The organism is Methylobacterium sp. J-072, assembly GCF_022829425.1.
Lineage (GTDB): Bacteria > Pseudomonadota > Alphaproteobacteria > Rhizobiales > Beijerinckiaceae > Methylobacterium.
In genome coordinates this window covers 1-56,949 of sequence record NZ_JAKSYK010000196.1, presented here as the reverse complement: position 1 = coordinate 56,949, position 56,949 = coordinate 1, and the positions used below count along the sequence as shown (strand labels likewise).

The 56,949-nt window shown below is 66.4% G+C and carries 52 protein-coding genes and 1 pseudogene (1 of these 53 only partly in view); 27 read left to right on the top strand and 26 right to left on the bottom strand.

Annotation, left to right across the window (positions count from 1 at the left end; translation table 11 throughout):
* Together MKK67_RS26020 and MKK67_RS26015 are read right to left on the bottom strand one after the other, a co-directional pair.
* Window positions 1-297: the 5' portion of a branched-chain amino acid ABC transporter permease gene (locus MKK67_RS26020; RefSeq protein WP_243970943.1), read on the bottom strand. Its footprint begins 615 nt before the window's first position; the window shows 297 of its 912 coding nt (coding positions 1-297); it begins with the start codon at window positions 295-297; its stop codon lies beyond the left edge, outside the window.
* Between the two features lie 23 nt (window positions 298-320).
* Window positions 321-1,487 (bottom strand): branched-chain amino acid ABC transporter substrate-binding protein, encoded by a 1,167-nt coding sequence (locus MKK67_RS26015; protein WP_243957428.1) that lies wholly within the window; start codon window positions 1,485-1,487, stop codon window positions 321-323.
* A gap of 217 nt (window positions 1,488-1,704) precedes the next feature.
* Between MKK67_RS26015 and MKK67_RS26010 the strand changes: the two genes are divergently transcribed.
* Both MKK67_RS26010 and MKK67_RS26005 read left to right on the top strand, forming a co-directional pair.
* Complete coding sequence (locus MKK67_RS26010) at window positions 1,705-2,682, top strand: dipeptidase (RefSeq protein ID WP_243957429.1); 978 nt, start codon at window positions 1,705-1,707, stop codon at window positions 2,680-2,682.
* A 5-nt stretch (window positions 2,683-2,687) separates the two neighbouring features.
* Window positions 2,688-3,218, top strand: coding sequence for a 4-vinyl reductase (locus tag MKK67_RS26005; RefSeq protein WP_243943940.1), 531 nt, complete (start codon window positions 2,688-2,690; stop codon window positions 3,216-3,218).
* A 52-nt stretch (window positions 3,219-3,270) separates the two neighbouring features.
* On the opposite strand, the gene solA is transcribed toward MKK67_RS26005, so the two are convergent.
* From solA to MKK67_RS25975, 6 genes are all read right to left on the bottom strand, one after another.
* A complete protein-coding gene (solA, locus tag MKK67_RS26000) occupies window positions 3,271-4,431 on the bottom strand; it encodes an N-methyl-L-tryptophan oxidase (protein ID WP_243957430.1) in 1,161 nt (386 codons plus the stop codon).
* 292 nt (window positions 4,432-4,723) lie between these two features.
* The gene (locus tag MKK67_RS25995) at window positions 4,724-5,662 is read right to left on the bottom strand and encodes an arginase family protein (protein WP_243943945.1); all 939 of its coding nucleotides are present in this window, start codon (window positions 5,660-5,662) and stop codon (window positions 4,724-4,726) included.
* Window positions 5,659-6,918 carry a M20/M25/M40 family metallo-hydrolase gene (locus MKK67_RS25990; protein WP_243957431.1) on the bottom strand — a complete coding sequence of 420 codons (1,260 nt, stop codon included), beginning with the start codon at window positions 6,916-6,918 and terminating at the stop codon, window positions 5,659-5,661. Before MKK67_RS25990 ends, MKK67_RS25995 begins: the two co-directional genes overlap by 4 nt.
* Window positions 6,905-7,570: an amino acid ABC transporter permease gene (locus MKK67_RS25985; RefSeq protein WP_243957432.1), complete on the bottom strand. Its 666-nt coding sequence runs from the start codon at window positions 7,568-7,570 to the stop codon at window positions 6,905-6,907. The genes MKK67_RS25990 and MKK67_RS25985 overlap by 14 nt, the downstream gene beginning before the upstream one ends.
* Before the next feature lie 10 nt (window positions 7,571-7,580).
* On the bottom strand, window positions 7,581-8,390 hold the full coding sequence (locus MKK67_RS25980; RefSeq protein ID WP_243943951.1) for an ABC transporter substrate-binding protein: 810 nt from the start codon (window positions 8,388-8,390) through the stop codon (window positions 7,581-7,583).
* A gap of 32 nt (window positions 8,391-8,422) precedes the next feature.
* Window positions 8,423-9,187, bottom strand: coding sequence for an amino acid ABC transporter ATP-binding protein (locus MKK67_RS25975; RefSeq protein ID WP_243970976.1), 765 nt, complete (start codon window positions 9,185-9,187; stop codon window positions 8,423-8,425).
* 109 nt (window positions 9,188-9,296) lie between these two features.
* Here MKK67_RS25975 and MKK67_RS25970 point away from each other — a divergent pair, with 109 nt between their 5' ends.
* The 5 genes from MKK67_RS25970 to MKK67_RS25950 all read left to right on the top strand — a co-directional run bounded on the left by MKK67_RS25970 (window position 9,297) and on the right by MKK67_RS25950 (window position 13,944).
* A complete protein-coding gene (locus tag MKK67_RS25970; RefSeq protein WP_243957433.1) occupies window positions 9,297-10,196 on the top strand; it encodes a LysR family transcriptional regulator in 900 nt (299 codons plus the stop codon).
* Window positions 10,193-11,461, top strand: coding sequence for a M28 family metallopeptidase (locus tag MKK67_RS25965; RefSeq protein WP_243957435.1), 1,269 nt, complete (start codon window positions 10,193-10,195; stop codon window positions 11,459-11,461). Before MKK67_RS25970 ends, MKK67_RS25965 begins: the two co-directional genes overlap by 4 nt.
* Before the next feature lie 331 nt (window positions 11,462-11,792).
* On the top strand, window positions 11,793-12,074 hold the full coding sequence (locus MKK67_RS25960) for a hypothetical protein (RefSeq protein WP_313899043.1): 282 nt from the start codon (window positions 11,793-11,795) through the stop codon (window positions 12,072-12,074).
* Window positions 12,075-12,168: 94 nt separating this feature from the next.
* Window positions 12,169-12,900 (top strand): Crp/Fnr family transcriptional regulator, encoded by a 732-nt coding sequence (locus tag MKK67_RS25955; protein ID WP_243970938.1) that lies wholly within the window; start codon window positions 12,169-12,171, stop codon window positions 12,898-12,900.
* A gap of 336 nt (window positions 12,901-13,236) precedes the next feature.
* On the top strand, window positions 13,237-13,944 hold the full coding sequence (locus MKK67_RS25950; protein WP_243957439.1) for a Crp/Fnr family transcriptional regulator: 708 nt from the start codon (window positions 13,237-13,239) through the stop codon (window positions 13,942-13,944).
* A 3-nt stretch (window positions 13,945-13,947) separates the two neighbouring features.
* Here the strand turns inward: MKK67_RS25950 and MKK67_RS25945 are convergent, their stop codons facing one another.
* From MKK67_RS25945 to cyoA, 5 genes are all read right to left on the bottom strand, one after another.
* The gene (locus tag MKK67_RS25945; RefSeq protein WP_243957441.1) at window positions 13,948-14,490 is read right to left on the bottom strand and encodes a hypothetical protein; all 543 of its coding nucleotides are present in this window, start codon (window positions 14,488-14,490) and stop codon (window positions 13,948-13,950) included.
* A gap of 120 nt (window positions 14,491-14,610) precedes the next feature.
* A complete protein-coding gene (cyoD, locus tag MKK67_RS25940; RefSeq protein ID WP_243957443.1) occupies window positions 14,611-14,991 on the bottom strand; it encodes a cytochrome o ubiquinol oxidase subunit IV in 381 nt (126 codons plus the stop codon).
* Window positions 14,988-15,620, bottom strand: a complete 633-nt coding sequence (gene cyoC / locus MKK67_RS25935) for a cytochrome o ubiquinol oxidase subunit III (RefSeq protein WP_243957444.1) — start codon at window positions 15,618-15,620, stop codon at window positions 14,988-14,990. The genes cyoD and cyoC overlap by 4 nt, the downstream gene beginning before the upstream one ends.
* On the bottom strand, window positions 15,617-17,614 hold the full coding sequence (cyoB, locus tag MKK67_RS25930; RefSeq protein WP_243957445.1) for a cytochrome o ubiquinol oxidase subunit I: 1,998 nt from the start codon (window positions 17,612-17,614) through the stop codon (window positions 15,617-15,619). The genes cyoC and cyoB overlap by 4 nt, the downstream gene beginning before the upstream one ends.
* A 68-nt stretch (window positions 17,615-17,682) precedes the next feature.
* Window positions 17,683-18,813, bottom strand: coding sequence for a ubiquinol oxidase subunit II (gene cyoA / locus MKK67_RS25925; RefSeq protein ID WP_243970934.1), 1,131 nt, complete (start codon window positions 18,811-18,813; stop codon window positions 17,683-17,685).
* Between the two features lie 151 nt (window positions 18,814-18,964).
* On the opposite strand from cyoA, the gene MKK67_RS25920 reads away from it, so the two are divergent.
* Both MKK67_RS25920 and MKK67_RS25915 read left to right on the top strand, forming a co-directional pair.
* On the top strand, window positions 18,965-20,296 hold the full coding sequence (locus MKK67_RS25920) for an MFS transporter (protein ID WP_243957459.1): 1,332 nt from the start codon (window positions 18,965-18,967) through the stop codon (window positions 20,294-20,296).
* Window positions 20,286-20,666 carry a hypothetical protein gene (locus MKK67_RS25915; RefSeq protein ID WP_243957447.1) on the top strand — a complete coding sequence of 127 codons (381 nt, stop codon included), beginning with the start codon at window positions 20,286-20,288 and terminating at the stop codon, window positions 20,664-20,666. Before MKK67_RS25920 ends, MKK67_RS25915 begins: the two co-directional genes overlap by 11 nt.
* 39 nt (window positions 20,667-20,705) lie before the next feature.
* On the opposite strand, the gene MKK67_RS25910 is transcribed toward MKK67_RS25915, so the two are convergent.
* From MKK67_RS25910 to MKK67_RS25895, 4 genes are all read right to left on the bottom strand, one after another.
* Window positions 20,706-21,641 carry a PDR/VanB family oxidoreductase gene (locus MKK67_RS25910; RefSeq protein WP_243957448.1) on the bottom strand — a complete coding sequence of 312 codons (936 nt, stop codon included), beginning with the start codon at window positions 21,639-21,641 and terminating at the stop codon, window positions 20,706-20,708.
* 4 nt (window positions 21,642-21,645) lie between these two features.
* Complete coding sequence (locus MKK67_RS25905) at window positions 21,646-22,215, bottom strand: MOSC domain-containing protein (RefSeq protein WP_243957449.1); 570 nt, start codon at window positions 22,213-22,215, stop codon at window positions 21,646-21,648.
* On the bottom strand, window positions 22,212-22,604 hold the full coding sequence (locus MKK67_RS25900; protein WP_050735886.1) for a Rid family detoxifying hydrolase: 393 nt from the start codon (window positions 22,602-22,604) through the stop codon (window positions 22,212-22,214). The genes MKK67_RS25905 and MKK67_RS25900 overlap by 4 nt, the downstream gene beginning before the upstream one ends.
* A gap of 109 nt (window positions 22,605-22,713) precedes the next feature.
* Complete coding sequence (locus MKK67_RS25895) at window positions 22,714-24,042, bottom strand: MFS transporter (protein ID WP_409568442.1); 1,329 nt, start codon at window positions 24,040-24,042, stop codon at window positions 22,714-22,716.
* A gap of 168 nt (window positions 24,043-24,210) precedes the next feature.
* Here MKK67_RS25895 and MKK67_RS25890 point away from each other — a divergent pair, with 168 nt between their 5' ends.
* Window positions 24,211-24,822, top strand: a complete 612-nt coding sequence (locus tag MKK67_RS25890) for a helix-turn-helix domain-containing protein (protein ID WP_050735884.1) — start codon at window positions 24,211-24,213, stop codon at window positions 24,820-24,822.
* Between the two features lie 500 nt (window positions 24,823-25,322).
* Here MKK67_RS25890 and MKK67_RS25885 read toward each other — a convergent pair whose 3' ends face one another.
* A complete protein-coding gene (locus MKK67_RS25885) occupies window positions 25,323-26,054 on the bottom strand; it encodes an autoinducer binding domain-containing protein (protein ID WP_243970933.1) in 732 nt (243 codons plus the stop codon).
* Between the two features lie 172 nt (window positions 26,055-26,226).
* On the opposite strand from MKK67_RS25885, the gene MKK67_RS25880 reads away from it, so the two are divergent.
* The 4 genes from MKK67_RS25880 (at window position 26,227) to MKK67_RS25865 (ending at window position 28,423) form a co-directional block, all read left to right on the top strand.
* Complete coding sequence (locus tag MKK67_RS25880; protein ID WP_243970932.1) at window positions 26,227-26,859, top strand: acyl-homoserine-lactone synthase; 633 nt, start codon at window positions 26,227-26,229, stop codon at window positions 26,857-26,859.
* A 16-nt stretch (window positions 26,860-26,875) separates the two neighbouring features.
* Window positions 26,876-27,055, top strand: coding sequence for a hypothetical protein (locus MKK67_RS25875; protein ID WP_147853238.1), 180 nt, complete (start codon window positions 26,876-26,878; stop codon window positions 27,053-27,055).
* A gap of 129 nt (window positions 27,056-27,184) precedes the next feature.
* Window positions 27,185-27,739 carry a MucR family transcriptional regulator gene (locus tag MKK67_RS25870; protein ID WP_313899042.1) on the top strand — a complete coding sequence of 185 codons (555 nt, stop codon included), beginning with the start codon at window positions 27,185-27,187 and terminating at the stop codon, window positions 27,737-27,739.
* Between the two features lie 468 nt (window positions 27,740-28,207).
* Window positions 28,208-28,423: a hypothetical protein gene (locus tag MKK67_RS25865; protein ID WP_243970931.1), complete on the top strand. Its 216-nt coding sequence runs from the start codon at window positions 28,208-28,210 to the stop codon at window positions 28,421-28,423.
* 1,025 nt (window positions 28,424-29,448) lie between these two features.
* On the opposite strand, the gene MKK67_RS25860 is transcribed toward MKK67_RS25865, so the two are convergent.
* Window positions 29,449-30,885, bottom strand: a complete 1,437-nt coding sequence (locus tag MKK67_RS25860; protein ID WP_243956495.1) for a carotenoid oxygenase family protein — start codon at window positions 30,883-30,885, stop codon at window positions 29,449-29,451.
* 488 nt (window positions 30,886-31,373) lie between these two features.
* On the opposite strand from MKK67_RS25860, the pseudogene MKK67_RS25855 reads away from it, so the two are divergent.
* From MKK67_RS25855 to MKK67_RS25845, 3 genes and pseudogenes are all read left to right on the top strand, one after another.
* Window positions 31,374-32,821 (top strand): annotated as a pseudogene (locus MKK67_RS25855) (IS1182 family transposase).
* Window positions 32,822-33,191: 370 nt separating this feature from the next.
* The gene (locus MKK67_RS25850; protein ID WP_243970972.1) at window positions 33,192-35,408 is read left to right on the top strand and encodes a TonB-dependent siderophore receptor; all 2,217 of its coding nucleotides are present in this window, start codon (window positions 33,192-33,194) and stop codon (window positions 35,406-35,408) included.
* 116 nt (window positions 35,409-35,524) lie between these two features.
* Complete coding sequence (locus MKK67_RS25845; protein ID WP_243956489.1) at window positions 35,525-35,806, top strand: hypothetical protein; 282 nt, start codon at window positions 35,525-35,527, stop codon at window positions 35,804-35,806.
* A 332-nt stretch (window positions 35,807-36,138) separates the two neighbouring features.
* Here the strand turns inward: MKK67_RS25845 and MKK67_RS25840 are convergent, their stop codons facing one another.
* The 5 genes from MKK67_RS25840 to MKK67_RS25820 are packed head-to-tail and all read right to left on the bottom strand — an operon-like array spanning window position 36,139 to window position 43,531.
* The gene (locus MKK67_RS25840; protein WP_243970930.1) at window positions 36,139-38,031 is read right to left on the bottom strand and encodes a TRAP transporter large permease subunit; all 1,893 of its coding nucleotides are present in this window, start codon (window positions 38,029-38,031) and stop codon (window positions 36,139-36,141) included.
* Between the two features lie 59 nt (window positions 38,032-38,090).
* A complete protein-coding gene (locus MKK67_RS25835) occupies window positions 38,091-39,821 on the bottom strand; it encodes a thiamine pyrophosphate-binding protein (protein WP_243970929.1) in 1,731 nt (576 codons plus the stop codon).
* Between the two features lie 24 nt (window positions 39,822-39,845).
* A complete protein-coding gene (locus MKK67_RS25830; RefSeq protein WP_147907798.1) occupies window positions 39,846-40,778 on the bottom strand; it encodes an AEC family transporter in 933 nt (310 codons plus the stop codon).
* Between the two features lie 58 nt (window positions 40,779-40,836).
* A complete protein-coding gene (locus MKK67_RS25825; RefSeq protein WP_147907799.1) occupies window positions 40,837-42,414 on the bottom strand; it encodes a class I adenylate-forming enzyme family protein in 1,578 nt (525 codons plus the stop codon).
* 52 nt (window positions 42,415-42,466) lie between these two features.
* The gene (locus MKK67_RS25820; protein WP_409568441.1) at window positions 42,467-43,531 is read right to left on the bottom strand and encodes a TRAP transporter substrate-binding protein; all 1,065 of its coding nucleotides are present in this window, start codon (window positions 43,529-43,531) and stop codon (window positions 42,467-42,469) included.
* Between the two features lie 298 nt (window positions 43,532-43,829).
* On the opposite strand from MKK67_RS25820, the gene MKK67_RS25815 reads away from it, so the two are divergent.
* The 6 genes from MKK67_RS25815 (at window position 43,830) to MKK67_RS25790 (ending at window position 49,256) form a co-directional block, all read left to right on the top strand.
* Window positions 43,830-44,549: a GntR family transcriptional regulator gene (locus MKK67_RS25815; protein WP_243970928.1), complete on the top strand. Its 720-nt coding sequence runs from the start codon at window positions 43,830-43,832 to the stop codon at window positions 44,547-44,549.
* A 38-nt stretch (window positions 44,550-44,587) separates the two neighbouring features.
* Window positions 44,588-45,793 (top strand): acyl-CoA dehydrogenase family protein, encoded by a 1,206-nt coding sequence (locus MKK67_RS25810; RefSeq protein WP_243970927.1) that lies wholly within the window; start codon window positions 44,588-44,590, stop codon window positions 45,791-45,793.
* Between the two features lie 160 nt (window positions 45,794-45,953).
* Complete coding sequence (gene bktB, locus MKK67_RS25805; RefSeq protein WP_243970926.1) at window positions 45,954-47,132, top strand: beta-ketothiolase BktB; 1,179 nt, start codon at window positions 45,954-45,956, stop codon at window positions 47,130-47,132.
* A gap of 1 nt (window position 47,133) precedes the next feature.
* Window positions 47,134-47,901: an SDR family NAD(P)-dependent oxidoreductase gene (locus MKK67_RS25800; protein WP_147907803.1), complete on the top strand. Its 768-nt coding sequence runs from the start codon at window positions 47,134-47,136 to the stop codon at window positions 47,899-47,901.
* 3 nt (window positions 47,902-47,904) lie between these two features.
* Window positions 47,905-48,915 (top strand): phosphotransferase family protein, encoded by a 1,011-nt coding sequence (locus MKK67_RS25795; RefSeq protein ID WP_243970925.1) that lies wholly within the window; start codon window positions 47,905-47,907, stop codon window positions 48,913-48,915.
* A gap of 2 nt (window positions 48,916-48,917) precedes the next feature.
* Window positions 48,918-49,256 carry a DUF6285 domain-containing protein gene (locus MKK67_RS25790; RefSeq protein ID WP_147907805.1) on the top strand — a complete coding sequence of 113 codons (339 nt, stop codon included), beginning with the start codon at window positions 48,918-48,920 and terminating at the stop codon, window positions 49,254-49,256.
* 767 nt (window positions 49,257-50,023) lie between these two features.
* On the opposite strand, the gene MKK67_RS32715 is transcribed toward MKK67_RS25790, so the two are convergent.
* Complete coding sequence (locus MKK67_RS32715; RefSeq protein ID WP_147907806.1) at window positions 50,024-51,409, bottom strand: hypothetical protein; 1,386 nt, start codon at window positions 51,407-51,409, stop codon at window positions 50,024-50,026.
* Window positions 51,402-52,412 carry a nucleoid-associated protein gene (locus tag MKK67_RS25780; protein WP_187193494.1) on the bottom strand — a complete coding sequence of 337 codons (1,011 nt, stop codon included), beginning with the start codon at window positions 52,410-52,412 and terminating at the stop codon, window positions 51,402-51,404. Before MKK67_RS25780 ends, MKK67_RS32715 begins: the two co-directional genes overlap by 8 nt.
* 875 nt (window positions 52,413-53,287) lie before the next feature.
* Here MKK67_RS25780 and MKK67_RS25775 point away from each other — a divergent pair.
* The 4 genes from MKK67_RS25775 (at window position 53,288) to MKK67_RS25760 (ending at window position 56,521) form a co-directional block, all read left to right on the top strand.
* A complete protein-coding gene (locus MKK67_RS25775; RefSeq protein ID WP_243970924.1) occupies window positions 53,288-53,560 on the top strand; it encodes a hypothetical protein in 273 nt (90 codons plus the stop codon).
* 137 nt (window positions 53,561-53,697) lie between these two features.
* Window positions 53,698-54,300, top strand: a complete 603-nt coding sequence (locus MKK67_RS25770; RefSeq protein WP_147907809.1) for a DUF3489 domain-containing protein — start codon at window positions 53,698-53,700, stop codon at window positions 54,298-54,300.
* A complete protein-coding gene (locus MKK67_RS25765) occupies window positions 54,300-54,899 on the top strand; it encodes a DUF2924 domain-containing protein (RefSeq protein ID WP_243970923.1) in 600 nt (199 codons plus the stop codon). Before MKK67_RS25770 ends, MKK67_RS25765 begins: the two co-directional genes overlap by 1 nt.
* Window positions 54,896-56,521, top strand: coding sequence for a recombinase family protein (locus MKK67_RS25760; protein WP_243970922.1), 1,626 nt, complete (start codon window positions 54,896-54,898; stop codon window positions 56,519-56,521). Before MKK67_RS25765 ends, MKK67_RS25760 begins: the two co-directional genes overlap by 4 nt.
* Window positions 56,522-56,949 lie beyond the last annotated feature (428 nt).

Below are 56,949 nucleotides of genomic sequence, written 5' to 3'. Positions count from 1 at the left end.
AGGCGGGGCGGAGCGCAGGGGCAGGATCAGGAGGCGGGAGATCCCGGCGCCGAGGAGCGCGGCGAGACCTACGGCCGTCGAGACGGCGGCCAGGATCTGCACGCTCGTCGGCAGCCCTGCGGCGGCGGCGGCAGTCGCCGCGACCAGGGCGCCGAAGGCCCCGAACGTCATCACGTCCCCATGGGAGAACTTGATGACGTTCATCACACCGAAGAAGATCGTGAACCCCATCGCCACGAGGCCGTAGATCGTCCCCTGCATGAGCCCGTTGAGGACGTACTGGCCGATCGCGCTCATCGCATGTCTCCGATCGCTCGGTCTCAGCGGTGCAGTAACTTGCGCTTGCCGCTCGCGTACTCGCTGTCCTCCCAGACCACCCACTTTCCGTCCTGCACCACGTACTTCGTGGTGAGCGGCGTGATGTTCTGGCCGTGGTCGTCGAAGGTGATCGGCCCGACGATCGAGGGCACGTCCTTCACGTCACCGAGCGCCGCGGTGATCTTCGCCCGGTCAGGCCCCACCGCCTCGATCTGCTGCATCAGCAGGTGGGTGGCGATGTAGGCGAAGGGGCCGTAGGCCTCCGGCGGCTCCCGGTAGCCCGCCGCCTTGTAGTTTTCAGTGAAGGCCGCGCCGCCGGGCATCTTGGAGAGGGGCGGCGAATCGAAGAAGGTCACGGTGCCTTCGGCGAGATCCGGCCCGACGGCGTTGATGAACGCATCGCCCATGATCCCCGAATTGCCTTCGAGCTGCGCCTTGATGCCGAGCTTGTCCATTTGGGTCCGCAAGCGCGTTCCCAGCGGCGTAAGGCCGCCGAAATATATCACCTCTGGATTAAGCTCCTTGATCTTCGTCAGTTCGGCGCTGAGATCCTGTTGATCGGGCGCGACCGCGAAGTTTCCGAGAATGGTTCCACCATTTTCCTTGGTGAAATCGGTGAAATATTTGTTCATCGACTTGCCGTAATCGGTCGAGTCGGCGAATGAGACGAAGGTTTTGTAACCATTTTCCTTCATAAACTGCGCACCGACCCGGTTTTGGCCGATCAGGATGCCGCTCACCCGGTGGATTTCTGGGTACTTGTGGGCATAGGTGATTTCGGGCAGCACAGCCGCCCACACCACCATCGGCAGCTTGAAGCGGTGGAACACATCGACGGTGGCAATAGCGGTGGCCGAGCAGTAGTGCGGCACCGCCGCCGCGATGCTCCGGTCTGACCCGAGCTTTGTCACGACCTGCACGCCGACGTTCGGCTTACACTCATCATCCTGGACGACGAGTTCGTACTGGTAGGTGTGGGCCGGATCGGCGTTGAACAGCTTCACGGCAAGTTCGGCAGAGTTGCGGGCACCGATTCCGTGCGGAGAGTTCGGGCCGGTGAGGGGACCGACGAACGCGATCTTCACCGTGTCCTTGGCCTCGGCCCATCCTGGAATGAGAAGTGTGCCCGCCGCCGCCACCGCGAGGCACCGCCGCATGATCCGACCCATTCCGCCTCTCCGTCTGAATTCGAGGGCAGACTAGGCAGCGCGGCCATAAGCAGACTAGCACGCAAGCGCGCTGGCCCCTGAACGGATGCGCCATCGGTGCCACCGTGGAGCGAGGCGCGTGCGTACCGATGCGATGACGGAAACGTCCTAGCTGTCGTGCGACAGAAGGGTCGATCAAGGACGACCCAAACCCCGGAAGCCCCAGCGGAGACCGCGCATGCCGTCCGACCTGCACGACCGATCGATCGTCATCGACGGCCTGATCATCTCTGATTTCGGCCGACCGGTCTTCGAGGACATGCGGAAGGCTGGGCTCACCGCCGCGAACTGCACCTGCTGCGTCTGGGAGAATTTCACGGAGACGATGCGCAACGTGATGCGCTGGAAAACGTATTTACGCGACCATACGGACCTGATCACGCAAATCTACACCACCGCCGACATACGGGCCGCCAAGGAGGCTGGGAAAACCGGGATCATCCTTGGCTGGCAGAACATCACCGGCATCGAGGACCAGATCGGCTATCTCGGCCTGTTCAAGGAACTCGGTGTCGGCATCATCCAGATGGCCTACAACACTCAGAACCTCGTCGGCACCGGCTGCTACGAGAGCCGGGATGGCGGCCTTTCCGATTTCGGGCACGATGTGCTGGCCGAGATGAACCGGCTCGGCGTCCTAGCCGACCTCTCGCATGTGGGTCCCAAGACCAGCGAGGACGTGATTGTCGCCTCGAAGCAACGGGTTGCCTACTCCCATTGCCTTCCGGCCGGGCTGAAGGCGCACCCGCGTAACAAATCCGACGAACAGCTACGCTTCATTGCCGAGCGGGACGGGTTCGTTGGCGTGACCATGTTCCCGCCCTTCCTCAGGCGCGGGCCGGAATCGACGGTCGACGATTACGTCGAGGCGATCGAGTACGTCCTGAACCTGTGCGGCGAAGACAAGGTCGGCATCGGCACCGACTTCACGCAGGGTTACGGCCGGCCGTTCTTCGACTGGATCACCCACGACAAGGGCTATGGCCGCCGGCTCACTGATTTCGGCGAGGTGATCAACCCCGAGGGTCTGCGCACCATCGGCGAGTGGCCCAACCTGACGGCGGCGATGGAGCGCCGTGGCTGGCCGGACGCCCGTATCGAACGGGTCATCGGCGGCAACTGGGTCGCGCTCCTGCGCGACGTGTGGGGAGCGTGAGGACCATGGGCAAGCCGCAGGTCGAGATCCACGTCGACGACGCCACCGGGCGCTGGTCCGTCGATGCGCTGCCGATGATCCTGGTGCCGCAGCACTTCTTCCTCAACAACCACTTTGCCCTTGAGACGGAGCTGGGGCACGAACGGCTGGCCGAGGTGCTGCGGCCCGCAGGCCATCGCTCGGCCTACCATTGGTGTGAGAAGGAAGCTGCTCATCACGGGCTGGACGGCCTCGAGGCCTTCCACCACTACATGCGGCGCATCACCCAGCGCGGCTGGGGTCAGTTCGAGGTACTGGACGTCGATCTTGGCGCCGGCACCGCTTCGGTCCGCCTGCGGAACTCGGCCTTCGTGGACGAGGAGCGCCGACGTCTCGGCCGCAAGGTCTGCACGATGTTCGCTGCGTGGCTCGAAGGCTCGCTCGAGTACGCGGCGGCGGCCTCGGGCCGGACGCTGCATCTCCAGGCCCGGGAAGCCTACTGCGCTGCGGAGGGCACACACGACCATTGCCTGTTCGAGGTCACGCCGCGGGTATAGGCCCCGGCTCTTTCCCTTCCCGGCCGGCTCCCTTCCCGTGACGCCTTCGGCACTACCGACCGGCGGGGCGCAGGCCCGGCCGGTCGAGGCCGAGGAAGCCGATCTCGTGGCGGGTCCGCCCGTCGCCGCTGGCAAGGTCCGCCAAGATCTCGCCGATCACTGAGCAGAACTTGTAGCCGTGCCCCGAGCACGGCGAGGCGAGCACGACCTGCGGATGCTCCGGGTGGTGATCGAGAATGAAGTGCTCGTCGGGGGTGTTGGTGAACATGCAGTCGCGCAGAGCCATGGTCGGTCCGCTGCCGGCGGGGAAGTAGCGTTCCGCGAAGTCGCGCAGGAGGCGCTCGTCGGCGGCATCCGGCTCCCGCCGCACGGCGTCGGGGGCGCCGGTCTCCCCAAGGTGATGGTAGCGCCCGAACTTGAACCCCGGAACCTCATAGACGGGCAGTCCGTAGTAGCGCCCCTCCGGCACCTGCAGGTTGAAGACCGGAAAGCGCGACGGCTCGAACCAAGCGGGCTCCTGTGGCTGGAGCCATGCCAGCACTTGGCGCTCCGGGACGGCAAGACCGGCCAGGGGCGCGGCGAGGTCCGCCGCCCAGGCCCCCGCCGTCAGGACCAGCCGCCCGGCTTCGTAGGTGCCGTGATCGGTCCGCACGACGACCCCGCCCCCAGGGGTCGCCTGCCAGTCGAGAACCTGCTCGCGAGCATGGATTTCCGCGCCGTGGGCCTGCGCAGCCCGGACGTGGGCGACGATCGCCCGCTCGCTGGCCACGAGCCCGCCCTGGGGCTGATAGACGGCGCGCATGCCCTCCGCGAGCCGGTAGGCCGGGAACCGCTCGTTGACCGCGTTGGCAGTGAGGACCTCGTGGGGCAGGTCGTGCAGCCGGGCCGAAGCCAGGGCGCCCTGAAAGACATCGCTCTCCTCGGCGCCGCCGTCGATGGAGCCGGTGATCACCAGGATTTCGTCGCCCGTCGCCGCCTCGAGGTCCCGCCACAGCGCGTAGGCCCGGTGCAGGAGCGGCACATAGGCCGGATCCTCATAGTACGGTAGACGGATGATCCGGCTGATCCCGTGGGACGAACCCATGGCGTGGGGGATGTCGTATCGCTCCAGCCCGAGCACGCGCTGACCGCGCTTGGCCAACTGCCAGGCCGCGGCACTGCCCATCCCGCCAATCCCGACCACGATGACATCGTAGGGCGTGTCCGAACGCATGGCGGCCTGCATCATTGACCTGAGGGCAAAGGATCGCGCCCCGCGTATGGTCATCCCCCGGAAGGCCGGGGATCGGCTTGGACGCAAGCGGCGCATCGGTAAGCTGCATGCGGCACGAGCGGGACCGTGCTTTGTCTACGATCCCCCGTGCCGGACCGCAGGCTCTGGAAGACAGGCGTGCTCGCCCACTGCGGGAGGGGGCAACCCCTCCATATGCCGCCGGTATCGCCTCTCCTCAGGGCATGGCCCCCAAGGGCGATCTCTCACGCCCGGCTGGTCGGGCCGACGATACTCAGGCCATGTCCTGGATCAGGTCGTGCCGGCGGGCCAGCAGAAGCATACCCTCCATGATCATGTGCGCACACAGATGCGCGGCCATGTCGTTCACGTCCTGCGGCGGGCTCACGGTGTTGAAGTCCATCGCCACGATGTTCAGGCCGCTCAAGCTGCGGATCAGCTCGATTCCCTCCCGCGCCGTCAGGCCGCCCCAGGTGGGCGTGCAGACGCCGGGGGCGACGGACGGATCGAAGACATCCATGTCCCAGCAGAGATAGACCGGCCGTTCGCCCACGGTGCTGCGGAACTCGGCCATGGTCTGCGCGAAGCCCCGCCGCAGCAACGTCTCCGCGGTCACGACACGGAAACCGAGATGGGCCGCGTGGGTGAGCACGCCGCTGCAATAGGTGAACCCGCGCACCCCCACATGCCAGGACCGGGAGGCGTCGACCCAGCCTTCCTCCGCGGCGTTCGTGAACTGCGTCGCGGCGTTGTAGCGGTCGTCCGGCTCGTAGGGATAGGCGTCCGTGTGGCTGTCGATATGGAGCGCGACGAGCCCCGGGTGGCGGCGCCCCGCCGCTCGCATGAGGGCTAGCGATACCGAACCGTCGCCGCCGATCCCGACCGGCACGGCCCCCGCATCGAGGATCGCGCCGGCCGCCGCCTCGATCCGGGGCAGCGCGTCGTCGATGCGCCCCGGCGTGAGGGCGACGTTGCCGCAATCGACGGCGCCGAGGAGGCTCAGCACGTCGACATCCGCCAGCGAGGGGTGGAACCGGCGGATGAGGCCGGATTGGCGGCGCACGGCGGTCGGACCCTGCCGCGCCCCGACCCGGAAGGCGTGCGTTCCGCAGTCGAACGGGACGCCGAGGATCGCCGCCCGGCATCCGGGACCGGGGCTCCCGGCGGGAAGCCCCATGAAGGTTTCCGGCGCGGTGAACAGCGGTTCGGTCAAGGCTGTGTGTCCCTCAGGAAGTCGAAGGCGGTGAGCGCGTGGACGCGGGCGACCTGCCCGAGTTCGGCGATGGCGGCGAACTCGTCGGGGCCGCCCATGCCGTGGGGGGTGGGCCCGTAGACGACGGTGGGGATGCCCCGCATCCGGAACCAACGGGCGTCCGAGCCGCCGACCCGCATGTTCACCGCGACCGGGGCACCCACCACGTCCCCGGCGGCGGCGGCGCACAGGCGCACGAGGCGATGGTTCGGGTCGGTATGGTTCGGCGCGAAGTTCCGCAGCACCCGGACCGTCAGGTCCGGATCGTCGAGGGCGCCGCGGATCGCGGTCTCGACCGCCTCCGCCGCCACGCCGACGGGGAGGCGGATGTCGAGGGCGGCGCGGGCCCGGGACGGGATGAGATTGGGCGAGGTGCCACCCTCGATCCGGCCGAGATTGACGGTGATCCGGCCGAGCGTGTCCGTCTCGCCGGCCCCGGCCAGGGGCTCGGAGATGGGACGCGACCGCGCGATCGCTTCGCTCACGGCGGCCGGTGCAACCACGGGCACCGCCGCCAAGGCCGCGCCGAGCCGGTCCAGCGCCCTGCGCAGCCGGTCGATCGCATTGTCCCCGAGGTGGACGTGGGCGCCGTGGGCGGGCCGGCCCACCGCCTCGACCTCGATCCAGAGGAAGCCCTTCTCGCCGAAGCGCAGGACGCGCGGCGAGCCGGCATCGCCGATGATCACCGCATCCCCCGTCGCGTGGGGTACGGTGTCGAGCAGCCACCGGGTTCCGAGGGGGCCCATCGTCTCCTCGTCTCCGGCCAGCGTGAGAACGACTTCGCCAGGCCATGCGTCCGCGACGTCGGCAAGCCCGGCGAGGGCGACGATGGAGGCGGCGATCCCGCCCTTCATGTCGGCGGCCCCGCGTCCGTACAGGAGCCCATCGATGGTCGCGCCGGCCGGATCGACGCTCCAAGCGCCGGGTTCACCCACGGGGTAGGTGTCGAGATGGCCGTTGAGGATGACCCGCCGGCCAGGGCCCGCGCCCCGAACCCGGGCAACCACGTTCACGATGCCCTCCGCACTCTCGTGCCGCGCGATCTCGGCCGAGGGCACCGTTTCGCGGATGCAGGCGACAGCGACCTCGGCGACCGTGCGGGTGTCCCCAGGCGGGTTCGGGGACGCGGCCGCAATCAGCCGCCGGGCGATGGCGGCCACCTCGGAGGCACGGTCGGTGGCGAGGGCGCGGCGGGCGGCGATGTCAGCGCGCGGCAAGGCGGCGCTCCCAGATGCGGATTGACTGTGTCAGCGGCCAGCAAATTATGAAGTAAATCACCGCAATGAAGGTAAATATCTCCAGCGGACGGAAGGTCGATGACGATAGCTCCATACCCCTTCGGGTGATCTCGCCCACGGAAATCACCGCGGCAAGTGAAGAGTACTTGATGAGCTGCACGAAATTGGCTGCGAGCGGCGGCAGGATCAGGCGGACCGCCTGCGGAAGAACGATCCGGACGAAGCTCTGGCCCGGCGTGAGTCCGAGGACCTGCGCCGCCTCCCGGTGCCCGACCGGGACAGCCTGGATGCCCGCTCGGAAAACCTCGGCGATGAAGGCTGACGAGTAGATCGACAGGCCGAGGACAGCGGCGGCGAAGGCATCGAGGCGGATCCCGAGAAGGATCGGCAGGACGTAATAGGCCCATAGGAGTTGCACGAGGATCGGGGTGTTGCGGATGATCTCGCCATAGACAAGGGCGATCATCCGCAGGGGCCAGAAGCGAGAGCTCGACATGACCGCGACCAGAAGCCCCCCCGCCGTCGCGAAGACGAGGGTCAGCCCCGAGATGATGAGGGTCGTCTGGACGCCTGACAGCAGGAACGGGAGATTCGCCGGAATCACGTCCCAGCGGAATTGATAGGTGCCCATCGCCGGCGGCCTACGGCGCGACGATCGGGCCGAGCCCGTTCTTGTCGGCGAACTTGGCGAGACGCCCGTCGAGCTTGATCGTGTCGACGAACAGATTGACGTAGTTGAGCCAGATCTGGTCGCCCGGCGCGACGACATAGGCGTAGGGCGTCACCGCGAGCTTCTCCGGCGGCAGCAGGTAGGTAACGCCGGGGAACTCCTTCTTCATGCGCAGGGCGGTGGGGAAGTCGCTCATGATGACGTCGGCCCGGTTCGTCATCAGTTCCGCTTGGCTGGTGGCCGGCGGCGCCACGGCGTTGACGGCGGCGTTCTTCAAGTAGCCGCGCATGAACGGCTCGATGTAGGAGCCGAGGGTGACCGCGGCGGTGATCCCCTTCTTGTCAATGTCGCCCCATTGCTTGATCGGGCCGTCCCCCTTCACCACCGCATAGACGTTGGTCACGAGGTACGGCCTCGAGAACTCGACGGCTTGCGCCCGCTTCATGGTCGCGCCGACGCCGAACATGCCGATGTCGCATTTGTTGGCCTGAAGGTCAGCGATGAATGTGCCGAAAGCCGTCTCGACGACTTCGAGCTTGACGCCCATGTCCTTTGCCAACTCCTTCATCAGGTCGGCGTCGATCCCCTCGAGTTCACCGGTCGCGGGGTTGCGGAAGGAGATCGAGTAGTAGAGCGGCCAAGTGCACACGCGCAGCTTGCCGGACTTGGTGATGTCGTAGAGATGCGACTGCGTTTGCTGGGCGTCAGCGGGAAGAATCGCCCCGAGAAGGGCGATCCCGGTCAGGACGGCCGTGAGGAACCCCGTGAAACGACGTGTCATCGTGCAATCCTCCGTCTGAATGCGGGTGTCGGTCAGTCCTCGAACTGTGCCAGGAAGCGGCGCGCGCGGTCGGTGTGGGGCGCGGCGAAGAAGGCCTTAGGTTCGCCCTCCTCGATGATCCGGCCGCCATCCATGAAGACGACGCGGCTGCCGACCTTCTCGGCAAACCCCATCTCGTGGGTCACGACCATCATGGTCATCCCCTCGCCGGCGAGGTCGCGCATCACCGCCAGAACCTCGCGCCGCAATTCTGGGTCGAGCGCGCTCGTCGGCTCGTCGAACAGGAGGACGGCCGGGCGCATGGCCAGGGCGCGGGCGATGGCCACGCGTTGCTGCTGGCCGCCCGAGAGGCGGCCCGGATAGGCATCGCGCTTGTCGGACAGGCCGACCTTGGCGAGCAGCGCCTCGGCCCGGGCGACGGCCTCGTCGCGCATCAGCCCCCGCACGCGGATCGGGGCCTCGATGACATTGGCCAGCACGGTCATATGCGGCCACAGATTGAAGTGCTGGAAGACCATGCCGACGTCCGACCGCACGGCGCGGGCGGCCCGCGCGACGGAGCGGTCCGCCTTACCGCTGGCGACGACCTGATCGTGCATGAGCACGCGGCCCTGGTCCGGTGCCGTGAGGAGGGCAAGGCAGCGCAACAACGTGGTCTTGCCCGAGCCGCTCGGCCCGATGACGCAGACCACCTCCCGTTCGTGCAGGGTGAGATCCACGGCATCGAGGACGCGGTGCGTCCCGAACGCCTTCCCGATCTCCTGACCCACCAGAACCCGTCGCGCCGAAGCCACCATCATTCATCACCGTTCGTGATGGTGGCAGATTGAGGCGATCAGAGAGCGTCTGTCACGCTCGAATTTTAGGCTTGCCAGCGAGTCGATTGCCGCTCGATAAATCATAGTTATGGATCTTCGCCAGATCGAACTTTTCACTGCGATCATCGAGAACGGCAGCCTGACGGCGGCGGCTCGCGCTCTCGGCGTCACGCAGCCGGCCGTGAGCGCCGGGCTGGCACGCCTCGAACGGGCGGTCGGCTTTTCTCTCTTCCGTCGGGACGGCCGGCAGGTGGTGCCCACGTCGGAGGCGATGCTCTTCTACAGAGAGGCCGTCCGCGCCCTCGCCGGCGTCGCGCAACTCGACGATGCGGCCGCCGCCATAGCCGCCACCGCCCGCGGCTCGCTGACGGTCGCCACCAACCCGAGCCCCGGAATCGCTTGGCTTCCCCGCATCGTCGCGGAGTTCCAGCGGACGCGGCCGGACGTCCGCCTGAACCTGCTGACTCGCTCCTCGCTCGAGATCCGGGATCTCGTTGCGGCCCGTGCCTTCGATTTGGGCATCGCCGAGCCGCCCTTCGACAAAAAGGACAGTGTCGTCCGCCGGTATCGCTTCGCGGCGGTCACAGCTCTCAAGACGAATCATCCCCTGGCGATGCACGAGACTTTGACCCCCGCGCTGCTCGACGGCGTGCCGATGATCGGGCTGCTTCCCGCGCACGGCACCACTCCCGCGATCGCTCAGGCCTTCGCCGCGCACGGGGCGGATTTGCGGATCATGGTCCGGTGCGAGTTCTTCGCGACCGCGCTGAACCTCGCGGCAGAGGGTGCTGGGATCGCCCTGGTCGATCCGATCAGCGCGGCGTGCTACGCGGCGCCCGACATCGTCCTCCGGCCGTTCACCCCGCGCATCGTCTACGAGGTGGCCGTGCTGAAGCCGGCGCAGAGCGGCCTCTCCCGTCTCGCTGAGGCCTTCGCTGGGGAGATCGACCGGCACGTTCGGCCCTACCTGATGGAGCACGGTTCGTGACGCAGCCTCTCCCCTCCTCCGTCGCGGCCTCGATTCTGTCAGACCGCCTCCTGCCGGACGAGTTCGCGGCGATCTGTGATTGTGGCGGACGCCTCGCAGGCACATCATCGGAGGATGCCGCAAAAGCCCTCCTCCGGTGCCTGGGCGAGAAGGCGGCGGGGCGCGCGGCCGGGATCGTCCCGACGCCCTATGACGGCTGGCGGTCATCCTCCGCCACGCTGGAACGCGTCGAGGGGGATCGGACCGCTCCGCTGGGCTGCCATCCCCTCGTGCGCACCGTCGCCACGCCGCCCTCCGGGCTGGAGGCGGAGGTCGTGGATGTTGGGCGAGGCACCGAGGCAGAGTTCACCGCGCTTGCTCCCCTCCTGGCGGGCCGCATCGCGTTGGTACGGCACGAATACATGTTCGCGCCTGGGCACATCCACCGCCGGTTGAAATATGCCTGGGCGCGGGAGGCGGGTGCCGTGGGCTTCCTAATCGCCGGACCCCTTCCGACACGCCCGGTCGCGGGATCATCCGGCCGGGGCCGGGAAGACGGAATCCCCGCCCTCGGGATCACGCCAGAGGCCGCTGCACGTCTCGCGCCTACAGGAGCGGGCTACGCCCGGGCCCGGCTCACGATCGTCGCAACGGAGTTCGCAGCCAGCACGGAGGCGATCCTGTTCGACCTGCCGGGGCAAACCGCCGAGACTGTCGTGCTGAGCGCCCATCTCGACGGACACGATCTCGCCGAGAGCGCGATGGACAACGCCACCGGTGTCGCGGCGGCCCTTGCCGTGACGCGGGCGCTCGCCCCTCATGCGGGGCATTTCCGGCGCGGACTGCGCCTCGCCTTCTTCAGCGCCGAGGAATGGGCCCTGACGGGCTCGCGGGTCTATCTAGACCGACTGCCCGAGGCCGAGCGCGAGACCCTCGCCTTGAACATCAACCTCGATTCGGTCGCCGGCTCCGGCCGTCTGACGGCCTTGTGCAGCGGCCTTCCAGGCCTTGCGGCCTGGGCTGAGCGAGCCACCGGCGCGGCGGGCGTGCCCGTCGGGACTTTCCTGCCGCCAATGGCCAACTCGGACCACGCCAACTTCACGCGGCACGGCGTCCCGGCCCTGCGCCTCGTCGCAGGCTTCGATGAAGGAAACTCCAATCTCAGGTACGTTCTGACGGCGGCCGATACGCGCGACAAGGTAACAGTGGGGCAACTGCGTCTAGCGGCCCTCGCCGCCGCCGCGATGGTGTGGTCCGCTCTCACCGATGAGCAGCTTCCCCACTAAGGAGCCTGCCACAACCCTCCCGGACCCTCCAGGGGTGCTCTTCATTGTGGGGAACGCCCCGCAGCCATCGCAGCGCTCGTTCCACCAAATTGCAAATCGAACATGCGGTGATCGTGGCAGACGTTGCTGGAGAATCGCGTTCTTCGTAGGGCTGCAAAGCCAGTCGATCGAACTACGCCAGAATGTCCGGTTCCAGTAGCCCTACGCCTGAAAGCGGATTTTCCGCTTTCGGCCAACTTCAGCCGGCTGCTTCCCGTGGGTGCATTGTTTCAGATCAAAGCGTAGTCAGATAAATTCGGCAGGTTTGAAACGTCCCATGCGGGGAGGTTTCATGCGCGAATATCTCATCACATTTCACAAGATCGTCCTGGATGGCGCCGGGCACGATCGGTGCATCGTGCAACGCCGCACGCGGCTACGCGCGCGATCGGACGTCAGCGCAGTTTGGGAGGCCAAAGCGCTCTTCTGCCGAGCCCTCGGCATCTCGGACTGGCGGCTGCGAGCCGATACCTGCGAGGTCGTGGAGCTGGCGCATTTCACTGCACCGCTCAGATACCCGTTTGGGACAGAGACGGGGCTTTGGGATGACACAGCGCGCGATCAGGGTGCATAAGTGCCGTGCGCATGATGCGGCGGGTTTCCATTGTGCGCTTCAAGAGTGGATCGGGTAAGCTCGTCATTCCGTGAGGAAGTCCGAGACGTGGCTGATGCCGAGCGAGACCTGCGGCCCTGAGCGGCATCCGTGTCGGCATGGACGCACCGAGGGTGGCTGTGCCCACTGCCAAGTTCGCATCGTGAGCGTCTGCTCCGCACTCACACCAGAGGAACTGAACGAGCTCGAATTGCTCAGCCGGCACGTCGTGCTCGATGCGCGTCAGACTCTCTTCTCGCAGGGCGAGGAAACCACGGCCGTCTACAACGTCACCAGGGGAGCCGTACGCCTCTCGCGCCTGCTTCCGGACGGACGCCGCCACGTCATGGGCTTCGCTCTTGTCGGGGACTTCCTCGGCCTCGTGCTGACGGAGCGGCAGACGGTGACCGCCGAGGCCCTGTCACCCGTCACCGTCTGCCGTTTCGATCGCCGTGCGTTCCAAGATCTTATGGTCCGAAAGCCCCATCTCCTGCAGCGCCTGCATGAGCGCGCCGGCTACGAGCTCGGCCTCGCGCAGGAGCTGATGCTGCTGCTCGCCCGACGTGGGGCCGAGGAGAAGGTCGCGAGCTTCTTGGTTGCCCTGCGCGGACGCTACGCGCGCATCGGCCTGACTTCGGTGACGCTGGAGCTGCCTATGGGCCGACAGGACATCGCCGACCATCTCGGCCTCACCATCGAGACGGTAAGCCGCACGCTGACACGCCTAGACCGCGAGAAGCTCATCCTGATCGTACCTGGCGGGGTCCGCCTGCTCGACATGCCCCGACTTGAACGCCTCGGTGGATAACGCAGCCAAAATGCTTCGGCGCGCGGACGCCCTGACATTTGGAGCTGTTGCCTTGATCTGAGACAAGGACCCGGCGGCCCGACGGGATCAGTTCGGAGAAATTGATCACGGAGACACCGATGCCCGACCTGCAAGCCCAACCGTCCCAGCCATCCCCGCGCAAGCTCGGCTTGTCGTAGGCGGCGCCGGGCACTGCGAGCCTGCTGCCCACTTCGGTGACCATGTCGACCCGCCCTGGGGTGCGGGTGCAAGCTCGTGACCGACGATCCACGCATCTCATCTCACGCAGGTCCCGGCCAGCACGCCTGCCTGCTGTCACCTTCAAGGATTGGATCGGTGCCGACCGAGATCTGCGCGAACTGCCCCGTCCGCGAACACGCGCTGTGCAGCAGCCTCAACGACGAGGGTGTGATCGCCTTCACCGGTCTGTGCCAGCGCCGTTGCGTCACGGCGGGCGAGACCGTGATGTGGGCGGGCGACGAGAGCCGGATCTGTGCCAATCTGCTGTCGGGCGTCATGAAGATGGTCGCCGCCACGGCCGACGGACGAGAGCAAATTGTTGGCTTGTTCTACCCGGCCGATTTCGTCGGTGAGCCCTACGCAGAAGAGCACGCCTTCACCGTCACGGCCTTGACCGATGTGGAACTGTGTACGGTCCAGAGACGGCCCTTCGAGCACTTTCTGGAGGAGCACGCGCCGATGGAGAACCTCCTGCTCCAGCGTACATTACGAGCGCTGAAGGAGGCGCGCGGTCGCATGCTGAGCTTGGCCCGCCTCTCGGCCGGTGAGAAGGTGGCCGGACTCCTCATCGACATGGCTGCACGAGCGGAGCGATGTGCCCGGCGACCGGGATCGGACCAACCGGCAACCTTCGATCTGCCGATGACCCGCGGTCATATGGCAGACGTGCTCGGGATGACGATCGAGACGGTGAGCCGACAACTCACGAAGCTGAAGGGCGCCGGCGTGCTCGCCCTCTCGGGCAATCGGACGGTGACGATCAAAGATACACATGCGCTTCGTGCTCGGGCGGCGGCCCGATAGGCGTCAACTCGCCCGCCGGCAGAGGCTGTCGAAGAGCAGCGACTGGCCGCTGGCCGTCAGGTGATCGCGGCCGAGTGCCAGGACCGCAAACTCGTCCAAAACCATCGATTGGCGGCCCGCCGCGAAGAAGCAGCGGAGCATGTACCCGAAAGTCTCGGCCGAGATCCTGCCGTTCGGCACCGGCCCCGCTTGCAGCGCTGCGATCAGGTCCTCAGCGTGCACGAGGTCATCGGTGTGGCGTGCATCGACGTGGCGCATCAATGCCGCCGCCAGCGGATCCTGCCCCGCCCACCCAAAGATCCTGGTGATGAACGCATCGCCTTCCCTCTCTCCCTCGACGAACGCGCCGAGCGCCAGGCGCAGCCGTTCAGCCTGTGTGTCCGTCGGCCAGACGGGCAAGCTGTCGGCACAGGCTTCCAACAGATCGCATAGGCACGCTAGCTGCTCGTGACGTGTCATCATACGATCCAGGTCTGCTTCCTGAATGACGCACGACTGTCCCGAGGCGTGTATCGGGCTGTCGCTAGATGTGTCTGGCGCCATCATCGATATCTCCTGACGCACACTCGTGTGGTCATGCCGGCGTCGGCGGATACATGCTTGATGAGCCGGGCGCAGCTCGGCCGCTACTAGAAGTCTCCCCCGTCACGGCTGCGCCTGACCGGCTCAGCGCATCGTCGACATGGCGCCATCCGGCATCGGCATCATGTTCGTGTTGAGGTGGTACATCACCCACACCGAGCCGCCGATCGTCAGCACCACGATCACGGCCGTGAACAAGAAGGCGAGCAACGTCCAGCCGTCCTCCGACTGCGTATCGAGGTGCAAGAAGCTGACGACGTGGACGACGATCTGGACGAGTGCCAGCGCGAATATGATTGCCGCCGTCACCGCCGGATCAGGCAGCGCCGCGGACATGACCAGCCAGAACGGGACGACCGTAAGCAGGATCGAGAGCGCGACGCCGATCCGGTAGCCGCGGCGGCTGCCATACCCGTGAGCGGCCCCATGACCCTCGGGTGCGAGATGGACGGGACGGGTGCTCAACGGATCACTCCATACAGGTAGACGAAGTTGAAGACGCCGATCCAGATGATGTCCAGGAAGTGCCAGAACATGGACAGGCACACGACCCGGCGCCTGATCTCGCTCGTGAGCCCGTGCTGGCTGATCTGGACGAGCATCGTCACGACCCAGATCAGCCCGACGGTGACGTGCGCGCCGTGCGTCCCGACCAGGGTGAAGAAGGCGGACAGGAACGCGCTGCGCTGCGGACCGGCCCCTTCGGCGATTAGGTGCGAGAACTCGTAGAGTTCGACGCCGACGAAGGCGGCGCCCAGCAGCCCGGTCACCGCGAGCCAGAGCCGCGTCGGGCCGATCCGACCCGCCTCCATGTGCGGCATGGCCTGTCCGAAGGTGATGGACGAAGCGAGCAGGAGCGCCGTGTTGAGGGCGACCAGCGGCAGATCGAAAATCTGCCGTGGGACGGGACCGCCGGCGTAGCTGGTGCTCACCACGCCGAACATCGCGAACAGCGAGGCGAAGATAAGCGCGTCGCTCATCAGGTAGATCCAGAAGCCCAGGACCGTGGAGCCACCGCCATGGTCGTGATCGTCCGGATCCAGGTGGTGCCAGGTAATGGCGACCTCGCGGGCGTCGGTTGTGCGATGGGTCATCTCAAGCCCTCACGGCCAGCGGCTGCCGCGCGTTCCGTCGCCGCGACCTCGGCGGCCGGAATGAAGGTGTCGCGCTTCAAGTTGAAGGTGTGTCCGACCGCCAAGGCGAGCAGTGCGACGAAGGTCAGGGCGGCGAGCCACCACATGTACCAGACCATGCCGAACCCGAGGGCGAGCGACAGGCCGGCGAGGATCACACCCGTGCCGGTGTTCCGCGGCATGTGGATCGGGCGGAACTCGTCCGCGGGCCGCTGGTAGCCGCGCGCCTTCATGTCGTACCACGCGTCCAGGTCGTGCACGACGGGCAGGAAGGCGAAGTTGTACGCTGGCGGCGGCGACGAGGTGGACCATTCGAGCGTCCGGCCGCCCCACGGGTCGCCCTTCGTGTCGCGCAGCTCCTCGCGCTTCACGAAGCCCATGACGATGCTCATCACGAAGCCGAGGATGCCGACGAGGATGATGAGCGCCCCGATCGCGGCGATGACGAAGTATGGCTGAATGCTCGGGTCGTCGAAGTGGTGGACGCGGCGGGCGGTACCCATCAGGCCGACCACGTAGATCGGCGTCCAGGCGACCCAATAGCCCACCACCCAACCCCAGAAGGCGACCTTCCCCCAGAACGGGTCGAGCTTGAACCCGAACGCCTTGGGGAACCAGTAGACCATGGCGGCGAACAGCCCGAACACGACGCCGCCGATGATGGTGTTGTGAAAGTGCGCCACGAGGAAGAGCGAATTGTGGAGCACGAAGTCCGCCGGCGGGATCGCGAGCAGCACGCCGGTCATGCCGCCGACCACAAAGGTTAGCATGAAGGCCACCACCCACATCATCGGCAGCTCGAAGCGGATGTCGCCGCGGTACATCGTGAACAGCCAGTTGAAGACCTTTGCCCCCGTGGGGATCGAGATCACCATCGTGGCGATGCCGAAGAAGCTATTGACAGCTGGGCCCGCCCCCATCGTGAAGAAGTGGTGCAGCCAGACCAAGTAGGACAGGATGGTGATGACCACAGTCGCGTAGACCATCGACGTGTAACCGAACAGACGCTTGCCGGTGAAGGTCGAGGTGATCTCCGAGTAGATGCCAAACGCGGGCAGGACGAGCACGTAGACCTCGGGGTGACCCCAGATCCAGACCATGTTCCAGTACATCATCGGCGCTCCGCCGAGCTCGTTGGTGAAGAAGTTCGTCCCGACGTAGCGGTCGAGCATCAGCAGGAAGAACGCGACCGTGAGCGCCGGGAAGATGGCAATCGCCAGCACGTTCGAGCACAGCGCAGTCCAGCAGAAGACCGGCAGCTTCATCATGGTCATGCCGGGCGCGCGCATCTTGATGATGGTCGCCACCATGTTGATCGCCGACAGCGTCGTACCTACACCCGCGATCTGCAGCGACCAAAGATAGTAGTCGACGCCGGTATCCGGGCTGTAGGACAGCTCGGCCAGCGGCGCGTAGGACAGCCAGCCGGTCCGGGCGAACTCGCCGATGAACAGCGAGATCATCGTCAGCACCGCGCCGGCCGCGGTGAGCCAGAAGCTCAGGTTGTTCAAGAATGGGAAGGCGACGTCGCGTGCGCCGATCTGGAGCGGCATCACGAAGTTGATCAGGCCGACCACCAGCGGGATCGCCACGAAGAAGATCATGATCGTCCCATGGGCAGTAAAAATCTGATCGTAGTGGTGGGCGGGCAGGTAGCCCTCGTTGGCCCCGAAGGCGATCGCCTGTTGAACCCGCATCATCAGTGCGTCGGCGAAGCCGCGCAGCAGCATGATGATGCCGAGGATGACGTACATGATGCCGATCTTCTTATGATCGACGCTCGTGAACCACTCCCTCCACAGATAGCCCCAGAGCCGGAACCACGTCGCCGCGCAGACGATGGCGAGGCCCAGCAGCGCGACGACGACGAAGGTACCGAACAGGATCGGCTCGTGGATCGGGAACGACTCCCAGCCCAGGCGGCCGAAGATCGTCTTGAGTGTCGTTTCGGTCATGATGGTCCCGTGGACGAGAGATTAGGCCTGCTCTGCGCCCCGGGAGCGGCAAAGAGCTCGATGTCGGGCTACTGGAGGTCGCGGTTGCGCCCATCGCCCGGCTTAAGCTGGCCGGGGGTCTCGGGCTCGACCGGCTTGGTGACGTTCGGGCTCGTGCCCTTCTCGTCGGGTGACTTCTCCAGCGCAGACTTCGGCTTGATGCCGGTCAGCGGCTGCGCCTCGCGGCCCGGCGGCATGGCGGGGGCCGGGTGCGCATGGTGCGGATGTCCGCCGCTCGCCTGCATGTCCCGCCGCATGACGTCGATCATGCACGGTTTGCCGGGTTCGATGCAGCGGTTGACCGCGCGGTCGAACAAGCCATTCTGGACGGAGGCGAAGTGCATCACCGGCACCTTCTCGCTCGGCTTGACCAGCTCGACGAGGGTGGACAACTCCAAACCGCTTTCGGCTGCCTTCACGTCCGCCACCCAGCGGTCGAAATCGGCCCCTTCGACGCCACGCAACTTGAAGCGCATGTCGGAGTACCCACGGCCCGTGTAGTTGCCCGAGTACCCCCAGCTTTCGCCGGGCTTGTTAAGCACCGCGTTCAGTTCCGAGCGCATGGTCGGCATGGCGTAGATCATGCCGGCGAGGGTCGGTGCGTAGAAGGTATTGAACTGGTCCGTCGAGGTGATCGAGAAGCGCACCGGCACGTTCACCGGCAGTGCCAGCTCGTTCACGGTCGCGATCCCGAGGTCGGGATAGATGAACAGCCACTTCCAATCGAGCGCCACGACTTGGACGTTCAGCGGCTTGGCGTTCGGCGGAACGGGAACGCCCGGCGCGAGGCGCTCCAGTGGGCGGAACGGGTCGAGCAGGTGGGTGCTCGTCCAGGTCACCGCGCTCAACGCGATGATGATGAGCAGCGGGCAGGACCAGATCACCAGTTCGAGCGTCGTCGAATGGTCGAAGCTGGGATCGTAGATCTTGTTCGGGTTACCGCTCCGGTATCGGTAGGCGAACAGCACGGTCAGCACCATCACCGGCACGATGATGAGCAGCATGACACCGACCGAGAACAGGATCAGGTTGCGCTGCTGATAGGCGACATCGCCGGTCGGGTTCATCACCACCATGTCGCAGCCGCTGAGCAGCAGCGGCAGGACGAGGAGTGGGAGGCCGGTGGCCCGTTTCATGAGGCTGGTTGCTGGGCTGGGCATGGCCCTTCGAATAGCCGCCGAGCTTCCGGTCGACTTTGACCGCGGTCAAACCGCGCTGGATTTTCAGCCGCTATGGTTGGTGGCCGGCCCTGATGTCTTGCGGGCGCCCGGAACAAGGCCCCGCGGCGGGGTGGAGGGGAGGATCGAACGAATGGCAGCCACGACCGCCAGTGCCGCGAGCTCGACGCCGCTGGAGCGCGACGCCCGCCTCGTCAACGCGCGGGAGCATCGGATCCGGCCCGGCGAGATCGCGGTGGGCGTCATCATCGGGCGGTCGTCGGAGTTCTTCGACTTCTTCGTCTACGCGATCGCCTCGGTACTGGTGTTCCCGTCGCTGATCTTCCCCTACGCCGACGCGCTCACCGGCACGCTTTACTCCTTCGCGATCTTCTCGTCGGCATTCGTCGCTCGGCCCTTCGGCGCGCTCGCGTTCATGTGGGTCGACCGCAGGCACGGGAGGGGGGTCAAGCTGACTGTCGCGCTCTTCCTACTTGGGGGATCGACCGCCGCCATGGCGTTCTTGCCCGGCTACGCACAGGTCGGAGGTGTCGCAGCGGTTATTCTGGCCGTGTTGCGGATCGGGCAGGGCTTCGCCCAGGGCGGCACCTGGGACGGGTTGCCTGCACTCCTGTCGCTTAGCGCACCGCCGGAGCGGCGCGGCTGGTTCCGAATGGTCCCGCAGCTCGGCGCGCCCATCGGGATGTTCGTGGCCAGCGCCCTGTTCGCGTTTCTGCTTCTCACGCTGAGACCGGCGGACTTCCTCGACTGGGGCTGGCGGTACCCGTTCTTCGTCGCCTTCGTGATCAACGTCGTGGCGCTGTTCGCCAGGCTGCGGCTGATCTCGACTCCCGAATTCGAACGCTTGTACCAGAGCCGTGAGCTCCAGCCGTCCCCTGTGGCCGGCCTGTTCCGCGAGGAATGGCGGACTGTGATCCTCGGCGCGTTCGCTCCCCTGGCGAGTTTTGCGCTGTTCCATCTCGTCACCGTGTTCCCGCTCTCGTGGGTGGTCCTCACGTCTAGCGACGCTCCGCTGAACTTCCTGGTGATCGAGCTTGCCGGGGCGGCCGTCGGATTGCTGGCTGTCGCCTTGTCCGGGCTTATAGCCGATCGGATCGGCGGCCGAACGGTGCTTGGTTTGTCCGCCATCCTGATCGCCGCCTACAGCGGCTTCGCCCCCCAGTTGCTCGGCAGCGGCTTGGCGGGCGAATGGACCTACGTGCTGCTCGGCTTTGGGCTTCTGGGGCTCGCCTTCGGTCAGTCCTCCGGTGCGTTAAACGACAGTTTCTCGTCTCGGCATCGCTACACGGGCGCGGGCACGACGGCGACAGCCGCGTGGTTCATCGGCGCCGGCTTCGCGCCGCTCGTCGCCCTGCTGATGGCAAGTACCTTTGGGCTGGTCTCAGTTGGGGCTTACCTCCTCTCCGGGGCGGTCTGCACGCTCCTGGCGCTGGCCCTCAACCGGCGGGGGGGCCGTGCATCGTAGTGGCTCCAAGTTCCTGCTGCGTGACAGCAACATCTCGGCGCCGCTGCGTTGGAAGCGGGAGCGATTCAACCCGTCTGCTTCACGCCACCGGTTGCCAGAAACCGGACAGACAGCTTTTGGCCAGACTACGCCATGCCGGATCGCCGATGGGCGCAAAAGCGATCGTTCGGCTTGGCGCCCAATGCAGCCATCTGACCGCGTCACCGCCGAACTTGAAAGCGGACTCGCTTCGAAGCGCCCGTCCGACAAAGCCAGCGGCGGTCGCTCACTCATTGAAGGCAAGGCGATTCAGCTCGTGGCACTGCATCTTCTCGTTCAGGGCATGGCCGAGACGGTGGCCTTCATCACGAGCGGCCCGTGCCGGGGCTGAGGCGCCCCGGTCAATGAGCCGGGGTCGCGCTGCAAGTGATCAGAGGGCGAGCGTCACGGTCCCGCGGGCTCGGGAGACACAGGGCATCAGGTGGTCTAGGCGTCTGGCCTGGGGCAGCACGACGTCGCGGTGGATCACGTCGCCTTCCCGATAGCCGCATTCGCAGGCGCCGCACACGCCGATCTCGCAGGACGAGGGCATCTTGACCCCGTTCTGGCGCAGGACCTCCAGGAGCGAGGTTTCGGCGGGGACATGCAGGGTCGCGCCAGTCGAGGCGATCTGCACATCGAAGGGTTCGGGCACGTAGCCCTCATCGACCAGAGGCGCGAAATGCTCGACATGCACCTGCTCCGCCGGCCAGCCCAGCGCCTGCACCGCCGCCGTCAGACGCTGGGGTCCGCAGGCGTAGAGGTGGGCGCCGTCCTCCGGCGGCCCGAGCGTCGCGGGATCGAGCCGTCGGCCCTCCGCAGTGTACCAGCAGTGCAGGCGTTCACCGCAGACCGCGCGCAGCTCCTCCAGCAGGGGGGCATGCGCGGCAGAGCGCGCGCAGAGGTGGAGTGTGAAGTCGCCCCCGGTCGCGGCCAGGTGCCGTGCCATGGCGGCGACGGGCGTCACGCCGATACCGCCGCCGATAAGCACGTGGTGGCGCGCCCCGGCGGCCAGGGGGAAATGGTTGCGCGGATGCGAGATGGGGACGGTTGTGCCGGCGGCGAGGTGGGCATGCGCCCAGGCCGAACCGCCACGCCCCGCCTCCTCGCGTTTGATCGCTAGAACGTACCGGCTCCGGTCGGCGGGGTCGCCGCAAAGAGAGTACTGCCTCACCCGCTCGTCCGGCAGGCGCAGGTCGACATGGGCGCCGGGCTCCCAGGCGGGCAACTGAGGGCGCTGCGGATGGACGAGGGTGAGGCGCACCACCTCCGGTGTGGTGGCCAGGGCCTCCACGACCGTCAGCTTCATGACGATGCGGGCGGACATCGCCTTACTCCACCAGGGTGATCGGATCGCCCGGCCGGATGATGCCGCCGCGCTCGATCCCGCAATTGAGGCCGGAGCGGTTGTAAAGCGGCAGGTAGACGGGGAGGCCGAGCAGTTCCTCAAGGTATTTGCACGGGAAGTTCAGCCGCCCCCCGCGCAGGATCACCTCGCCCACCCGGAAGCGGCGGCCGACGAGGTGGTTGAGGGGCACACCACGTACCGTGAGGTTGCGGCGGTGGTCGATGGGCGCCAGGTGGATCGGCCCATCCTGAAGCGGCGGATCGTTGCGCGCGAGGGCGTCGAGCACCTCGTGCTCGATCAGCGTCACCTCGCGGGTGTCGGCCTTGGGCGAGTATGTGCCGGTGCCGAGGCAATAGCGGTCGCCTTCGATGCCCCGGCCGGCGACGCAGCGGGCCTCCGTCAGCTCCTCCATTTCGTAGCTCGCCGCAGGGGCAATGTGGATGTGGAGCAGGCTGCCCTGCCACCCGGTGGCGCCACCGGGCACGCCGTGGGCGACCGAGCCGACCTTGTGGGCGAAGGCCTCGATATGGGGAGGGGCCGCGGTCGTGCTCATCGGGCGGGTCCTGTCGCGAGGGCGATGGCCTCGACCTCGACCAGGGCGTCGCGCGGCAGGCGCGCCACCTCTACGGTCGAGCGCGCCGGGGCGGCTTCTGGGAAGTGCTCAGCGTAGACGGCGTTCATCGCGGCGAAGTCGTTCATGTTCTTCAGGAACACCGTGGTCTTGGCCACGCTCGCGAGGCTGGCGCCCCCGGCTTCCAGCACCGCCGCTAGGTTGGCAAGCGAGCGGCGCGTCTGCGCCTCGATCCCCTCCGGGAACGCCCCCGTGGCGGGGTCGATCGGCAGCTGCCCCGAGGCGAAGACGAGGTCGCCCACCCGGGTGGCCTGAGCATAGGGTCCCACCGCCGGCGCGGCGGCCTCCGTAGCGATGATCGTTCGGGTCAAAGCCGCCCTCCTTCGAGGCATTCTTGCCTGATTTATATTCCACCGCAGTGGACGAATGTCCACAAAAGGGTCGTAGGGTTTTGCATCAATGATGCGGCCGTCACCTCGCTCAGTCGATGGGCCGCCGGGCTGTTTCGGGTGCCAGGTAGGTGGCCACGAGCGTCACGCAGGCGAGGACGATGAGATAGGTCGAGATCGGCCATGTCGCCCCGCCGCTCCAGGTGAGGAGGGCGGCGGCGATCAGCGGGGTGAAGCCGCCGCTCAGGGCCGCGCCGACCTGGAACCCGAGGGAGGCGCCGCTGTAGCGCAAGCGGGCGTGGAACATCTCGGACATCCAGGCGGCCCCGGTCCCGAACATGATGCCCTGGCCGAAGCTGAGGGCGACCGCGACTGTCAGGGCGATGATGGTCGGGTTACGGGTGTCGAGGAGTTGGAACATCGGGAAGGCGAAGGCGATCGAGAACAGGCAGGCGGCCACGAACAAGGTCTTGCGGCCGTAGCGGTCCGACAGCCAGCCGAAGGCCGGGATGGTGAAGAGTTCGATCACCGCTGCGATCAGGATCCCGTTGAGGATCACGCCGCGTGACAGCCCGAGCTGGCCGGTGACGTAGGAGATCGAGAACACGGTCACCACGCTGACATAGGCGATCTCCGAGACCTTCAGGCCCACCGCCTTCAGGAACAGGCCCGGATGCTCGGTGAGGATCTCCATCACCGGCAGCCGGGCCGTCGCCGCTTTTGCCTTGATCGCTCGAAAGGCAGGGGTCTCGTGCAGCCGCAGGCGGATGAACAGGCCGACGAGGACCAGCGGCGCGCTCGCCAGGAACGGCACCCGCCAGCCCCAGGACAGGAACGCCTGCTCCGGCAGGAGGCCGGTCAGCGCGAAGGCGCCGATCGAGAGGATCACCCCGATCGGGTATCCGAGCTGGACGACGCTACCGTAGAACCCCCGCCGCTCCTGCGGCACGCTCTCCACCACCATCAGCACGGCGCCGCCCCATTCGCCGCCGATCCCGATGCCCTGGACCAGCCGCAGGGCGACGAGGAGGACCGGGGCCAGGATGCCGATCTGCCCATAGGTCGGCAGGCAGCCGATCAGGAAAGTGCCGATGCCCATGATCATCAGGGTCAGGGCCAGCATGGCCTTGCGCCCGACCCGGTCACCGAAATGGCCGAACACCGCCCCGCCGAGGGGCCGCGCCAGGAAACCCACGGCGTAGGAGCCGAACGCGGCGATGGTCCCCACCACCGGATCGATGCTGGGGAAGAACAGCTTATTGAACACCAGTGCGCTGGCCGTTCCGTAGATCAGGAAGTCGTACCACTCGATGGTGGTGCCGATGACGCTCGACCAAACGATCTGGCGGCGGTCCGCAGGGGTCACGGGATCCTGCGCGGCCAGCAGGGTTCCATCCATCGGGAGGGCGGTGTCGAGCATGTCGGACATCCACTTTGCAGGAGGAATTTCCACTCCAGGTGATACAAGCCGCGTGCCAACCGAACGCTTCGGTCCAGCGGACACGGCCGCGCCGGTCGTGCTAAGTCCCTCCCGCGAGCTTCCGGGAACGTGGGAGCGCTCTGGCCGGGGGACCAGGACGACGTGCCGATGACGGTCATGACAGAGGGGCGGCGCGAGCAGGCCGACGCGGAGGCCCGCTCGCAGCTCCAGGTGCTCGCCGAAGAAATCCGGCGGCGGCGCAAGGAGCGAGATCTCTCCCTGGAGGCGCTGAGCGCCCGCTCGGGGGTGAGCCGTTCGATGATCTCCAAGGTGGAGCGAGGCGAGGCGGTGCCATCGACGGCGGTGCTCTCGCGGCTCGCCGAGGCCCTGGACGTGACCTTCTCGCGCCTGATGTCGCCGGCCACCGACCGGGAGGTGCTGCTGATCCCCGCCGCCCGCCAGCCGGTGCTGCGGGACGAGGAATCGGGCTTCCTGCGCCGCTGCCTCTCACCGGTCCTGCCGGGCCGGGGGATCGACATGGTGCTCAACACCCTGCCGCCGGGGGCGACGGCGGGGGAGTTTGTGGCCCACCGCAGGGGCGTCTCGGAATACATCTTCGTGCTGAAGGGGCGCCTGCGCGCCGTCATCGGAGAGCGGTCCCTCGTGGTCGAGGAAGGGGACAGCCTGTATTTCGAGGCCGATGCCGGGCACGCCTTCACCAATCTCGGGGCGGAGGCTTGCCAGTACTTCCTGGTCATCGACGCAACGCGGCTGCGGTGAGCGTAGCCTTCCACGCCGGATAAAAGTCGCCCCTAGAACAACAGCGTTGGAGAATCGCCGTTGGCAGCTTGAGCGGCCGAGTTGAAATAGTAGCAGTCCGTACGCTCAACCGGTGGACCTTCTTGGAAGCCGACCGGCAGCTTCCGGTCAGATGCTGTCGTTCGTGGCGGCTCAGACGTTGGCGCCCGGAACCATCTTTTATCGGCGCGTGATGTGCGGCCTGCGTCAAGAAGTCCGGTTTGTTCGTTCTTCGATTATGCGGAGCGCCTCGAGCCGCTCATCGTCGTTCTGAAGTGCGCAGAAAGCCCGAATCAACCTGGCGAGCAGGTATGTGCCGTGCAGATCACCGGCCTTGTCTAGTTCGACAGCAACTTCAGTCGCAAACGTTTGCACAGGTACGCTGAGGGCTGCCGCAATCAATCGCAGAAGATGATCGTCTCGCTCGTCGTGCTCCAAGGGCTACTCGAATTTTCTGTCGGCCGATGCGGGATGCCCCGTACCTAGACGATCAAACCGAGCCGGAAACCCTCGGCGACAGACTGAGCCCGATTGCGTGTTCGAAGTTTCGTGCGCACCCCGCGCAGGTGTGAGTCGACCCCGTGTTCCGAGATGCCCATGATCTCGCCGATTTCCCAATCGGTTTTTCCCTCAGCGGTCCACTGAAGGGTCTCACGCTCGCGCGGTGAAAGGCCGGCGGATTGTTCAATTGGCTGGCCGCGCACAAGGAGGCCGTGACCGAAGGCGTAGCTCGCGACAAGCGTCAGCATTCCGCGATGCTCAGGGGCTATCTCGAGCCGGCGGCCCGCAAAGCTCATCCCGCCGATCTCACCCTCGACGGTCGTCAGGGGGACCGTGTAGCCGTCGCGAAGGCCGAACTCGGCCGCCTCGTTCATGATTTGAACAGCGGTCTCCGACGTCGGCGACGGAAGTGCGGGGTCGCGCCAGCCAAATCCCGTCTGCCTGTGCAGGGTTTGAACGACGATCGGATCGTGTGCGGCGTAGCGCCGATGCAGGTACCGTTGCCGCCACTCGTCGGGAACGCTTTCCATCACCAGGAACTGCCGGTTGAAGCCGGTCAGGGCGGAAGATGTAGGGAGAAGCCCGGCGATGATCGCGTCGATCCCAAAACCCGCGAGTTGGCGGTGTACGGTTGAAACCACTTCGGGAACGCTGACAGCTCGGTCAAGCTCTTTGAGCAACTTGAGCGTGTGATCGAGTGATTTTCGGCTCACGACAGCCCCAATCGTCTGCTCTCGAAAGCTTCGAGCCGCGTTTCAACTGACGATAGCACCGAGACCTCATCTCCGGAAATAGCCCACACCGCGCAACAAACGGGCGGACACCACGCGTTCGCGTGGTGTCGCGCGCCTCGTCGGGCGGGCACACCAAGCACGGAGGTGTTTCATGATTCAAGTCATCACTGCCGCGAATATCGATCATAACCGAGACCTAATGGAGCAAGCGTGGCGCCTGCGGCATAGGATTTTCGTGGAGGAGATGGGCTGGGCGGCAATCGCGCGCGATGACAAGCGTGAGATCGACGAGTTTGACGACGAGCACGCCGTCCATCTTCTAGCAGTCGACGAAGATGAGGTTGTGGGATACTCCAGACTTCTTCCAACTGCACGCCCCTACGTTCTCTCCACGCATTTGCCTCAGCTTTGCGAAGGCGTGCCACCCTCCTCGCCGCATATCGTCGAATGGAGTCGGATCGGCGTCGCCGGTTCCGCTCGCACCTCGGGCCGTCGGCTTAATCCAACAGCCCTGGCCATTCTCACAGGCATCGTCGAGTGGGGGTTGTCGCGAGGCCTGAAAGGCTTTGTCTCCGAAATGCCGACGAGTTGGCTTCTACGGCTGCTTCAGTTGCATATCCATGCCCTGCCACTTGGGCTTCCGCAGATGATCGATGACGTCGAGATCGTCGCGGTCAATGCCGGCTTCGACGGCCGCAGCCTCCGACAGCTCCAGAAGATGCGCGGAAGCACGGACTCGGTCTTGGCGCCAGAGAGCCGGGTCGCTGCCCGGCTGGCAAGCTGAAGAAGGCCACCATGTCATGAGCAACGCGCTGGCCAATGGCAGCCATGTCGATGACGGGGGTGAGCTCATAAGGCGCGCCGCCGAGCAAGCCTTGGATCTTCGACAAACCGTCAACGAACTTATTGACCCAAAGCTACGCGAACTTGTTGACGTCGTACTGATCGAACTTGGATTTCTCCTTTCCAAGCTAAAATGACGATCGCTTTGAAAAACATCTCCAGGCAACAGAACCTACAAGTAACGACAATTCGCAGCCTGCTTTGACTGTCAACACAGCTTCCTGTCGCTGGAATCCTTCAAAAGTCCAGCGACAGGCCGCTTATTTATGCAAATATCTACTGGCTCTGGAAGACCCAGCAAGTGGAATCAGTCTTATGCTTTTGCCGGTAGTAGGGGGGGCAATGTGAGGAAAACTTCAATGACTAAAATGTCTTCTCAAGATTTACTGCCACACTCATGCCTTAAGCTAGCAGCTGAGATCACGGCCGCCTATGTGACCAACAATCACATCGCAGCCGCTGATCTGCCAGGCTTGTTCGAGTCCATTCATTGGGCACTCTGCAACCTGGGACAGCCATCAGACGAACTCCATTCAGCCATCGCAACCACTGAAGTCCCAACTCCTGCACAGATCCGCAGATCGGTCCAGCGTGACCACATCATGAGCTTTATTGACGGACGTTTGTACAGGACCCTAAAGCGACATCTCACCGCCCACGGTCTTACGCCTGAGACGTACCGTGCCCGCTACCGCCTGCCCAGCGACTACCCGACTGTGGCCCCCAGCTACGCTGAGCAACGCTCGGCGATTGCAAAGGCGATCGGTCTTGGGGTACCGGGGGCACGGAGTGTTCGACACCCGCAACAAGCCGCAGAATGAGACCCGGAGGCTCACCTTTCGCCCGAACCAAGATCCGGGGAGCCCTCCGATAGCCCGAGAACTCGCATAGGCCGTTGATCACAATCGGGGTCAACCTCGGCATGGCTCAAAGCCATACCTCAGGGAGGGCTACTTTTAAGGGGGGAGTCACGTCAACGGTGAGGTCTACGGCGCTACGGTGGCAAAGCACCGCGTGGTTTGTCTCTCAGTTGGCGGGAAGCAGTCTTTCCTCTAGCGGTTAGGTTGCGACGATCAAATGCTTGATGCTGGGGTCGAACGTTTTCGACACGAGTTATCCGGTCAGGTCCTCCATCCCGGAGAGCAGCTGGCCGTTTGCCAAGCCCCGCTCTTCGCATGACCGGTGGTGAACGGCGCCCTGAGGTCGGAGCCGGCATCACCCTTCAGGAACTGGCACCGAAGAAGGAGCTTGGCTCACCGAGTCGGCCAGTCGCCGGCTGGGAGAAACGCATGTCTGCCGATACCGAGAAGCACCGCGCTCTGCTTGGCGCCCTCAAGGACGCCCAAGGCAAGGGCAACGGTTCATGCGAGAAGGCTGTCACCGCAGCGTTCGAACACGTCTTCGAGCACCTGGGCCACCTAAACGACCACGTCGCTCGGGGCGGTCCCGAGCGAGGACAGGAACGAGGCAAACCCCAACTAGTACAGAACCATCCCGCCAAATAAGGGGGTCATCTAAAGTATAACCGCTTGCGAGAGCATTGTTACCGAACCTAAATGGTATTGTTCGACGAACAGTAGTGGCGCTAATATTGTTTTGCTCCACCGATGCAATTTACCGTATTTACAGGAGCACTCCCGTTATTCGAAATCAAGTTAAATGTCTAGACGAGGGCTTAGATTGACTTCCCCATAGCTTGCTTCGTGCAGGCCATGAAAACGTCCGCGACGCTTAAATCGGCATGGGGAGCCATTCCGGCCGCGTCATTCAAGCAGGACACCACATCGTTGCGAGAAGCAGCTCCGTCGGTGGATTCCGCCAGCTTCTTCAGGAGGCGGTCTCGGTCAGCATCTGAGGCTGCGTTCCAGTCACGCAAAGTGTCATGCGGATCCAAGGCTAAAACGGGGGTCGCAAATGATACCAGAGTCAAAATAATTAGCGAGCAAACCGGCACCATCGAGGTGCCGCGACCAATTCCATCCGCATTCATTTTAGGTCGCCTAGTTCTGCTGCCTCAAGGGCCTTGGAATAAGTCGTTGTTGCGATAATGCAAATCAAGAACCATCGTTTCTAGCGAACATCCATCGGTAGTGGGGCGTTACTCGCCCTAAGACTCTCGGGTCAGTGAGCCGGAATTTCAGGCTTGTCCGATCTATCTGTGAAGCCGACCTGCATTGACGATGCGCCTTTCTACCGCACGCCTCGGATTTGTGAGCGCAGATGCAGTGGTCAGGATCCCGGGCGCGGGGAAGGCAGGGTCTGTGGGCTCAAAGTGTCTGTCGCATCTCAACTCGCCCTGATGTGTTGACCAGCACCCTGGAGCAGCCGCGCGAGACTTCGGTCGTTGCAGGATTGACGTCGTTCGGTAATGCGACGAGGCTCCTACCCAGTCGATCTTGCGATCCTGCGATTGCAAGGCCGGGGCGCTGCCGGCATCTGGAGCCCGATGAATCGAAACGCGGCGGGGGCCGACTACCGCACGTCCTACAGCAGATTAACGCGTATTGGGTGCCGAAGCATCCGGCGACAGTCACCCGGCCGTATGCTTTGGAAACCAGTTCCCGTGAAAGCCCGGCGGGATCCGGTGCCCGAGGTGGACGGCGGCGATGGGCGCCGCTTCGAACGCGCGCGCGTCAAGGATGATGAAATCAGTCGTGTCGCTCACGGTGTCGACGACAAGCCCGACGAGCCAGCCCTCGTCTTCGCCGGCCTCCGGCCAGGCCGGTACGAAGACGAACTCTCCCGGGACACTGTCAGGGCCGAATTCGTGCACGTGCCGCTCCCCCGTTGCAAGGTCGTGCTTGTAGATTTGTGTCGCGTCCACAAGCTGCGTGTTGCCGTCGGCGGGGACGGAGCCCGTGTAGACGTACCGGTGAAGTTGTCCGAAACGGCGCTCGTCGATCCGGGGGAACTCCTGTGCCGCGTAATCGATCACCCGACGGTCGACTTGCCCCGTCGCCGGGTCGACGGTCCAGCGTTCCAGCCAGCCCGGTGCGTCGAGGCCGCCGCCAGCCGAGGCGAACACCCTCTCGTAGGCCACGACGTCGAGGACCACGCGCCCGTCAGCGTCGTCGTAGGCGTTGGCGACGTGGAAGGCGAAGCACGGCTCGATTGCGCACCACACGATGTCGGCGGCAGTACCATGCCGCGGGAGCAGGCCGACACGGGCGCCGTGGGCCGGGTTCCAGCGGAACGGGAAGCGGTATCCTGCAAGCACCGCCCGCATTGAGAAGGTGACAGGCAGGTCCATCACGACGACGAAGCGCGTCGTGATGGCGCAATCGTGGATGCAGGGGCCGTGCGCGACCGAAATCGCTACGTCACGCACAACGCGACCGGCGGGCGAGATGACGACGTGTCGAACGCTGTCCCAGATGCGGCCGTCATAGGCGATGGCATGTGTCTCACCGGTCGCCGGATCGCGATGCGGGTGTCCAGTGAATGAGCCGGCGAGGGTGCCGTCGAACGGATCGTATCGCTGCGCCTCCAAGTCCTCGGACAACAAGACGGGAAAGCTGCCGGCTTCGACTACGGCGAAGGCGCGGTTACCGATCTCGACGACGTTGGTGTTGACGGTGTCGTCGCCGCGGCGCGGCCCCGGGGCAGCGGGCCGGCCGAGCGCTGCGGATGCCGCACGCGAGCCGATCCAGCGGTTGCGGTACCACAAGGCCTTCCCGTCCTGGATGCAGAGACCGTGCACCATGCCGTCGCCCAGGAACCAGTCGTGGCCGCGCGTCGTCGGGCCGGCGGGGTTGGCGCCCATCTTGAGGTAGCGGCCGTCGAGCCCCGCCGGGATCGTCCCGGTCACGCGCAGATCCCGCAGGGTCAGCTCCTCGCGCATCGGCGCATGGACGCCGACCGCGAAGGGGTGCTGCGTCCACGGAAGGCACAGCCGATTGCAGGCCGCCACCAACGCGACCAGGCCCTCGGCGGTGGCACGCAGGCTGGACTCAATCAAGTTCGGCATCTGGTGCTGGCTCGGGGCGATCGGAGGGAGAGCGAGGGCCCTCGCGATCGAGGCGTCCCCATATTCGGGCAAGAATGATAGCTCTGTTCATTTGGGACGACTGGGCGATCTTGTCGGTGATGTATCCAACTCCGTCCGGGCGTGCGACGGGAGTGGATCGCTACGTCGATGGCTCGGCCAGCCAAGCGCCCGGACGCCTCCAGCCGCCGGTCGAATAGCCACCTGCGGGTTTGCCATCGGCAAGCTTTTTCGGCGTGATTGGGTCGGTTCGAGCCTGTCCGCTCTTCCGACCGACTTTCTCCGATGCGGACAGGCCGCTTACGGCCAGCTCCGGCCGGCCGCTTCGAGACCAAGACAGCCGTTTAGCGGGGCCGCTGGCCTGCTCCGAAGCGGACAAAGGGTGTAGAAGGGCGAACGTCATAGAAGGGTGCAGGCTGTGTGAAAACGCGCTGATTTGGTAGAGTAGATCCTGGTCTGAGGAGGTCGGGATGAAGCGCTTCATCGCAGGCGAGGATCGTCAGCAGATCACGCTCCTTCCCGACTGCCTGGACGACTACATCACCGCCGACAATCCGGTTCGCCTGATCGAGGTCTTCGTCGATGAACTGGATCTAGCCGCGCTCGGCTTCGCGGGCGCCGTGCCGGAGGCAACGGGCCGCCCGGCCTATCACCCGGCGACGCTGCTCAAGATCTATCTCTACGGCTACCTCAACCGCGTCCCGTCGAGCCGCCGCCTCGAACGCGAGAGCCAGCGCAACATCGAGTTGATTTGGCTCACCGGCCGGCTCATGCCCGACTTCAAGACGCTGGCCGAGTTCCGTAAGGACAATGGCCCGGCCATTCAGGCGGCCTGCGCGCGGTTTGTGGTGCTGTGCCGCCAATTAAACCTGTTCAGCAAAGCGGTCGTCGCCATCGACGGCAGCAAGTTCAAGGCGGTCAACAACCGCGACAAGAACTTCACCGCCGCCAAGGTCGAAGCCCGTCTGGCGCAGGTTGAGACGAGCATCGGCCGCTACCTCGCGGCGCTGGATCGGGCCGACCGCGCGCCGAGCGACATCGCAGAGGCGCGCACGACGCGGCTCAATGAGAAGATCGCTCGTCTGCGCGAGCAGATGCAGGTTCTCCAGGCGATGGGCCGGCAAATCGAGGCCGCCCCCGACGGCCAAGTCTCGCTGACCGATCCCGACGCTCGCTCCATGGCGACCAGCGGCAAGGGCACCGGCATGGTCGGCTACAACGTCCAGGCCGCGGTCGATACCGAGCACCACCTGATCGTGGCGCATGCGGTAACCAACGTCGGCAGCGACCGGGCGCAGCTCACACCGATGGGCCTCCTGGCGCAGGCAGCGACGGGATGCGCGACGCTCACGGTGCTGGCCGACCGGGGCTATCTCAACGGGGAGCAGGTGCTGGTCTGCGAGGGCACGGGCGTGCTGATGTGTGTGCCCAAGACCCTGACCTCGGGCCATGCCAAGCGCGGCCTCTCCACGGGACAGGACTTCATCTTTGACGCTGAGAGGGACACTACACCTGTCCGGCCGGCCAGCACCTGACCAAGGGGCTTGTCCGGTCCGATCGCCGAACCGAGGGCGACGCGATGGACCACTACCGCAACCTGACGGCCTGTCTCGATTGTGCGCTCAAGCCCCGCTGAACGCCCGCAGAGACGCGGCGGGTCAAACGCTGGGTGCACGAGGACGTGCTCGATGCGATGCAGGAGCGGCTCGACCGGATGCCAGACGCGATGAAGATCCGTCGCCAGACGGTGGAGCACCCATTCGGCACACTGAAGGCCTAGATGGGAGCAACACACTTCCTGACCCGGACCTTGGCGAAGGTCAGGACCGAGATGAGCTTGCAGGTTCTGGCCTACAACATGAAGCGGATGATCCAGATCTTCGGGGTCGGTCCGCTGATGGCAGCGATCCGAGCCTGAGGCCCACCACCGCGCTCCGCGACGCTACTCCGAGCATCTCCCCAAACCCTGGGGATCCGCGTTCTCACACGGCCTCGGTGGGAAGCGGAAGTTAACTCAACGCTTGGAAGCGGACGTTCAACTCCGTCCTTGGCTCAGTCGTTCGAGGTGATGCAGTTAGCATTCAAGGGGTGCCCACGGTCGGACACCATTTGGGGCAGCTTCCTCTCGCGCATGACCAGGGGGAGCTCGGTACGCTCCAGCTTAGAATTGCTTCAGATTTGAACCGTTGTAAGTGTGTGATCTATAACACGTTTTCGGCTTGATCAACGATCCTTGAACGATGATTACGGCGGTACTGCGCCGCTGGAGGCGCGTGTCAGCGTGATCTATACCCTACCGCTCATCGCTCCTCGCCGTTCTTCTCGCAATCACCGCCCTTGCCGGTCCCGCGGCGGCGCAGGACGGGACCATTCAGCTCAACGAGATTTCGGTCGACGCGGCAGGACCGGGCAGCTCCGCCCCAGGACCGGCGGGCTCGGGCGGCCTTAATGTCAGCGCCGGCGACGGCGGCACGGCCGCCACCAGCGGCGGCGGCGGCCCGTCCGGCATCACCGGCTATACCGCTCGCGTCACGACCGCCGGGACCAAGACCAACACGCCGATCATCGAGACGCCGCAATCAATCTCCGTCGTCACCCGCGAGCAACTCAACGACCGCAACGTTCAGACCCTGAGCGATGCGATCAACTACGTCCCGGGCGCCATATCGGCCCGGTCGGGCTTCGACCCGCGGTTCGACCAGATCTTCATCCGCGGCTTCGACGTGCTCACCAACCAGGGCACCTACCGCGACGGACTGCGCGTGATCGGCAGCGGATTCATCTACCCGCGCATCGAGCCCTACGGCGCGGAGGCCGTGACCATCCTGCGCGGTCCGTCCGCTGGACTGTACGGCCTCGGCTCGCCCGGCGGCATTCTCGACATCACCAGCAAGCGTCCTGTCTTCGTGCCGTTCGGCGAGGTGCAGTTCCAGGCCGGGAGCTTTGACCGTTTCCAGGGCAACTTCGACGTCGGCGGCCCCATCGAGGGCTCGGGCGGCACCATGGCCTATCGCCTCACAGGCCTGCGCCGCGAGGCGGGCACTTTCATCGGCCTTGGCACCAATGACGACCGGTTTAACATCGCGCCCGCCTTTACCTGGAAACCCGACGCGGCCACGACCTTCACGTTCCTGAGCGAGTTCCAGACGACGAACACGCCCGCCACGACGTTCTACTACAACTACCCGGGTTTTCGGGCGAGCCCGTACTATATGGGCGACTTCCGCTTCGCCGGGCTCGACCAGACACAGTACCGGGTCGGCTACGCCTTCGAGCATTTCATCACGCCCGATTTGGTCTTCCGCCAGAACTTCCGTCACTACGGAGTCTTTCTCAGTGCTAAATACGTCGACATCAACGGCATCAACGACGCAAACACGATCGGCACGCGCGACACCGGCTACATCCGCGAGGGCTTGGTGCAGCAGACGCTGGACAACCAGCTGGAGGCGCGCTTCGCCACAGGTCCGGTCGCCCACACCGTGGTTGGGGGCGTCGACTACGCCCGGTACAGCCTGAGCGCCCGCTTCGGCTTCGGCCTAGCCCCGGACCTGAACCTGATCACGAGGAACTACGGCCAACAGTTCATCGCAACACCGACCCTCGGGTCCGCTTCACGTCAAACTCAGGAACAGATCGGCGTCTACCTGCAGGATCAGGCCAAGTTCGGCGACTTCATCCTGACCCTGAACGGGCGCCGCGACTGGGTCTTCCAAGACAACTTCGCTACCCCCGACAGCGCGGTCTCGCGCCAGGACAATGGCGCCTTCACGGGTCGGGTCGGGTTGGGCTACGTCCTGGCGCCGGGGCTCGTGCCCTACGCGAGCTACGCCACGACCTTCACCCCGCAGGTCGGCCTCGACCGAAACGGACAGGCGTTCAAGCCGGCCACTGGTGATCAGATTGAGGCGGGGGTGAAGTACCTGATCCCCGGCACCAATATCCAGACTGCGTTCGCCGGGTTCGACATCACTCAGTCGAACATCCTGATCCCCGACGCGTCCTCTCTCGCGTTTCAGACTACTGGTGGTGCTGTACGCTCGAAGGGCTTCGAGGCGGAGGCGACCGCCAATCTCGCACCGGGCACGAACCTGACCATAGCCTACACGCACGTCGACATCCGGTTCGTGAACTCGGTCTCGTCCACCGGCCAGTCGATTGCCGGGAACCTCGTCTCGGGCATCCCCCAGGATACCTACGCGTCGTTCCTGACCTACGCGTTCCCGCCGTCCTCGGCCTTGCGCGGCCTTCAGATCGGCGGCGGTATCCGCTACATCGGTTCGAGCTACGCGGATGACCAGAACACGGTGCGCAACACCGCCGTCACGCTCTACGACGCGCTGGTCGCCTACGATTTTGCGGCGCTTGACCCGAAGTACAAGGGCTTCCGCGCACAGCTCAACGGCTACAACATCTTCGACCGGAATTACCAGACCTGCTCGTTCGGGTTCTGCAACCGCAACCAGCCAGCGACGGTCATTGGCAGCCTGATCTACCGGTGGTGAGAGGCGCCGCCTCCAGCGGCTGGGTATCCGACCACTGAGCCGTCACACCAGCACGATGACCATGGCGCGCTGCGTGGCGAGCTGCGGCTTAGTCGACACTGGCGTGGGAGGGTGCCGTGCACGAGATCAAGCTGACCCCAACTTACCAAGACACCCGTCGTCTCGCGCAGCTTCGCAAGCAGGCCAAGCGCCTCGGACTGAAGTTGTCGAAGTCGCGCTGGCATCAGCCTTATGTCCGGAACCGCGGCGGCCTAATCCTTCTCGATAGTCGGGACAAGGTTGTCGCAGGGGACGGTTACAGCCTCGATCTGGCGTCGGTCGAATGGATCCTGTCCGTTATGGCCGAGCAAATGCCGTCTTCAATGCCACGATCAATGGAACGTATGGGGCAAGCATAGAAGGCCTTGCTCAATGCCGACCACGCTGCTGGTAAGCAGACTTTTCCGAGGCCCTACAAGGGTCGTGAGCGGGGGTTACAACCGCGTCCGCTTTTCTGGTTTCCTGTTCAGAAGCGGACCAGCCGCAATCGGCCATACTACGCCATGCCGGATCGCCGACCCGCGCAAAACTAGACGTTCGGCTTTGCGCCCATCTCAGACATTCCTCCCTTACGATGCGCTTCTCTTAAGCGGACGTCCAAGCGGTGCACAGCACGGTTCATATCTCCCCATGAGCCGAACATGGATTGGAACTGCCTCAGTGCGCCGCGTGTCCTCTCATCTGGGCTGGCTTAGAGGAATCCGATCGAGAACCAGGGGACGAGGATGATGACGAGCAGGCCAATCAAGAGGGCGACGATGTAGCCGACGATCGGGCGCATCCCGGCATCGGGGTGGATCCGGCTGATGGCGCAGGCCGCGTAGTAGCCGACACCGAAGGGCGGGGCGAACAGGCCGATGCCCATCGCGAGAATCACCACCATGGCGTAGTGGACCTCGTGCACCCCGACCGCCCGGGCGATCGGGAACAGCAGCGGGCCGAACAGCACGATCGCCGGGATGCCCTCCAGCACCGAGCCCAGGACGATGAAGGCGAGGGCCGAGACGAACAGGAAGCCGAGCGCGCCGCCCGGCAGGCTCTTCATCACCTCGGCCAGCGTCTGCGAGAAGCCCGACTGGGTCAGCGCCCAGGCCATGCCAGTGGCCGCGCCGATGATCAGCAGGATCGCCCCCGACAGCGTGGCGGTGGTCACCAGCATCGGGTAGAGCCGCCGCCAGTCGAACTGCTGGTAGATCAGCAGCCCCGCCAGCGCCGCGTAGACGATGCCGATGGTGGACACCTCGGTGGCGGTGGCGATGCCCTCGACCACGGCGAAGCGGATCACGAACGGCAGGGCCAGCGCCGGGATCGCGACCAGGAAGGCGCGGCCGATGATGCGTCCGGACGGCCGGGCGACGTAGCTGAGGTCCTCCCGGCGGTAGCGCCACCAGACCAGCGCGCAGAGGGTCGCGGCGAGCACGAGACCGGGCAGCAGGCCGCCGGTGAACAGGGCCGTAATCGACACGCCGGTGACCGAGCCGATGGTGATAAGCACGATGGAGGGCGGGATCGTCTCGGTCTGCGCGCCGGTAGTGGCGAGCAGCGCCACGAGGTCGCCCTCCTTGGCGCCCCGGGCCCTCATCTCGGGGAACAGCACGGGGGCGACCGCGGCCATGTCGGCGGCCTTCGAGCCGGAGATGCCCGACACGAGGTACATCGCGCCGACCAGCACGTAGTGCAGGCCGCCGCGGACGTGCCCGAGCAGGCTCGCCAGGAACCCGACCATGGCGCGGGCCATGCCGGTCATCTCGATGAGCAGGCCGAGGAACACAAACAGCGGCACGGCGAGCAGGATCAGGTGGCTCATGCCCTCGTCCATGCGCCCGACCACCACCATCGCGGGCGCGTGGGTGGTCAGCGTGATGTACGCGAAGGTGGACAGGCCGAACGCGAAGGCGATTGGCACGCCGGAGAAGACCAGCGCGCCGACGCCTAGGACGAAGAACAGCAGCAGGTTGAGGTTGCCGAGGTCCATCAGCCAGGGCTGGAGGGCCACGAGTCCGGCGGCGACCGCGACGCCGAGCACGAGCGCCCCCGCGGTCAGCTTCCAGTCGGCCGTCTCCAGGAGCCGGATCGCCGCGACGAGCAGCATGAGGCCCAGCCCGACCGGCAGGGCGGCGGCGCGCCACGCGTTGTTCAGCTCCAGCGCGGGCGTCTGGACGAAGGTCTCCTCGCTGGCGAACTCCCAAGCCGGCTCCAGCAGCAGCGCCACGAAGATCAGGCCCGCCACCAGGGCGACCGTCTCCAGGAAGGTGCGCAGGCGCGGCCCGCTCATGGCCACGAAGGCGGTCATCCGCATGTGCTCGGCGCGGCGGAAGGCGACCACGGCGCCCAGCATGGCGAGCCACAGGAACAGGATCGAGGCGAGCTCGTCGGACCAGACGAGGGGTTCGCGGAATACGTAGCGGCTCACGACGCCGCCGAGCAGCACCGCGATCTCGGCGAGCACGAGCAGGGCGGCGGGGATCTCTACGAGGTAGCCGAGCCCGTCGTCGAGGCGGCGCAGCCAGCCCCGGGCGCGCAGGGGCGGACCCGAAAGCTCGAGCCCGGCCGCGCTCTCGACCGCCGCGATATCGATCTGCATGCTGCCCTCCCATCAGGCGGCGACGCCGGGACTGCCGCCCGGTTCGTCGCGTCGTCGATCTACGGTGTCTCGCTCGTACGCGTCGCACGCCATGTCCGTTCCGCCTCGTCCCAGGCGGCCAGTGGCTGAAGATCGGGGACCCAGGCGAGGCCGGTCTTGGCGTCGGATGAGACAGCTTCGGGGGTCACCACGATGTCGAGAAGCGCCGGCCGATTGGCGAGCGCGCGCGCGATGGCCGGTCCAAGCTGCTCTGCGGTCTCCACGCGCTCCCCATGCATGCCGAAGGCGCGGGCCATCGCGGCGTGATCGCTGAACTGAAGCAGGGTTCCGACGACCTTGCCGTGCGTGACTGTCTGATCATGCACCTCGATCTGCCACGCGCCGTTGTTAGCCACGACGATCAGCACCGGCGCCTTGTGGCGCGCGGCCGTGTCGAGTTCGATGGCGTTAAAGCCGAAGGCGCCGTCGCCGGTCGCGACCAGTACGGTTTTGTCCGGCCGCGCCAGGCTCGCGGCGATCCCATAGGGCACCCCGACGCCGATGCAGCCGAACGGCCCCGGATCGAGCATGGTCGGCGCCGACAGGCCGACGCGGGCAAAGCTCAGGAAATCGCCCCCGTCGGTGATCACGATGGCGTCGTCACCGATCGCGTCCTGGAGGGCGGAGATCACCCGGTTCGGGTGAAGGCGGCCATCGCTGCCGTTGGGCGCCTCCGCCATCGTCTGGCGGAGCTTCTTCGCGCGCCCTACATGGCTCGCGCGGAGCTTGCCCGCCCAGTCGGGGTCGACCGCCGAGGGCCGGTTGCCAGCGGTCTCGACCAGCGCGCTGAGTGCCGGGCCGGCAGATGCGAGGATCTCCACCGCGCCGCGGCGATTGTCGCGCAGCTCCTGCGGGATGTCGGCGATGCGCACGAACTTGGCGTCCCCGAACACGGCCGGCGACCCGTAGGCGAGCTGGAAGTCAAGGCGGCGGCCGACGGTGAGCACCACGTCGGCGTCGCCCATCACCGCTCCGCGCATGGCCGCGACCACGGCGGGATGGCCGTCGGGCACCAGGCCGCGGCTTTCGCCGGTGTCGAGGTAGACGGCGCCGAGGCGGTCGAGCAGCGCGGTCAGCTCCGGCCCGGCCCCGCGGGCGCCGCGCCCCGAGATCACCAGGACGCGCCGGGCCGACCACAGCAACTCCACCGCCTCGGCAATCCGGTCGGGATCTGGCCGCGCCTGCGCGCGCGGCCGGGGCGCGAGGTGCTCGGGCAGTTGCATGGCCTTCGGCACGGGCTGGCGCATCGTGTCGGTGGGGAAGTCGATATAGGCGGGTCCCGGCTCGCCGCCCTCGCCCAAGGCGCGGGAGATCGCCTCGTCGAGCTCGGCCAGGGCTAGCGTCGACTCGCGCACAGTGCGGGCGTAGCGGGTGACCGAGCGCACAATCGCCGTGTGGTCGAGGTCCTGCAGGCCGCCGCGGTTCTCCTGGGCCCGCGGGCTGGTGCCGGAGATGACCAGCACGGGCGCGCGGGAGACGTGGGCGTTGGCAATGCCGGTGACCGCGTTCGTCATGCCGGGGCCCGCCGTCACCAGGGCGACGCCGATTCTCCCGGTCACCTCGGCATGGGCCTGCGCCATGTGCACAGCGGCGCGCTCGTCGCGCACGTCCACGATGTCGATGCCCTCCGCGTCGAGGCGCATCCAGATCGGCATGATGTGGCCGCCGCATAGGGCGAAGACCCGCTCGACGCCCCGCGCCTTCAGCGACTTGGCGATCAGGGCGGCGACGCTATCTGGAGTGACCTGCATGCGGATGATCCTTTCTCAGGGGGCTCAGCCGAGCCATGCCACGAGGGTCGAGACGGTGAGGACGGAGACGAGGTGCGAGATCAGGATCGCCCCGGAGGTCACGCCCGCCCGCAACCCATAGAGCTTGGCGATGGTAAAGGGGCCCGAGCCGATCGGCAGCGCGCTGAGCAGCACCGCCGCCCGCGCCCAGAGCGGCGGCACGTCGAAGATCCAGAAGACGAGAAGGGCCGTCACGGCCGGCTGGAACAGCAGCTTCAGGACGACCAGCAGGCCGATCCGGCTCCGGTCGCCGGACAGCGCGCTCTCCTGGGCGAGGAACAGGCCTATGCAAACCAGTGCGCACGGGGACGCCGCGCCGCCGAGGAGCTTGGCGGCGGTCTCCAGCGGCTGGGGCAGCGGCAGGCCGGTGAGGCCGGCGCCGAGCCCCGCGACCGGCGCCAGAAACAAGGGGTTGCGCAGGAGCGAGACCAGGACCCGGCGCACGGTGTTGCGGCGGTCGACGCCCCGGCGGAGGTCGAACTCCACGAGCACGATCGCCGTGAGGAACAGGACGCATGCGGTGAACAGGGTGGCGATCACCGCTGCCGGGAGGCCCTCCGGCCCGAACACCAGCAGGCAGAGCGGGATGCCCATGAAGCCGACGTTGCCGTAGCCCGCATCCAGCCCCTCGATACTGGCATCCGCCATCGAGCCGCCGCGGCGTAGCCCGAACCAGAAGGCCAAGGCGAAGGTGAGGCTGATGCCACCGGCAAATCCCGCCGCGAAGCCGACCTGCCCGATCTCGGCCGGCGTGATCCGGGCCATCGTCGTGAAGATCAGCGCCGGCAGCGCGAGGTAGACCGCGAAGCGGTTGATGCTGTCGGTCGACTCGCGCGTGAACCCGCCCAAGCGGCTGCACAGGAACCCAACCAGGATCAGCGCAAAGATCGGGACGGCCGCGTTCAGGACGGCCTGCATCGCACCGGCCGTCGACGGGGACTGGGGCGGGGGAATCGACGGGCATCGCGGGCACCCATCAAGCCGGCGTGCCCGCACCGGCCTCGGCGCTCAACTGCGCCTTGAGGACGCGGTAGAGCACCTTGCCGGTGGCGTTGCGCGGCACGGCCTCGGCGGCGATGAAAGAGCAGGTGCGCGGCCGCTTGTAGCCGGCCAGTCGGTCCCGGCTCCAGCCGATCAGGTCGGCTTCGGTCAGGGCGGTGCCCGGGTGCAGTACGACGACGGCGTGGACGCGCTCGCCCCACTTGGCGTCCGGCAGACCGACTACGGCAACGTCTTGCACGCAGGGATGGGTGCCGAGCGCCGCCTCGATCTCGGAGGGATAGACGTTCTCGCCGCCCGAGATGATCATGTTGCTCTTGCGGTCGACTAGTTGGATGAACCCGTCCGCGTCGCGCCGGGCCATGTCGCCCACCGTGCAGTACGCGCCGCGGAAGGCGGCGGCGGTCTTTTCCGGCAGCTTCCAGTAGCCGTCGAAGGTGTAGGGATTGCAGGAATAGAGTTCGCCGGGCTCCCCGTCCGGCACCTCGTCGCCATCCGCGTCGAGGATCCGGATTGGGGCGGAGCCGACGCATTCGCGGCCGACCGAGCCGAGTTTCGTGAACTGGTCGCGGGGGTGTAGCATCGTCACCCAGCCGGTCTCAGTCGCCCCGTAGAGCTCGTACAGCCCGGAATTGTGGAACAGCCCCATCACCGCCCGCTTGGTCTCCTGGCGGGCGGGCGCGGAGGAGATCATCAGCTTGGTGACGCGGTCGAGGTCGTAGCGTGAGCTCTCCTGCGCGGACAAGCCGAGCATCATGATGTAGTGGGTCGGCACGAGCGAGGTGAAGGTCGCGCCGCCCTCGGCCAGGGTGCGCAGGCAGTGCTCTGGGTCAAAGCTCTTGCGCGAGTAGATCGTCGTCGCACCGCCGCAATAGCTGAACGCCCCGAAGAAGTAGAGCGAGTTGGCGTGGCACATCGGCATGACGAGCAGCGCGCTGTCATTGCGGTGGATGCCGAGCTCGATCTCCGTGCATAGGGCCATGAGGCTGGCACCGCGGTGACTGCGGATTGCGCCCTTCGGGTTGCCGGTGGTGCCCGAGGTGTACATCAGCATCCACGGATCGGCCGCTGCGACGGCCACGTCCGGCTCGGCGTCGCTGGCGGCCGCGAGGAATGCCTCGTAGTCCCGGTAGCCTTTCGGGCAAGGCGTGGGCCCGAAATGGACGACGTTGCCCTCGGGCAGGCCGAGATCAGCTCGCACATCCTCGACGACGCCGGCCAGCTCGTCCTGAACGATCAGGGCCGACGCCTCGGCGTTGGTCATGATGAAGCGGATCTCGGGCCCGACGAGGCGGAAGTTGATCGGCACGGCGACGAGGCCAGCCTTGGCGGTCGCCGCGTAGATCTCGGCCCATTCTACGCAGTTGTAGGCGAGCACCCCGACGCGCGCGCCCTTCCCGAGGCCGAGGCCGAGCAGCGCGTTCGCCAAGCGGCAGGCGCGCGCGTTCCACAGGTGGAACGTCATCGATCGTTCCAGGTCGCGCGCGCCGAGGCGCTCCGGCGCGAGCCGCGCATGCACCGAGAGCATCTGCCCGAGCGTCAGGAGCTCCTTCATGGCGCCATCTCCTCGATCGTTCTCGCCTGGTGGTTCCCGCCTTTCGGACGCATCAGCCGATGGCGCCGGCGTACTTCTCCAGCAACGCCCACGCTTCGGTCCCGAACTTGCCCTTCCAGGTCTTGTAGAAGTCCGTCTTGGCGAGAGCCTGCTGGAACTGCGCCGGATCGGTGGTGTTGAAGGCCAGCCCCTTTCCCTCCAGCGCCACTTTCAGGTCGGCACTATCCTTGAGGTTGTCCTCGCGCTGCTTGAGGGCGGCGGCATTGAAGTGCTTGGCCATTACCGCTTGCAAGTCCGCTGGGATCGTCTTCCAGACGCGGCCGCTCGCGAGCAGCCAGAAGCCGTCCCAGGCGTGATTGGTGAGCGAGCAGAACTTCTGCACCTCGTAGAACTTCGTCGCGTTAATGATCGCCAGCGGGTTTTCCTGCCCGTCAGTGATCCTGGTCTGAAGTGCGGCGTAGGCCTCGCTCAGGGGGATGCTGGTCGGCGCGGCACCCAGCGCCGTGAACAGCGAGACCCACAATGGGACGACGGGCACGCGGATCTTGAAGCCCCTGAGGTCCTCGGGACGGCTGATCGGCTTGGTGCTCGTCGTGACTTGGCGGAAGCCGTTGTCCCACATCGCCTCGAACGGATGCAGGTTGGCTTTCTCGATGCTGCTGCGCATGTACGCACCGACCTCGCCGTCCATTGCCGGCCAGACTTTGTCGTAGCTCGGGAAGACGAACCCGATGGCCGGCAGCGCGGCTGCTGACACCAGCGTCGACAGCAGGGTCGTGGGCATAGTCGCGAGTTCGAGCGCCCCCGAGCGCAGCTGCGAGATCATGTCCGTATCGCTGCCGAGCTGATTGTTCGGGAACACGGAGATCGACAGGCGCCCGTTCGTCTCCTTCTCGATCGCGCCAACCGCCTCGGCGAGCCGGACGTTGAGTGAGTGCGTCAGCGGCACGTCGTTGCCGAACTTCAGTTTAAGCGGCGCCCCCTGCGCGCGTAGGACCGCCGGGCTGAGCACGGTCCCTGCGCCGAGCGCTGCCGCGCCGGCGAGCCCGAGGAAAGCCCGGCGGCCGAGGGGAGCGGTCCGATCCGGGCGAATGGACGCGTTGGTTGGCGTGGTCACGGCGTTCCTCCCATGCTCGCCGCGTTGCGAACCGTCGCACGCGGCTTTGTATAAGTCCGCCGGCTCGCGCCGGACAGCGTCAGGTGACGCATCCAACGGCCGGGCAAAGACCTCATCGGCGTGAACACTGAGATGGCGCTCAGCATCCGCCCAATCGCGTCTCCAGGCCCAGCGCCTTAGAAACCCTCGCCGACTCACTTTGAATTCGAATATGGTATGCGAGTTTTGAATTTGCACAAGCGCTGAAATGGTGCAGGATCGCTCCAGCGGGTGGCAGGAAAGACGGCGGGCGGGAAAGATGGCGGGCGGGGCGCCAGTGCCAAGTCTGGTCGAGCAGGTCTACGAGCGGATCCTTTCCGAGATCTGCGAGGGCACGCTCGCGCCGAACGCGCGGCTGATCCAGGACGAGCTCGCGGCCGCCTATGAGGTTTCGCGGCAGCCGGTGCAGCAGGCGCTGATGCTGCTGCGCGAGCGCGGCTTCGTGGCCGACGCCCCGAAACGCGGGGTGATCGTGACGCCGCTCGACGCTGACGTGCTGCGGGACGTCTACGAGACCCGGGAGGTACTGGACGGCCTGTCCTGCCGGCTGGCAGCCGAGCGGGGCTCCGATCGCGCTCAGGCCGAGGGCCCTGCCCTCATCGCGCGGGGCCGGGAGGCGATCAGCGGCGGATCAGTCGCCCGGCAGATCGCCGCGGACCTGGATTTCCACCAGTTCATCTACGCAATATCGGGCAACCGGTCGGTGGAGGAGGCAGCCCGTCCGCACTGGCACTTCATGCGCCGGATCATGGGCGCGGTGCTGCGGGTCGAGCGCGACATCTCCAGCGACATCTGGAACGAGCACACCACCATACTGGACGCGATCATCGCGGGGGAGCCCGCGGAGGCCGAGATGCTGGGGCGCGCCCACATCGCGCGCGCCTCGAAGAAGTTTTCGGGCCAGCTGCGCGCGCTCCAGGAGCAGACGGCGGCCCGGCACAAGAGCCGTTCGCTGACCGCGCATTCCAGAATTGGGTGACCGGGTGCATCGAGCGCAGCAGGACTAAAGGGTACGACGTGGATTTCACCATTTCTGCCGGCGTCGAGGCGTACCGCGCCCGAATCGCGGCCTTCGTCGACACGCACATCCTGCCCCTGGAGGCGGACCCGCCCGCCTATGACGGGCACGGGAACATCGGCTTAGGCGAACTGTCCCGGCTGCGCGGCCTCGCGCAGGAGCAGGGTCTCTGGTGCCTCCAGCTCAGGCCGGAGACCGGCGGGGCCGGCCTCGACAAGGTCGGCATGGCGGTCTGCTACGAGGCGATGAACCGCTCGATCTTCGGGCCGGTCGTGTTCAACTCCGCCGCCCCCGACGACGGCAACATGACGGTGCTGGAGAAGGTCGCGACGCAGGCCCAGAAGGAGCGGTGGCTCGACCCGATCGTGCGCGGCGAGGTCCGCTCCGCCTTCGCCATGACCGAGCCGCATCCCGGCGGCGGCTCCGATCCCGGCATGATCCAGACCCGGGCCGAGCGGCGGGGCGACACCTACGTGGTCACCGGGCGCAAATGGTACATCACCGGGGCCGAGGAGGCCGCGCACTTCATCCTGATGGCGCGCACTTCCGACGATGCCCGCAAGGGGCTGACCGCCTTCCTGTTCCACAAGGACCAGCCCGGATGGGAGATCCTGCGCCGGATCCCGATCATGGGCCCGGAGGAGCATGGCGGCCATTGCGAGTTGCTGTTCGACGGTCTGGAGATCCCGGCCGAGAACGTCCTGATGAACGAGGGCGACGGCCTGAAGCTGACCCAGATCCGCCTCGGCCCCGCCCGGCTGACCCATTGCATGCGCTGGCTCGGCCTGTCGAAGCGCTGCGTCGAGATCGCCCGGGCCTACGCGGCGGAGCGCCATGGCTTCGGCATCCGGCTCGCCGACCGGGAGAGCATCCAGCTCATGCTCGGCGACCTCGCCATGCGGATCGAGATCGGCCGGCTGCTGGTGATGAAGGCCGCCTGGGCGCTGGACCAGGGCAGCTTCGCCCGCAAGGAAGTCTCGATGGCCAAGGTCCACGTGGCCAATCTCCTCCACGCGGCGGCCGACGTGGCGATCCAGATCAACGGCGCCCGGGGCTACTCGACCGACACGCCCCTGGAATGGATCTACCGCTACGCCCGGCAGGCCCGGCTGGTGGACGGCGCCGACGAGGTCCACAAGATGGTGCTCAACCGCAATCTCGAGGCGGAGGGCGATGCCTTCTGGACGTGGACCGTCGGGGCGTGACCGCCGGGACGGGGACGACGCGCCGGTGGTCACGCCCCCGTACCCGCATCCTGATCTGCCCGCGCCCGCGGCCCGGCACCGCGGCACGCGGTGCCGGGATCGGATGTCCGCGTCTAGCGACAGGACCTGACAGACGCACCGAAGCGTGGAGTTTATGACGATGACCGATGTCGTGATCACAGGGGCGGTACGGACCGCGATCGGCACGTTCGGGGGGTCGCTCGCGGCGATCCCGCCGGCGGCGTTGGCAGCCCAGTGCGTGGCGGAGGCACTTAAGCGCGCCGCGACCGCACCCGAAGCGATCGGCCACGTGGTCTTCGGCAGCGTAATTCCTACCGAACCGCGGGACGCCTACCTCGCGCGCGTCGCCGCCATGGAGGGCGGCATCCCCAAGGAGGTGCCGGCCATGACGGTCAACCGCCTCTGCGGCAGCGGCTTGCAGGCGATCGTCTCGGCCGCGCAATCGATCCTCCTCGGGGATGCCGACACGGCGGTCGCCGGGGGAGCCGAGAGCATGAGCCGCGCGCCGCACCTGCTGAAGGTCGGGCGCACCGGCCAGCGCATGGGCGATGCCGTGCTGGTCGACTACATGCTGGGCGCGCTGAACGACCCGTTCGGCAACGGCCATATGGGCGTCACCGCCGAGAACGTGGCGGAGCGTTACGCCGTCTCCCGCGACCAGCAGGACGCCTTCGCGGCCGAGAGCCAGGCCCGGGCCGCGCGGGCGATCCGCGAAGGCCGGTTCCGCGACCAGATCCTGCCGGTCGCCGTGCAGCGCACGCGCGAGACGGTGGCGTTCGACACCGACGAGCACCCCAAGGCCGCGAGCGCCGAGGATCTGGCGAAGCTGCGCCCGGCCTTCTCGAAGACCGGCAGCGTGACGGCCGGCAACGCCTCGGGCCTCAACGACGGCGCCGCCGCCCTCGTCCTGTCCAGCGCCGACCGGGCGGAGCGGGACGGCCGCACGCCCCTGGCCCGCATCGTCGGCTACGCCCATGCCGGCGTGGACCCGTCCGAGATGGGCATGGGTCCGGTCCCGGCCGTGCGCCGATTGCTGGAGCGGACGGGCTTGCGGGCCGCCGATTTCGACGTGATCGAATCGAACGAGGCCTTCGCGTCCCAGGCCTGCGCCGTCTCCCGCGAACTCGACCTCGACCCCGCGAAGGTCAATCCGAACGGCGGCGCCATCGCGCTCGGCCATCCGATCGGCGCGACGGGGGCGATCATCACCGTGAAGGCGCTCTACGAGCTGGCCCGGACGGGCGGACGTTACGGGCTGGTGACCATGTGCATCGGTGGCGGACAGGGTATCGCCATGGCCGTCGAGCGGCTGCGCTGAGATGGCCGACCTCTTCGATCTCGCCGGCCGGCATGTCCTGGTGACCGGCGCCTCCAGCGGCCTCGGCCGCCACTTCGCCGGGACGCTGGTGCGCGCGGGGGCGCACCTGTCCCTCTGCGCGCGCCGGGCGGACGCCCTCGCCGAGACCGTCGCCGGCGTCTCCGGGGAGGGCGGCCAAGCGCAGGCCGTCGTCATGGACGTCACCGACGCGGCCAGCATCGAGCGGGCCCTCGACGCCGCCGAGGCCCGCTTCGGTCCGGTCCATGTCGTCGTCAACAATGCCGGGATCACCGCGACGAAGCCCGCCCTCGACCTCGACAAGGCCGACTGGGACGGGGTCCTCGATACGAACCTGAAGGGCGTCTGGCTGGTGGCTCAGGCGGCCGGCCGGCGCATGGTCCGCCACGGCGCGGGCGGCAGCATCGTCAACATCGCGTCGATCCTGGGCCTGCGGGTCACCGGCGGACTGGCGCCCTACGCGGCCTCGAAGGCCGGGGTCGTCCAGCTGACCAAGAGCCTCGCCCTCGAATGGGCGCGCTACGGCATCCGGGTGAACGCCCTGGCGCCCGGCTACATCAAGACCGAGCTGAACGACGCGTTCTTCGAATCGGAGCCCGGCAAGGCCCTGATCAGGCGGGTGCCGCAGCGGCGTCTGGGGGAGGCGGCCGAACTCGACGGGCCGCTCCTCCTGCTCGCCTCCGATGCCGGGGCGTACATGACCGGCAGCGTCGTGGCGGTCGATGGCGGCCACCTCGTGTCGGGCCTGTAGCGGATGGATCAGGATCGGCTGCGCATCTGGCTGGCCGGGACGCTCGGCTGCCCGGACCTCGCCATCGCGGATACGCGTCCCCTCGGCGGCGGCTCCATTCAGGAGAATCGGCTCGTCAGCTGCTGGGTCGGCGACGACGTGCGCGCCTTCGTGCTGCGCATGGATGCGGCCGCCACCATCGCGTCGAGCCGGACCCGTGCCGAGGAGTTCCGGATCCTAGAGGCGGTCTGGAACGCCGGGGTCCGGGTGCCCGAACCCGTCGCCTTCTGCGAGGATCCGGAAGTGATCGGCGCCCCGTTCGCGGTCATGGGGCTGGTCGAGGGCGTGGGGCTGGGCCCGCGGATCGCCAAGGATCCGAGCCTCGGCGGCGACCGGGAGCAGCTCGCCGAGACCCTGGGCCGCGAACTGGCGAAGATCCACGCCACGCTCGACCCACGGGCGCTGCCGGGCGGGCTCGCCTTCCTGGGCGCGCCCGAACCGGATCCCGCACGAGCCGAGATCGCGCGTCTGCGCGCGAGCCTCGACGGTATCGGTGTCCGGCGCCCGGCGATCGAGTGGGGGCTGCGTTGGGGGGAGGTCCGCGCCCCGGCCTGCCCGGCGCCGACCCTCGTCCACCGGGATTTCCGGACGGGCAACTACATGGTCGACGGATCCGGCCTCACGGCCGTGCTGGACTGGGAGTTCGCCGGCTGGGGTGACCCGGATCAAGACCTCGGCTGGTTCTGCGCCGCCTGCTGGCGCTTCGGCCGGCCCGAGCGTGAGGCGGGCGGCGTCGGTTCCCGCGCGGCCTTCTACCGGGGCTACACGTCCGAGAGCGGGCGGACGGTCGATCCGGCGCGCGTGGCCTACTGGGAGGTGATGGCCCATGTGCGCTGGGCGGTGATCGCGCTGGAGCAGGGCGCGCGCCACGTCTCCGGGCGCGAGTTCTCCCTCGAACTGGCACTGAGCGGCCGGATGGTGCCCGACCTGGAACGGGCGATCCTGCGGGCGACCGCCCCCGCAGCATGGAGCTGAGCATGCAGGACGAACCCTCCGGCGCCGCCCTCCTCGACGCGGCCCGCCGCGCCCTCACCGAGGAGGTCGTGCCCGGCCTCACCGGCCGCCCGCGCTACGTCGCCCTGATGGTCACCAACGCCATCGGCATTGCCGCCCGCGAAATCGTGCAGGCGGACCAGCTCGCAAAGGCCGGCGCGCGCGTGCTCGATGGCGCAGGCGCGCCCGACAATCCGATGGAGAATCTGGTCCGAACCATCCGAGAGGGGCAGCACGATGCGGATGAGGATCTCCAAGCAGCGCTTACCGAAGCGGTCGAAGTGGCAGCACAAATTTGGAAGCCGTCGGCGCCGGATAAATAATGTACTTTTTCTGCAAAGCCGATCTACATAGATTATAATTGAATCAAAATTCGATCATGTAGTTTGATCGTGTCGACTATGTCGAAGGACCGTCGACCACGCGAGAGGCGAACGCGAGGTAGCTGGCGTGCTCGACGGCGCCGGACTGACAGACGCGGTCAATTGGTTAGAGGTCGAAGGATGTAGCTTCTGTCCAGGGCACCTCCGGTTCGTGCCAATCCCTGTACGGATCGTCCTCACGCATGTTCGCCCTAGCCCCACCTAGCGCGCGCCTGGATCTGATGAATCAATGAGGCCGACGTTCAGAGCACCAAACAACGCGATTACCCGCGTCTCTTGCCCCTGAAAACGCAGGGCATCGCGCGCACGCTCCGCTCGGCTCTAGTCCCATGCCGCGTAAACGACCTCGGTGCCGACGTCATGCCAATCCTCGCCTGACGGAGTTGAACAACCGCTTTCGGGCGCACCATAGATCGATTTTTACGACGAGGTTGGGTCGGTAGCGGCTTGTCCGCTTATCCGCATCAGCCGTCCAAAAGCGGATCGGCGGCTTTCGGCCAAACCCTGCCATTCCAGACCGCAGCTTCGCGCCATGAACGGACATCAGCTGATCGCCCGGTAGCGGACATTCTGTTTCGGATGACCGTCGCCGTGTCGCCCCCTGGAGCGGGCCGCTCCTATGCGATCAGTTCTACCGAGCTATCAGCCGAACTGCGGTGACACGGAGTGTCCTCTCCTCCCCTGGCGCTTCTGACAGCGCAAACCACTTACGGCTGCGGGTGGGCCTGTGGCGTGGGAGCCATTTTCGGCTTGGCGGGCGTTGGCGGAGCCGGATCTGGTAGCGGGCTTGGCTTAGACGGCGCCGCGTTCATCGGTGTGTTGGCTGGCGAGACAGGCGACGGAGGCGTCCGAGCCGGTGCGACAGGCGTCACAGCCGGCGGGATCGGTGTTGGTGCCGACGCGGAGACTTCACCTGACCAACAGCTCATGTACGGAACGTTGGTCACTCGATACGCGACGAACGTGGCCACCGCTGCCCCGACGACTGCGAGCACGCCAACAAACCCCAGAAACCTTCGCTGCCATTTGATCCGACCGGCGAGGGTGACGAAAATCGTATCGAACTGATCGCTTAGCGCCGCAAAGTCCCGCTGAAACGTGGTTTTTTGGCGCGCGATATCGTCGGATATGGACGCCAGCGTCGCCCATTGGTTTCCGATGGCGATCGCCAAGAGCGCGACGAAGATCCACGCTCCCACGACGACGGCGAAGTTGGTCCAGAACTCGACGCCGCAGGCGGATGTGACTTTCAGCTGCGAGGCGACGATGACCGTCGCGACAGGGATACCGAGCAACTGCGTCTGGATATCGATAATCGTTTTATGGATTTTGTTGAGATAATCGATGCGTGCGGCTTCGATCTCGTTGCGGATCTTTGAGTAAGAGAAGCTGGACGCGAACAGCTGATAGCCGTTGCGAACTTCCTCGTTCACCGAACCGAGGTTTGCGATGAGGTGGCGAAACCGGACTGCGACCGGCTGAGACGCGCAGATCCCGATGACGGCTTCGGCGAGGATCGCGAGCTTCTGGTCTCGGTGAATCTCGTCGGCGCACGCGCTGAGAATGGCGTCGGTGTCGGAGACGCTCACACGGTCTAAGTCGGCGGCCTTATAAGCCAGCGGAACGCTGAACTTGCCATCCTTGATGAAGATCAATTCCCTTTTGGATTGATCGACATAGGCCGCTGCTTCGCCGACGAGCTTCGTGAACTCGATGACCTTGCGATAGGTCGCTAGGCGCTCGGGACAGGGATCGATGTCCGGTGTGATACCGCCGTCGATGACGAAGTAGGCGCGCGGTTCTTTGACCCGCGCTTCCGGGGTATCGAGCAACCCGTCGAAGTCGCGAACGAGGGAGCCGAGCGCAGTCCGGGGTGGGCCGACGCGGACTGATACGATCTGACCGACTTGAAGCGCGCCATCGTCAAGTACCACGATGTCTGCGTCAACAGCGACATCCTGGTCATCTTCGATGAGTTGGATGACCTCCAGGACTTCTGGGGTCGCAATCGACAGCCTTCCCTGATCACTGTTCTGCTCGAAGGCGATATAACGATACAGCAGGGTCAGCTGGTCGAATGTGATCCTAGCCATCTTGGCTGTACTCAGCGCGCAGCTGCGCTGTGAGATCCTCCGGCAGGCCGGTCAACGTGAGGGTGTTGTCCTCAGCGTTGAACCGCACATTTCCGCGGGTGATCGCGTCGCGGTTGAACTCGATGCTCCAGGTCGGGGTCTTGCCCTTGAATTTGATCAGCGGTCCGAGGGCGCGGCGATCAGGCACGAAGCCGTCGTTAAGGCGCAGATCGGGATCGGCCAGAACGGTCATCAGCCTCTCGGGATCCTGCGGGCTCAGTTCGTTGGCCAGCGCCTCGAAGCTGAGTTCCTCCTGAGCCTTGGCCGAACGCTCGCAGATGGTTTTCGCGCGGGCGAGGAAATCGTCTTTTCTCGGGGTGTCCATGCCTTCATCGGTGGCGAATGCCATCAACGCTTGGACAAGCTCGGCCGTGTCGCGGCGGTTCTGGACCGTGGTGTCACAGCCGAGGAATTCCTTGAAGTACTCGGAGACCTCCCGCTTGCCCTTCAAGAAGCCGATGTAGCGCTCCTCGCCGTTGGCCCAGCTGGTCATGTTGATGCGGCCCGCGAACCGAAAACCGTCCATGTCGAGATGGCGGACATCCTGAACATCGAGATCGCTCGTCATCGACGCGCCGAGCTTCTCGTTGACGATCGCGATGAGGAGGTACTGCCGTTCTTCGCGCTCGAAGTGAGCGAAGAAGACGTGGCCGCCCGTGGCAGCGCCCTTGTAGCCCGCCTGGGCTTTTAGCGTTTCCATCATCTTGTGCGTCAGCGTCGTGAAGTCGCTGGGCTGGACGTTGAGGTAGGCGCGGAGGTGCTTCTCGGTCGGAAATCGATCTTCATCGACCGCGAATTTCCCGTAAGATTTCGAGGTCCGCTTGGCGTAGAGAGCGGTGAGGTCGTCGATCACGCGTTGCATCGTCTGAGTAACTTTCAGATCGCTTTTTCCGTGCTTAACGACGAAGGCCCCCTGGGTTTTGGTCAGGTCGTGGATCGCGACGCGGATAATGGTGTTTGTCACCTGCCCTCCCAGCGGCGAATGCAACGACCTCAGGTGTCGTTCACTGCGGCCGAGACTGGCTTGGCGCAAGGACGCTGACAACCCAGACGATACGATCGCCGCCCCCTGTCCCGAGCTCCTTTCGGGGTGAGTTGAACCGTGCAGAGCGCTGACCCCGCATCCCACGTGACCCCGCTGTTTTACATTGTGAACGAAACAAGAACAAGTGTGGGATGGCAGCGGCGTGCTCGCTACGCCAAAGCGCAGAGAACCTGCGCCGCTGTATGCAAACTAGGGTTTTGCATACAGCACTTTTCGAAGTGTCGGACTGCGTGGGACTGACGGTCACCGTCGAAAATGCGACTGGCGAGAAGGCCCGCCATCTTGAAGAGCTTCGGGTCCTGTCGCGATCGCATTGGGGTGGCGGCCGGAGCGCGCCGGAGCTTCTCGTGGTGTTTATCCGTCCCAATGGTCGCGACGCGGCGCGGGCGGGTACGACAGAACCCTGGCCCCAGGCGGCGTTACGCGTGAAAGCTGTTCGCCCAATGCGAGCGGATCGCTAGAGTCCCCGACGAGCAGAAACGGCAACGGTCTAAAAAGGACACTCGAGCAAACGCCTCGTAATGCGCCAAAAGGGCGACAAACCGCGGTGGAGCACAACACCCCCAGTCAACCCTGCCGAAGGTTCATAGCCGCGGGCTGGTCGCCCACAAGCGGACATTCCCAATGCCCGGAATGGGTCAATTTTTCGCGTTGGCGGAGGCCTTCCCGGACTACGACGCGAATGTCGGCGGGATCCGGTACTTTCGCCTGGACTGTCGCCGCCAACAGAGCGTGTGTGTTGACCGGCCCGACGCAGCCGCGGGCCGAGGCAGCTACTCGCACGGGGTGACGGTATGAGCGAGACGACCACGGGCCGGACGGATACGAGCGAGGCCGGCCTGAGCGTGACCGCAGCTCTGGCCGCCATCAGCGCCCACCTGACCGAGGCCGCCGCCCCCGCCAAGGCCGCCCTGGTCTGCGCCCGCGCTGGCTCCGAGCGCGAGGCCGTGCGCATCGTCCTCGACCTCGACGTCCCCCTCAGCGAGGCCCAGACCCTGCACGGCGCCATCTGCCTCATCGGCCGCATCAACCGAAAGGCCGCCGAGACTTTCGCCTCCCGCGACTGACTGTCCGTTCGCACGCGGCCGTCCCCATGCGGTCGCTACGCGCGGTCGTCCTCGCCTCACCCCGCCGGCCCATCGCAGAGCCGATCGCGGGGTCGGGTCGGTGGCGGGGCTCGCCCGCCGCTACGGAGACGATCGCCATGACCGCTACGAATGCCACCGCCACCGCCCCGACGACTGTCCCGCTGAACCGGACCGAGGCTGGCCTGCTGCAGGCCGCCGCAGCGGACGAGGGCCGACTGACGCCCCCCGTTGCGATGAAGCCCGCCACCCACGCACGGCTGCTCGGCCGCTTCATGGGCGATGGCCTGGTGATCGCACCCGCCGAGGCGGGTGGCCCGCACCGCCTCACCCCCGCCGGATACCGGGCCATCGGCCTCGCCCCGCCCAAGCCGCCGCGCGCCGCCAAGGTGGCTGCGGGTGCTCCTGCCGCCACACCGGACGATCCCGCCCGTACTGCGATCGCGAGCAAGAAGGCGCAGGTTCTGGCGCTGCTGAAGCGCGAGCAGGGGGCGACGCTCGCCGAGCTGATCGCGGCCACCGGCTGGCTGCCCCACACCACCCGTGCCGCCCTCTCGCGCATCCGCACCGGCGGCCAGGCGCTGCTGAAGGCTGCCCGCCCAGACGATGCCATCGCCTACTGCATCCCCGCGCCGGTGATCCCGGCCGCCCCGCCCCGGGCGCGCAAGCCCCGGCGCACACCGACGGCTGAGGCCGCCGTCGCGGCTGCGGCGGCAGCCTGATGGGCGGGCAGCGCACTCCGGCCGCGGCGCAGACGGTGAGAGCGGTGGTCAGGGCGGAGGTCAGCCCCGCCGACCGGCTCGCCGCTGCGCTCGATGAACTCGCCGGCCTCGACGCCGCCGCCCTCGCCCGGCGCTGGCGGCGGGACTTCGGTTCGGCCGCCCCGCCCGGCCTCTCCCCCACCCTGCGCTCCCGCATCCTCGCCCACCGCCTTCAGATCCGCGCGTTGGGCGACCTCGACCGCGACATCGCGCAGGTCCTCGGCCGTTTCACAGCCGGGCGGGGGACGGCGGTCGGACGAGACAGGTCCGAGCCCGGCGCTGGGGCCATCCCGACCGCCATCGCGGTCCCGGTGCCGGACCGGCGCGGGCACATCCCCGGCGTGCAGCTGTCGCGCGAGTGGGGCGGGCGCATGCACACCGTCACCGTGCTCGACGCCGGCTACGCCTGGGACGGGGCGACCTATCCCAGCCTGTCCCGCGTCGCCCACGCCATCACCGGTACCAAATGGAACGGCCCCCGCTTCTTCGGCCTGCGCGAACGGGCCGATGCGGCGACGGGGGCTGGGCGGGAGCGAGGTGAGCGGAGGGCCCCGGCGTGAGCGTCAAACCGCGGCGCTCGGTGAACGCCGCACAGCATCCCCCCTCGGGCGCCCGCCCGACGCTGCGTTGCGCGATCTACACGCGTGTCTCGACCGAGCACGGGCTCGAGCAGGAGTTCAACTCGCTCGACAACCAGCGCGAGGCCGCGGAAGCCTACGTGAGGAGCCAGGCCCATGAGGGCTGGCGGCTCCTGCCCGAACGCTACGACGATGGCGGATACTCCGGCGGCACCCTCGAACGTCCCGCCCTCCAGCGCCTGCTCGACGCCGTGCGCGAGTGTCGGGTCGATGTCATCGTTGTGTACAAGGTCGACCGCCTCACCCGCGCGCTCGCCGACTTCGCCAAGCTCGTCGAGCTGTTCGACGCGCATGGCACCTCGTTCGTGTCGGTGACCCAGGCGTTCAATACGACCACCAGCATGGGGCGACTCACCCTCAACGTCCTCCTCTCGTTCGCCCAGTTCGAGCGCGAGGTCACCGGCGAGCGCATCCGCGACAAGATCGCCGCGTCCAAGCGCAAGGGCATCTGGATGGGTGGCGTCGTGCCGTTGGGCTACCGCGTGGAGGCCAGAGCGCTGCACGTGGTCGAGCAGCAGGCCGCGGTCGTGCGCGCGATCTTCGCCCGCTATCGCGCGCTCGGCACGGTCAGCGCGCTGCACGCCGAGCTGGAGGCCACCGGCATCCGCGTGCCCGAGCGCCGCGATGGTAAGGGCAAAGCGGTCGGGGGCGGGGCGTTCACCCGCGGGCACCTGTACAAGATCCTCGCCAACCCGATCTACGTCGGCTGGCTCAGTCACCGGGGCCGTGTGCACGAGGGCCAGCATGTTGGCATCGTCGACGCGGCGGTGTTCGACGCGGTGCAGGCGCAGCTGGCGGCCAATCACCACGCCCACACCGCCCGGCGGCGGGAAGGCGCGCATCTGCTCACCGGGCGCATCCGGGACGAGCGCGGCCAGCCGATGACTCCGAGCCACACGGCCAAGGGCGCGCGGCGCTACCGGTACTACGTTAGCCGGGCGGCGGTCCGGGAGCGGCCTACCTGCGCCGTCCGGCGCATCGCAGCCCACGCGGTCGAGGCCAGTGTGGTCCAGGCGCTGCGCGCGACGCTTCTCTCGACTGGCGCATCTGCCTCGCCATCCGCTCCGGTATCCGAGATCCTCAGCGACGCCGAAATAGTTGCGATCCACGTCGCGCGGGTGACGGTCCATCCCGACGCGCTGCTGATCGAGCTGGTCGGCGGGGATGAGCGTGATCCGATCCGCATCCCCTGGTCGCCCGCGGGGCATCGTCGGCGCCGGGAGATCGTCGTGCCCCCGGGCGTGGAGCGCGATGGCTTGCGGCCGATGAAGGTCGAGGACCGCGCGCGCATCCTTACGGCCATCGCCCGCAGCCGCGCCTGGGTCGACGATCTCGTCGCGGCGCGTGCGGCGGGTACTGCGGCCATCGCACTGCACGAGGGCTGTAGCGAGCGCGCGGTGCGGATGATGTTGCCGCTCGCTCATCTTGCCCCGCGGATCGTTCGGGCCATCGTCGACGGTCGCCTGCCGCGTGGCATCGGCGTCCGGCACCTAGCCGAATTGCCGACATCCTGGGCTGAGCAGGAGCGCGCCCTGGGCTTGTGAGCGCATCGCCGCGCCACCGCATCGCCGCGCCACCGCATCGACGCGCGCCGGGTCCATCACCGGGCGATCCGATCCCCTGCCGTCGGAGCCGAACTTCAGCGCTACCATCCTTGCGTCGTCGGCGACCGCTCGCGTTCGCATCGCCGTGCGCCCGCAGCGAACGACCTATGCATCGGTCATCGAATCAAGTGCGCGGAAACGGGTTTGGTAGCAGCGGAGACGGCGGCCTCGTTCAGGCGCCTATCCGTCGTCTGCCGGGTTGGAGACTGATAAATCGTCGTGAAAACGGTAACTGGGGCAGATATCCGGGCGGTGGGGTTTTGCGGTTTGGCCGTGGCGTGATTCAACACCCGGCATGGCGCTGCCGGATCCCGATGGCCTGGATGCCCTCTCGCTGAGCGAACTTCGCGGGCTGGTCGTCGCCCTGA

What these genes read in the sequence shown, in the direction of transcription:
- MKK67_RS25790 (WP_147907805.1), top strand. Translation starts at nt 48,918, where the DNA reads ATGCAGGACGAACCCTCCGGCGCCGCCCTCCTCGACGCGGCCCGCCGC.
- bktB (WP_243970926.1), top strand. Translation starts at nt 45,954, where the DNA reads ATGACCGATGTCGTGATCACAGGGGCGGTACGGACCGCGATCGGCACG.
- cyoA (WP_243970934.1), bottom strand. Translation starts at nt 18,813, where the DNA reads ATGCCCAGCCCAGCAACCAGCCTCATGAAACGGGCCACCGGCCTCCCA.
- MKK67_RS25980 (WP_243943951.1), bottom strand. Translation starts at nt 8,390, where the DNA reads ATGACACGTCGTTTCACGGGGTTCCTCACGGCCGTCCTGACCGGGATC.
- MKK67_RS32715 (WP_147907806.1), bottom strand. Translation starts at nt 51,409, where the DNA reads ATGGCTAGGATCACATTCGACCAGCTGACCCTGCTGTATCGTTATATC.
- MKK67_RS25890 (WP_050735884.1), top strand. Translation starts at nt 24,211, where the DNA reads ATGACGGTCATGACAGAGGGGCGGCGCGAGCAGGCCGACGCGGAGGCC.
- MKK67_RS25955 (WP_243970938.1), top strand. Translation starts at nt 12,169, where the DNA reads ATGCCGAGCGAGACCTGCGGCCCTGAGCGGCATCCGTGTCGGCATGGA.
- MKK67_RS25970 (WP_243957433.1), top strand. Translation starts at nt 9,297, where the DNA reads ATGGATCTTCGCCAGATCGAACTTTTCACTGCGATCATCGAGAACGGC.
- MKK67_RS25775 (WP_243970924.1), top strand. Translation starts at nt 53,288, where the DNA reads ATGAGCGAGACGACCACGGGCCGGACGGATACGAGCGAGGCCGGCCTG.
- MKK67_RS25875 (WP_147853238.1), top strand. Translation starts at nt 26,876, where the DNA reads ATGAGCAACGCGCTGGCCAATGGCAGCCATGTCGATGACGGGGGTGAG.
- MKK67_RS25895 (WP_409568442.1), bottom strand. Translation starts at nt 24,042, where the DNA reads ATGCTCGACACCGCCCTCCCGATGGATGGAACCCTGCTGGCCGCGCAG.
- MKK67_RS25870 (WP_313899042.1), top strand. Translation starts at nt 27,185, where the DNA reads ATGCAAATATCTACTGGCTCTGGAAGACCCAGCAAGTGGAATCAGTCT.
- MKK67_RS25910 (WP_243957448.1), bottom strand. Translation starts at nt 21,641, where the DNA reads ATGTCCGCCCGCATCGTCATGAAGCTGACGGTCGTGGAGGCCCTGGCC.
- MKK67_RS25860 (WP_243956495.1), bottom strand. Translation starts at nt 30,885, where the DNA reads ATGCCGAACTTGATTGAGTCCAGCCTGCGTGCCACCGCCGAGGGCCTG.
- MKK67_RS25765 (WP_243970923.1), top strand. Translation starts at nt 54,300, where the DNA reads ATGGGCGGGCAGCGCACTCCGGCCGCGGCGCAGACGGTGAGAGCGGTG.
- MKK67_RS25795 (WP_243970925.1), top strand. Translation starts at nt 47,905, where the DNA reads ATGGATCAGGATCGGCTGCGCATCTGGCTGGCCGGGACGCTCGGCTGC.
- MKK67_RS26010 (WP_243957429.1), top strand. Translation starts at nt 1,705, where the DNA reads ATGCCGTCCGACCTGCACGACCGATCGATCGTCATCGACGGCCTGATC.
- MKK67_RS25800 (WP_147907803.1), top strand. Translation starts at nt 47,134, where the DNA reads ATGGCCGACCTCTTCGATCTCGCCGGCCGGCATGTCCTGGTGACCGGC.
- MKK67_RS25830 (WP_147907798.1), bottom strand. Translation starts at nt 40,778, where the DNA reads ATGCAGGCCGTCCTGAACGCGGCCGTCCCGATCTTTGCGCTGATCCTG.
- MKK67_RS26015 (WP_243957428.1), bottom strand. Translation starts at nt 1,487, where the DNA reads ATGGGTCGGATCATGCGGCGGTGCCTCGCGGTGGCGGCGGCGGGCACA.
- MKK67_RS25840 (WP_243970930.1), bottom strand. Translation starts at nt 38,031, where the DNA reads ATGCAGATCGATATCGCGGCGGTCGAGAGCGCGGCCGGGCTCGAGCTT.
- solA (WP_243957430.1), bottom strand. Translation starts at nt 4,431, where the DNA reads ATGCGTTCGGACACGCCCTACGATGTCATCGTGGTCGGGATTGGCGGG.
- MKK67_RS25945 (WP_243957441.1), bottom strand. Translation starts at nt 14,490, where the DNA reads ATGATGGCGCCAGACACATCTAGCGACAGCCCGATACACGCCTCGGGA.
- MKK67_RS25960 (WP_313899043.1), top strand. Translation starts at nt 11,793, where the DNA reads ATGCGCGAATATCTCATCACATTTCACAAGATCGTCCTGGATGGCGCC.
- MKK67_RS25975 (WP_243970976.1), bottom strand. Translation starts at nt 9,187, where the DNA reads ATGGTGGCTTCGGCGCGACGGGTTCTGGTGGGTCAGGAGATCGGGAAG.
- MKK67_RS25815 (WP_243970928.1), top strand. Translation starts at nt 43,830, where the DNA reads ATGGCGGGCGGGGCGCCAGTGCCAAGTCTGGTCGAGCAGGTCTACGAG.
- MKK67_RS25905 (WP_243957449.1), bottom strand. Translation starts at nt 22,215, where the DNA reads ATGAGCACGACCGCGGCCCCTCCCCATATCGAGGCCTTCGCCCACAAG.
- MKK67_RS25835 (WP_243970929.1), bottom strand. Translation starts at nt 39,821, where the DNA reads ATGCAGGTCACTCCAGATAGCGTCGCCGCCCTGATCGCCAAGTCGCTG.
- MKK67_RS25985 (WP_243957432.1), bottom strand. Translation starts at nt 7,570, where the DNA reads ATGGGCACCTATCAATTCCGCTGGGACGTGATTCCGGCGAATCTCCCG.
- cyoB (WP_243957445.1), bottom strand. Translation starts at nt 17,614, where the DNA reads ATGACCGAAACGACACTCAAGACGATCTTCGGCCGCCTGGGCTGGGAG.
- MKK67_RS25825 (WP_147907799.1), bottom strand. Translation starts at nt 42,414, where the DNA reads ATGAAGGAGCTCCTGACGCTCGGGCAGATGCTCTCGGTGCATGCGCGG.
- MKK67_RS25865 (WP_243970931.1), top strand. Translation starts at nt 28,208, where the DNA reads ATGTCTGCCGATACCGAGAAGCACCGCGCTCTGCTTGGCGCCCTCAAG.
- MKK67_RS25920 (WP_243957459.1), top strand. Translation starts at nt 18,965, where the DNA reads ATGGCAGCCACGACCGCCAGTGCCGCGAGCTCGACGCCGCTGGAGCGC.
- cyoC (WP_243957444.1), bottom strand. Translation starts at nt 15,620, where the DNA reads ATGACCCATCGCACAACCGACGCCCGCGAGGTCGCCATTACCTGGCAC.
- MKK67_RS25770 (WP_147907809.1), top strand. Translation starts at nt 53,698, where the DNA reads ATGACCGCTACGAATGCCACCGCCACCGCCCCGACGACTGTCCCGCTG.
- MKK67_RS26005 (WP_243943940.1), top strand. Translation starts at nt 2,688, where the DNA reads ATGGGCAAGCCGCAGGTCGAGATCCACGTCGACGACGCCACCGGGCGC.
- MKK67_RS25880 (WP_243970932.1), top strand. Translation starts at nt 26,227, where the DNA reads ATGATTCAAGTCATCACTGCCGCGAATATCGATCATAACCGAGACCTA.